Consider the following 56,281-nt stretch of genomic DNA (forward strand, 5'->3'; position numbering starts at 1 on the left):
GATTCAGTACCGATGCCAGAAAAATTATGGCGTGGTGATCACCGATGGTTTGCCAACCTTTGACCGGACCTTCCCGAGTACCGACCCCTTAGGCAAGACGGCGCTGCCCAATTGGGACGGTGTGAACAATGATGGCCAGAACCCTCTCGGCGGCGACAATGAGGGCGACTCGCTTTTTCTGGATGACATCGCCAAGTTCGCCTTCGACATCGACATGCGCACGACTGGCGTCGACTTGGCGAACAAAAGCTGGGACGCGGCGGACTTTCCCAAACAAAACTTGAACACCTACACCGTAGGTTTCACCACCGCCAACCAGATGTTGGCGGACGCGGCAAAATACGGGCAGGGCAAGTACTACCAGGCGACGGACAGCGCCGGCCTCAATACCGCGTTGTCATCGGCCTTGAGCGACATAACGTCCAAGGCCGGTTCGGGCGGGAGTGGCACCACCAGCAGCTCGATCGTGGGTTCCGGCGCTGCGTATTACCAGAGCAGTTATGACCCCAAGGATTGGCGCGGAACGATCAAAGCTTTTGGGTTCACATCGAGTGGCGCAGTGGACACCGCCTCGGTGCTTTGGACGACTGACACGGCCATCACGCCGGGCGCCACGGCACCCATTTACCAGTCCTGGAATACGGTGAGTAGCGCCCCCGTAACCCTGGCCTACGCCAATTTCGCCCCGGCACAGCAGACGACGCTGAATTTGAGCCTGCCCACCGGCATCAACGGCGGCGATTTGGTGGAATGGAGCAAGGGCACCAACAAAACCGGGTTGAAGGTGCGCAGCGTGTTGCTCGGCGACATTATCAATTCACCGTTGGTGTTGGCCTCACCCACGGACAAAACCGCGTCCGATCTGGTGGGCGATACAACCTATAGCACCTACCTGACCACCAAAGCTGCCAACATGAGCGCCAGTCTGGTGGTGAACGCCAACGACGGGTTTGTCAGCGTCATCAATTCGGGTAACGGCGCCAGGCGCTATGCCTACATGCCTTCCAGTGTGCTGCCTTCATTGCGTTATATCGCCGATGCCGCCTACATCAACGGCGTCAGCCACAAGTTTCTGGTGGACGGCCAGGTCGGGGTGTTCGATGCCCAACTGAACAGTGCCTGGAAAACCCTCGCGCTGGGCGGGACAGGCGCAGGCGGCAAGACGTTTTATGCGCTGCAATTGTTCGACGCTTCGGCAGGCAATGTGACCAAGGCATTGTGGGAAATCAGTGCCCCGACCACTGCCAGCACCGCGAACGTTTTCAATGATCTGGGTTATGCCTACGCCCCCCCCGAAGTGGCACGCTTGGCCGACGGTCGTTGGGCGGCGTTCATCTCCAATGGCTATGGCAGCAGTTCGGGGGTAGCGGCGTTGTACGTGGTGGATATCCGCGACGGCTCGCTGATCAAAAAAATCGTCATCGACAGCACCGAAACCACCAATGGCCTGTCCTCGGTGAAACTCAAGGTCAACTCACAGAATGTGGTGCAGGCGGCCTATGGCGGCGACCTGAAAGGGCGGTTGTGGAAGTTCGATTTGAGCGGTACCACCACGGACACCTGGGGCGTGGCGTTTTCTGGCAAACCGTTGTTCACCACCGTCGGTGGCGCCACTCAGCCGATCACTGCGCAACCGTTGTTGGCCGATAACTCCCTGGGTGGCAAGGAAGTGTTTTTCGGTACTGGAAAATTCAACGAGACAGCCGACAAGATCAACAAGGATTTGCAGGCGTTTTATGCCGTGTGGGACGCCGACGGTGGCTCGGGACAGATCACGGCCTCCAGTTTGCAGGCTCAGACGGTGACGGGCGTGTCCTCGGGGAGCACCGGGCAATTCATCACTACCAGCCAGAATGACGTGACCTATCCGGCGAAAAAGGGCTGGTACCTGCCACTGGTGTATAGCAGTGTGCTGACCGGCGAGCGGGTGATCAATCAGGCCAGTTTGATACTGGGGCGGATCGTGTTCACCACGGCCAGTGTTGACACCACGGACCCCTGTGCCAGTTTCGGCACCGGCAAACTGGTCGAGCTGGATGCGTTCAGCGGTAAGATGCTCAACTACGCGGTACTCGACAGTAATGGCGACGGCGTGGTCGACAGCACTGACATGGTTTCCAGCGGGGTGATATTCACCGGTGGCATCCCGACCCTGAACGCCATCGTCAACGGAGCGACCCGCAAGATCGTGAACGATTCCAGTGGCGGCATCAGCACACTGGTGGAAAAATCCGGCGGCGGCAGCCGTCGCATCATGTGGCGACAAATACAGTAAGTGAGAGTTGAGGCATGCGCAGATCCATCCGAGGTTTTACCCTGATCGAAATCATGATCGTGATTGCGATCATCGGGATCGTCATCACCATTGGTTACCCGAGCCTCACCGAGTACATGAACAAGGGGCGTCGCGCTGAAGTGGTCGGTCTGCTCTCCGAGCAGGCGCAGATACTTGAACGGTTCTACTCGAACAAGAACGTCTACACCGACGCCACCGGTCTGAGCGCCGGCAATAACTACTACACCATTACCCCAACCCTGACCGACCAGACGTTCTTGCTCACAGCAGTGCGCAAGGCCGGCGCCATGGCGACGGACAAGTGCGGGGATTTCACCCTCACCAACACCGGCGTCAGAAGCATGGTCAATGCAACGGCGGGGCTGACCACCAAGGATTGCTGGGGTCGCTGAGTCTCATTTTTTCGGGCGCCCTTTGCGCCTCTGTCTATTTATCGGTTGGGTCAGAACATGAGCAGGCAAGAGCAAGTGGTGATTGTCGGCGGCGGGGTCATTGGCCTGCTGACGGCATTCAATCTCGCGTCCCAAGTGCAGAGCGTTGTGCTGCTGGATCGTTCGAGTGTGGGTCAGGAGTCGTCCTGGGCTGGTGGGGGTATTGTTTCGCCGCTTTATCCGTGGCGTTACAGCCCGGCGGTCACAGCGCTGGCCCATTGGTCCCAGGACTTTTATCCACAGCTCGGCGAGCGCCTGTTTGCTGCGACCGGGGTTGATCCCGAGGTTCACACCACCGGGCTTTACTGGCTGGATCTGGATGATGAGGCCGAAGCGCTGGCCTGGGCCAAGCGGGAGGGCCGTCCGCTACGGGCTGTGGATATCTCGGCAGCACACGATGCCGTCCCGGTATTGGGCGCCGGTTTTTCCCGGGCCATCTACATGGCGGATGTGGCCAATGTGCGCAATCCGCGACTGGTGAAGTCCCTCAAGGCTGCGTTGCTGGCGCTGCCGAACGTGACGATTCATGAGCAGTGCGAAGTCAGCGGGTTTGTCCGTGACGGCGATCAAGTCGTCGGCGTTCAGACTTCGGCGGGCGTTATACAGGGTGATCAGGTGGTACTGACCGCCGGCGCCTGGAGTGGTGATTTGCTCAAAAGCCTGGGGCTGGACCTGCCGGTCGAACCGGTGAAAGGGCAGATGATTCTCTACAAGTGCGCGGCCGACTTCCTGCCGAGCATGGTGCTGGCCAAGGGGCGTTACGCGATTCCTCGACGCGACGGGCACATTCTGATTGGCAGTACGCTGGAGCATGAAGGCTACGACAAGACGCCGACCGAATCCGCACTGGAGAGCCTGAAGGCTTCGGCGGTGGAGTTGATTCCTGCACTGGCGGATGCCGAAGTGGTGGGGCATTGGGCCGGGCTGCGGCCAGGTTCGCCAGAGGGCATTCCCTATATCGGTCGGGTGCCGGGATTCAACGGGCTTTGGCTCAATTGCGGGCATTACCGTAACGGGCTGGTGTTGGCGCCGGCATCGTGTCAGTTGTTTGCAGATGTGATGCTGGGGCGTGAGCCGATTATTGATCCTGCGCCGTATGCGCCGGCCGGGCGGATCTGAAGCAAGATCAAAAGATCGCAGCCTGCGGCAGCTCCTACAGGGGGAATGCGTTCTTCTGTAGGAGCTGCCGCAGGCTGCGATCTTTTAAGGATCAATCCAACCCTAGCTTCTTCAAACGATAACGCATCGACCGAAACGACAGATTCAACCGCTGAGCAGCCGCCGTGCGGTTCCAGCGGGTTTCTTCCAGGGCCTGAAGGATGAGTTTGCGTTCGACGTTTTCCAGATAGTCTTCCAGGTTGTCGATCTGCGTCAGGTCGGGCACGCCACCTTCGGCGGCACAGTTGCCTTCGGCCAGTCGCAGGTCGCAGGCTTCGATCTGTTGGTTTTCGCACAGGGTGTGAGCCCTTTCGAGCATGTTCTCCAGTTCCCGCACATTGCCAGGGAAGCGGTAGTTTTTCAGTGCGTCGAGGGCGTGTGGGTGGAGTGTTGCGGCAGGCTGGCCGCTACCGGCGGCCAGGCGCTCAAGCACATGGCTGGCCAAGGGCTCAATGTCGTCCCGACGTTCGCGCAAGGGCGGAACGCGTAGCTCGATCACATTCAGCCGATAGTACAAATCCTGGCGAAAGCGTTCGGCGGCGACTTCGGCGTCGAGGTCTTTGTGGGTGGCGCAGAGGATGCGCACATCGACCACGATTTCCTGTTGCCCACCGACACATCGGATGGCTTTTTCCTGAATTGCCCGCAGCAGCTTGACCTGCATCGCCAGTGGCAAATCAGCGACTTCATCGAGGAACAGCGTGCCGCCGTGAGCCGCTTGAAACAGGCCCGGTTTGTCTTCGATGGCGCCACTGAAGCTGCCTTTGCGATGGCCAAAAAACTCGCTTTCCATCAATTCCGACGGGATTGCCCCGCAGTTCACCGGGATAAACGGCTGGTTGGCGCGTGGCCCTTGCTCATGGATCAGTCGCGCGACCAATTCCTTGCCGCTGCCGGATTCGCCGCTGATGTACACCGGTGCCTGGCTGCGCGCCAGCTTGTCGATGTGTTGGCGCAGGTTACGCATGGGCACAGAGTCGCCGAGCAACCGGCGATCAATGGCGTGGCTGACGCCGCCGGGCGCGGGCAGGCTCAGGGCGCTGGTGATCAGCTCCCGCAGGCGGGTGAGATCGACCGGTTTGGTCAGAAAGTCGAAGGCGCCGGCCTTGAGGGCATTGATCGCCGTCTCGAGGCTGCCGTAAGCGGTAATCATCGCCACGGGTACTTGCGGATAGCGTTGCTGGATGTGTTGCACCAGTTCCAGGCCGGTGCCATCCGGCAGGCGCATGTCGGTCAGGCACAGGTCGAATGTCTCCCGGCTCAGCAGCGCATGGGCTTCGCCAAGGTTACGGGCACTGAAGGTGTCGAGTTTCATCCGTCCCAGGGTGATTTCCAGGAGTTCGCGGATATCCGGTTCGTCGTCGACGATGAGGATTTTTTGCCGTGGGCTCATGTTCAACTTTGTTTCCGTCCGTGAGCAAAGGTGATACGAAAGCAGCCGCCGCCTTGGCGTGGTTCAAAGTCTAGGCGGGCCTGGTTGCTTTCGCACAGCTCACGGCACAGATAAAGCCCCAGACCAGTGCCTTGGGGGCTTGTGGTGAAGAACGGCTCGAACAAGTGCACTTGATGGTCTGGCGCGACGCCGGGACCATTGTCCAGAACCTCGAGGGTCGGCAGCTGGCTGTCAGGGGCGACAAACAGCTCAAGCCAGACCTGCGCCTGGTCGTGGCTCAGCGCGCTGTGGCGCCAGGCATTGCGCAACAGATTGTCGAGAATCTGGTGCAACTGGTTCGGGTCCATCAGGGTTTTGAAGTCGCCAGAACCGATGCGCAGGTGAATCTGCTGACGCTCGGTCACCCCCTCGCGGGTTTCGGCGACGAACCGCTCCAGCCACGGCTTCAGATCGAGCCGTTGCGGCACGGTTTGCTGGCGGCGGGACAGTTGCAGGACGTTTTCGATGACTCGATTCATGCGCTTGGCGTGGTCTTGAACAATTTGTGTCAGACGTCGGTCCGCGCCGTTCAGTTCCTCAGATTCCTGCAATAGCTGTGCGGCATGACTGATGGCGCCCAGAGGGTTGCGGATTTCATGGGCAATGCTGGCGGTCAGGCGGCCGAGGGCGACGAGTTTCAATTGCTGGGCCTGCTGGGCGATCTGGGCAAGGTCTTCGAGAAAGACCAATGTCTGATGATGGGGGCTTTGGTCAAGGGCAATGAAGCTCGGTTGCAGCTCCAGACCCGTGCTGGCGATTTTCAGGCTCTGGGGGCGCAGTGTCGGATTGTTGAGCCACAGTTGCAGGCGTTCAACGAGGGGAGGGCAGTGGTCGTCGATCAGTTGGTTTTCGAGACTGTAGCGACCCAGCAGGGTCAAGGCGCTGTGATTGGCCAGTTGAACTCGCCGATGGTTGTCGAGCACCAGGATGCCGGTACGCATGCGTTGCAGAATCAGCGCATTAAGGGTTTCGAGGCCGATAACTTCGTTGGCCCGTTGTTCGGCCAGCGTTTCGCTGACGACCAGGCGTCGTATCAGGCCTTGCACCAGCAAAGCCGCCGCAAAACACAACGCGCCAAGCGTGCCGGCCTGCAGGTAATCGTTAGGGCTGGTGGGGTGGCTGAAGCTCAAGAAAAAGCTCGAACCGACGATGCCGAGCGCGCCGACTGCAGCAATCAGCAGACCGATGCGGCCTCGCAACAGGGTGTTGCTGATGGCCACCGACACGATCAGCAAGTTGCCGATGGCGCTGGCCACGCCACCCGCGGCGTAGAACAGGCCGCACAACAGCACCACGTCGGTCAGCGACAGGGCGACCCATTGCGCCGGTCGCCGGGTGTTCTCGAGGAATACCACCAGCAGGATATTCAGTACCAGGTACAACCAGCTGCCACTGCGCAGCAGGTCGTCGTTGGCAAACGTCAGCAACTGGTTGTCCATGTTGCTGGAGATCAACAGCACCAGGGTGATGCCGACGCTTAAACGGTAGAGGTGATAAAGGCGCAGTAGTCGCTGGGCCTGTTTGCTGCCGGGACTGGACGTCTCAGCGATCACTGGAACTCGGGCCTTGCTCAAGGTGAGCCTGGCTGCAATACCACTGTTGTTGAAGATTCAGCGCGCGGTCGCGGGGCAGGTGGACGCCGCAATGAGCGCAGCGGACCATGGGGGCCGCTTCCAGTTCCGCAGGGGACTTGGGCACAGAAGCCTGACCTTTGAACTTGCGCCAGAACCATACCGCAGCGGCAATCAAAGCGATCCAGAACAATAAACGAAGCATGGTGAGCTGCTATTTGATTAATGAATCAGCAGTTTAGCCAAGGACGGGGCAGGCGCACAGCGTAATAGTTCGTCAATAAATAGCAGGCAATAAAAAAGGAGCCTCGAAAGGCTCCCTCTTGGTGTCATGCCGTGTAGGAGCGAGCTTGCTCGCGATGGTCGTTAACGATAACGCGTGTTTACCGGCTAAACGCGGCGCTCTTGAGTCCATCGCGAGCAAGCTCTCTCCTACAATGTCAGTCGAACACGCCGAAGGTCATGCGGCTGAACCACGAACGGTCAGTGTTATTGCCTTGCGCTTCATGATTTTCCTCTTCGATCACGTCGCCATTTGAATCTTTAGGCTTGAGATCGTTTGGAATCGCGTCTTTGGCGTCCTGGAACTGCTTCTGCACGTCCTGGTTGGCGCGGGTTTCGCCCGGCGGCAGCGGTGGACGGGAATCGATCAGGCCCAGGGTCGCCTTGCTCAACCACGACCGGTTGTCGGCTTCTTCCATCGATGGCTTGAACTGACCGTCCACCAGGCTCGGGTGGTTCGGGTAATTGAGCTTCAGGGTTTCGAGGCTGGTGTTGGCCAGTTCGTCCAGGTGCAGGCGCTGGTACGACTCGACCATTACCGCCAGGCCGTCACCGACCGAAGGGGTTTCCTGGAAGTTTTCTACCACGTAACGACCACGGTTCGCGGCAGCGACATAGGCCTGACGGGTCAGGTAGTAGTCTGCAACGTGAATTTCGTAGGCCGCCAGCAGGTTGCGCAGGTAGATCATGCGCTGCTTGGCGTCAGGCGAGTAGCGGCTGTTGGGGAAGCGGCTGGTCAGCTGGGCGAACTCGTTATAGGAGTCACGAGCTGCACCCGGATCACGCTTGGTCATGTCCAGCGGCAGGAAACGCGACAGCAGGCCGACGTCCTGGTCGAAAGACGTCAGGCCCTTGAGGTAGTAAGCGTAATCCACGTTCGGATGCTGTGGGTGCAAGCGAATGAAACGCTCGGCAGCGGACTTCGCAGCCTCAGGCTCAGTGTTCTTGTAGTTGGCATAGATGAGCTCGAGTTGAGCCTGATCAGCGTAGCGACCGAACGGATAACGCGACTCCAGGGCCTTCAGCTTGGCTGTGGCGGCGGTGTAGCTATTGTTGTCCAGGTCGTGCTGAGCCTGCTGGTACAGCTCGACTTCACTCAGGTTTTCGTCTACGACTTCCTTCGATGAGCAAGCAGCGGTCAATGCGAGGATGGCGATCAGCAGCAGGTGTTTCACTTGCATGGCGGCTTGCGTCCCTATGACGGCCGCTGTCTTGGGCGGGGCCGTCCTGTTATGATGAGTGCCCCGTTGAATAGCCTCGGGGCAAAAGACGCCGTATTTAACCACAAGCGCGCAGCCGAAACCAAAGGCTGTGCCGACGCCTAGTCTGAGCATGTCCGATAAAATTGAACTTCGCGCAGAGGTGCCGTCCGAATTGGGCGGCCAACGCCTCGATCAAGTCGCCGCACAATTATTCGCTGAGCACTCGCGCTCGCGCCTTTCCGCCTGGATCAAAGACGGCCGCCTGACTGTGGATGGGGCGGTTATCCGCCCGCGAGACATCGTTCACGGTGGCGCCATTCTTGAGCTGACTGCCGAGCAGGAAGCTCAGGGCGAATGGATCGCTCAAGACATCGAGCTGGACATCGTCTATGAAGACGACGACATCCTGGTGATCAACAAGCCTGCGGGCCTGGTGGTTCACCCGGCTGCCGGCCACGCCGATGGCACCTTGCTCAACGCCTTGCTGCACCACGTGCCGGACATCATCAATGTGCCCCGCGCCGGTATCGTGCATCGACTGGACAAGGACACCACCGGTCTGATGGTGGTGGCCAAGACCATTCAAGCGCAGACGCAGCTGGTTACACAGTTGCAGAGCCGCAGCGTCAGCCGGATCTACGAGTGCATCGTGATCGGTGTGGTGACGGCGGGCGGCAAGATCAACGCGCCGATCGGTCGCCATGGCCAGCAACGCCAGCGCATGGCGGTGATGGAAGGTGGCAAGCAAGCCGTCAGCCATTACCGTGTGCTTGAGCGTTTCCGCTCCCACACTCACGTGCGGGTGAAGCTGGAAACCGGTCGTACGCACCAGATTCGTGTGCACATGGCCCACATCAACTTCCCGTTGGTCGGAGATCCTGCCTACGGTGGTCGTTTCCGTATCCCGCCGGCAGCCAGTGTGACCATGATCGAATCGTTGAAAGCGTTCCCGCGTCAGGCGCTGCATGCGCGGTTCCTGGAACTGGATCACCCGACGACCGGTAAGCGCATGAGCTGGGAATCGCCACTACCCGACGACTTCGTCTGGTTGCTGACGCTGCTCAAGCAAGACCGCGAGGCGTTCATCGGATGAGTGACTGGCTGATTCCCGACTGGCCTGCGCCTGCCGGGGTGAAAGCCTGCGTCACCACCCGTGCGGGCGGCGTCAGTCTGGCGCCGTTCGACAGCCTCAATCTCGGCGATCACGTCGACGACAGCCCCGAAGCTGTGGCCGAAAATCGCCGTCGTCTCACCGATCATTTCTCTATTCAACCGGCCTGGCTGCAACAGGTTCACGGCATCGTCGTGGCACATGCAGACCCAAGCCGTGTGGATACCGCTGACGCCAGTTGGACCGCAACCCCCGGGATTGCCTGCGCGGCGATGACGGCTGATTGCCTGCCGGCATTGTTTTGCGACCGTGCCGGTACTCGCGTTGCGGCGGCCCATGCAGGTTGGCGCGGATTGGCGGCGGGCGTGCTGGAAGCCACTCTCGACAGTCTGGCCGTGCCGCCGGAAGACGTGCTGGTCTGGCTCGGCCCGGCCATTGGCCCCCAAGCCTTTGAAGTCGGCCCGGAAGTGCGCGAGACCTTCGTCCAGCAATTGCCCGACGCCGCCCAAGCCTTTGTGCCGAGCCAAAACGCCGACAAGTTCATGGCCGACATCTATACGCTGGCGCGTTTGCGTCTGGCCGCTCGCGGTGTAACGGCTGTCTACGGTGGCGGTTTCTGCACCGTGACCGATCCACGCTTCTTTTCCTACCGTCGCAGCCCTCGCACGGGTCGATTTGCCTCCCTTATCTGGCTTGAAAGCTAGACTTCCCTGATCTGCATCAACCTTGTGACGCTTGAATCTCCCAGAATCGACCACATCTAATGAGGTATCTGGCAGGTTTCTTCATTCAGGATGTTTATAGGTCCGGCCTGCTCAAAAGGAAGGTGACCCATGCGTATAGACCGTTTAACCAGCAAGTTGCAGTTAGCCTTGTCCGACGCCCAATCCCTGGCCGTTGGCCTCGATCATCCCGGCATTGAACCGGCGCACTTGATGCAAGCCATGCTTGAACAACAGGGTGGTTCGATCAAGCCCCTGTTGATGCAGGTGGGCTTTGACGTCAACAGCTTGCGTAAAGAGCTGACCAAAGAGCTCGACCAACTACCGAAAATCCAGAATCCGACCGGCGACGTCAACATGTCGCAGGATCTGGCGCGCCTGCTCAACCAGGCCGATCGCCTGGCCCAGCAGAAGGGCGACCAGTTCATCTCCAGCGAACTGGTGCTGCTCGCCGCGATGGACGAGAACAGCAAGCTGGGCAAATTGTTGCTCGGCCAGGGCGTCAGCAAGAAAGCCCTGGAAAACGCGATCAACAACCTGCGTGGCGGCGAAGCGGTCAATGACGCCAACCACGAAGAGTCACGTCAGGCGCTGGATAAATACACCGTCGACCTGACCAAGCGCGCCGAAGAGGGCAAGCTTGACCCGGTCATCGGCCGCGACGACGAAATTCGTCGGACCATTCAGGTCCTGCAGCGTCGCACCAAGAACAACCCGGTGCTGATCGGTGAACCTGGCGTGGGTAAAACCGCCATCGCCGAAGGCCTCGCCCAGCGCATCATTAACGGTGAAGTGCCGGATGGACTGAAAGGCAAACGCCTGTTGTCCCTGGACATGGGGTCGCTGATTGCCGGTGCCAAGTATCGCGGCGAGTTCGAAGAGCGCCTGAAATCCCTGCTTAACGAGCTGTCGAAGCAGGAAGGGCAGATCATTCTGTTCATCGACGAATTGCACACCATGGTCGGCGCCGGTAAAGGCGAAGGCTCGATGGATGCGGGCAACATGCTTAAACCGGCATTGGCTCGCGGTGAGCTGCACTGCGTCGGCGCGACCACGCTTAACGAATACCGCCAATATATAGAGAAGGATGCGGCCCTCGAACGGCGCTTCCAGAAAGTGTTGGTGGATGAGCCGAGCGAAGAAGACACCATCGCCATCCTGCGTGGCCTGAAAGAGCGTTACGAGGTTCACCACAAGGTGGCGATCACCGACGGCGCGATCATTGCCGCGGCCAAGCTCAGTCATCGCTACATTACGGATCGTCAGTTGCCGGACAAGGCCATCGACCTGATCGATGAAGCCGCCAGTCGTATCCGCATGGAGATCGACTCCAAGCCGGAAGTGCTCGACCGCCTGGAACGTCGCCTGATTCAGCTGAAGGTGGAATCCCAGGCGCTGAAGAAAGAAAGCGACGACGCGGCGAAGAAACGTCTGGAAAAACTCCAGGAAGAAATCGTTCGTCTGGAGCGTGAGTACTCGGACCTCGAAGAAATCTGGAACGCGGAAAAAGCCGAGGTTCAGGGCTCCGCGCAGATCCAGCAAAAAATTGAACAGTCCCGTCAGGAACTGGAAACTGCCCGCCGCAAAGGCGACCTGAACCGCATGGCCGAGCTGCAATACGGGGTTATCCCGGACCTGGAGCGTAGCCTGCAGATGGTCGACCAGCATGGCAAAAGCGAGAACCAGTTGCTGCGCAGCAAGGTGACAGAGGAAGAGATTGCCGAAGTCGTCTCGAAGTGGACCGGCATTCCCGTGTCGAAAATGCTCGAAGGCGAGCGCGACAAGTTGATGAAGATGGAAAGCCTGTTGCACCAACGTGTGATTGGTCAGGACGAAGCGGTTATTGCGGTTTCCAACGCGGTACGGCGTTCCCGAGCCGGGTTGTCGGACCCGAATCGTCCGAGCGGTTCATTCATGTTCCTCGGCCCGACCGGTGTCGGTAAAACCGAGCTGTGCAAGGCGCTGGCCGAGTTCCTCTTCGATACGGAAGAGGCGATGGTGCGGATCGATATGTCCGAGTTCATGGAGAAACATTCCGTGGCCCGACTGATCGGCGCGCCACCAGGCTACGTAGGCTATGAAGAAGGCGGTTACCTGACCGAGGCAGTGCGTCGCAAGCCTTATTCGGTAATCCTCCTGGACGAGGTCGAGAAGGCTCACCCGGATGTCTTCAACATCTTGTTGCAGGTGCTGGAAGATGGCCGACTGACCGACAGCCATGGCCGCACGGTGGATTTCAAAAATACCGTGATAGTCATGACCTCCAACCTGGGCTCGGTGCAGATCCAGGAACTGGTCGGTGATCGTGAAGCGCAGCGTGCGGCGGTGATGGATGCGATTTCCACGCACTTCCGTCCGGAGTTCATCAACCGGGTCGACGAAGTGGTGATCTTCGAGCCGTTGGCTCGGGATCAGATCGCCGGCATTACCGAGATCCAGTTGGGTCGCCTGCGCAGTCGTCTGACCGAGCGCGAGCTGAAACTGGAACTCAGCCCTGAGGCCATGGATAAGCTGATAGCGGTGGGTTACGACCCGGTGTATGGCGCACGGCCGCTCAAACGAGCGATCCAGCGCTGGATCGAGAACCCGTTGGCGCAGCTGATTCTGTCGGGTCGCTTCATGCCCGGCGATACCGCCAAAGGTGTCGTGGAAAACGACGAAATCGTCTTCGTCTGATCCACTTTTGTAGGAGCGAGCTTGCTCGCGATGGTCGATAACGATAACGCGTACGTCCTGGATAAATGCGCTGTCATTGAGCGTTTCGCGAGCAAGCTCGCTCCTACACAATCCATAGCTGAACAGGAGGCCTCGCATTGCGAGGCCTTTTTTTCATTAGGTTGTTGAACTGAAAGGAAAAGGCTTGTAAAGTGCGCCCCGCAGTAAGTCACCCGGTAGGGTTTCTGCTCCCCAAGCAGGAATCTGAAATAAGTTGCAAATCATTAACTTGAATGCAAATTAGGGGGTTGACAGAGGTGCTTAAAATTGTAGAATAGCGCGCCTCAGACACACGAACGCAGCGATGCGAACGGGTCGAAGAGGTGAAGCAAGCTTCACAGTTGTAAATTGAAATATGTAGTTCCGTGATAGCTCAGTCGGTAGAGCAAATGACTGTTAATCATTGGGTCCCAGGTTCGAGTCCTGGTCACGGAGCCAATTTCAAACCGGGGTATAGCGCAGTCCGGTAGCGCGCCTGCTTTGGGAGCAGGATGTCAGGAGTTCGAATCCCCTTACCCCGACCATTTTTGGGTCGTTAGCTCAGTTGGTAGAGCAGTTGGCTTTTAACCAATTGGTCGTAGGTTCGAATCCCACACGACCCACCATTTTTGAAACCAGTTAACGCTGGAATCGAATCTTAAGATCAGAGGCCAAAAGCGCTGATCGAAGAAGGCGACTTGTAAAGGTCGCCTTTTTTTTACCGGGGTATAGCGCAGTCCGGTAGCGCGCCTGCTTTGGGAGCAGGATGTCAGGAGTTCGAATCCCCTTACCCCGACCATATTAAAAATCCTCGTATCGAAAGATACGGGGATTTTTTTTGTCTTCGAAAAAGTGAGGCTTTGGTCCAGCGCTTTCAGGTTTGATTTCGACAGGCGAAAAAATGCCCCGCTTCTCGTTGAGAGGCGGGGCTGGGGCTCAGACGCTTAGGCGCCGTCTTGGTCTTTCAGGTGCTCGAACAAGCCTTTTGGCATTTTCTTGCCATTGGCTTCGAAGTTGGCTTTTACGTTGTTGTAAGCCTCTTGCTCGTCGATGAAACCGTCATGGTTGGTGTCGATCTTGTCGAAATCGGACTTCGGCGCGACTTTCAGAAATTCGGCACGGGATACTTTGCCGTCGCCATCGGTGTCGGTTTTTGCCATCGATGCATCGCCACACTTGCCTTCGCCACATTTGCCTTCAGGGGTTTTCACCACCTGTTCGGCCGACGCCAGCAGGTAACCCTGAGTCAGGGGCTGCGAGGCGAACACGGAGCCGGACAACATCAAGCCACCCGCCAGGACAGCGCCGAGCAGGCCAATGGTGTTCTTGCTGAGAGTAGTGGTACGGGACATTTACATTCTCCTGGGTTGCACAACACAACCGCTCAATAGTGGACGCCACGACAGTGTGGCGTTAGCCGAAGCGGGCGGGGTGCCTTGCTCGGATGTGGCTATTTAACGGTCGGGGTGTATCGCAACTGTGTCGTGCAAGGGGGGAGTTTGTAAGCGAAGGGGGTGGATCGCGGGGATAGATACAGTGAGACACAGATCGTCTGTGCCACGAGAAACAAATGTGGGAGCGGGCTTGCTCGCGAAAGCGGTGGATCAGGCAACAGTTCGTCGACTGACCCACCGCTTTCGCGAGCAAGCCCGCTCCCACACTAGACCGAGTTAGTGCAGCTTGAGCCGTGGCTCAGTCCCGCGTCCTATCTTGCTACCGAGCATCAACATCGCCGTACGAAACGCGCCATACAGCGCCATCTGGTGCATGCGGTACAGCGACACGTAAAACATCCGCGCCAGCCAGCCCTCGAGCATTACGCTGCCGGTCAGGTTGCCCATCAAGTTACCCACAGCCGAAAAACGCGACAGCGAGATCAGCGAGCCGTAGTCGGTGTACGTGTACTCCGGCAATGCCTTGCCTTCGATCCGCAGCTTCAGGGACTTGGCCAGCAACGATGCTTGCTGATGCGCAGCCTGTGCACGTGGCGGCACATTGCGGTCAGTGCCCGGTTGCGGGCAGGCCGCGCAGTCACCGAAGGCGAAGATGTTCTCGTCGCGGGTGGTTTGCAGGGTCGGCAGCACTTGCAGCTGATTGATGCGGTTGGTTTCCAGGCCATCGATGTCCTTGAGGAAACCCGGTGCACGAATCCCCGCGGCCCAGACTTTCAGACTGGCATTGATCACTTTGCCATCGGCAGTGATCAGGCTGTCGGCCGTCACTTCGCTGACGGCGGCATTGGTCATGACGTTGACCCCGAGCTTCTCCAGGGTTTTATGCACCGGCCCGCCGATGCGTTCCGGCAGGGCTGGCAACACCCGTGGTCCGGCTTCGATCAGGGTGATGTGCATGTTTTCCGGCTTGATCCGGTCCAGACCATAGGCCGCCAGTTCGTGGGCGGCATTGTGCAGTTCCGCCGCCAGTTCGACGCCTGTGGCACCTGCGCCGACGATGGCGACGCTGATCTGCTCGACCTTGTCGGTTTGTCCGGCATGGGCACGCAGATAGTGGTTTAGCAATTGCTGGTGGAAGCGCTCAGCCTGTTTGCGGGTGTCGAGGAACAGGCAGTGCTGTGCCGCGCCCTGAGTACCGAAATCGTTGGTGGTGCTGCCGACGGCGATCACCAGGGAGTCGTAGCCGAGTTCACGGGCCGGCACCAGTTCGACGCCGGCATCGTCGTAAGTGGCTGCCAGCTGGATTTTTTTCTGGGCGCGATCAAGCCCGCTCATGCGCCCCAGCTGGAACTCGAAGTGATTCCATTTTGCCTGGGCAACATAGTTGAGTTCGTCTTCGGAAGAGTTCAGCGATCCGGCCGCCACTTCGTGTAACAGCGGTTTCCAGATGTGAGTCAGGTTCGCGTCGACCAGCATCACACTGGCTGTGCCGCGCTTGCCCAGAGTCTTACCCAGACGGGTAGCCAACTCCAGACCGCCGGCGCCGCCGCCAACGATGACAATACGATGAGTCATGGGGATATCTCGCAAGGCTAAAAGAAATCGGTGCAATTACCCGAGCGAGCGCGAGGCAGCTCATAGCGTCAGGTAACTGATAAGTCGGCTCAACAGGCCCAAACCAATGGTCACTGCCAATACCACCACCAGGAGCATCCACGGCCGGAAAGGCCGGCGCTCGACTCGGTGCTGGGACAGGTGCAGGTACTCTTCGACATGCTTCTGGTCGTCGGGGTTCAGGCGGCTGGTCATAAAGGCCTCGTCAGGTAGACGTTGCTGAATGTGTAGAAGCTACAGGCTGATTTAACGAACGTTGAACGGAGCATAGCCGTTGCCTGGAACTCTCGACGCTCACGGTATCGTCCAGGCGAAGGATTTCACTTTGTAACACCCGGGCCGTGGTTTCGCCATGGCCGCGAACGGGTTCACAGGCTGATCCCGACATCGAACAGGATGCTGCGCCCCAGGTTGCTGCGCAGGAAGTCCGGCGCGTCCGGATGCGCAAATAAAACACGGGCAAACGTCGGACCGACCAGCGACAACGACCGCCAGCCCTGACGCAGGTATTCAGTGGGGGGCGGGAAATGGCTGTTGAGGTCCAGCACTTCGCGCTTGAGGCTGGCGAAGGCGATGATGTCCAGTTCCCCCAGATCCATCCCGCGTTCTTTGTAGTTGTGGGCTTTTTTGCGCAAGGTCGGTGCCAGTCTCAGCAAGAAATCATTGGCCGGAATGCGCTTGGGTTTGGCCTCGCGGCGCACCAGCGAACTCAGCGAAAACGCGCTGCGCCGGCGTTGCAGCTCGTCGCGCCATTCATCGTTGAGACGCCGGCCTTCGTCGAGCACGAAAAAAACCTCGAAATTCGCATCGCGAAACAGCACGTCTGGCGGTTCCCCGGCGGGGGCGAATTCATCGGTGCGGTAGGGGATGTTCAGGCCTTGCAGCAGGCGCTGGCACACCCAACGCTCGCGCTCCCATTTGCGGGCATTGGAAAGGAACGCGTTGGCTTGCTCGGCCGCGATGGTCAGCAGGCGTAAATAATCTGAGTCATCCATAGGCCCAAGCTTAGCGTTCAAATGCGATCGCAAAGAAGACAGTTTGTCGGAGAAGAGCAAAAGCCTGCCGCAACAAACCCTCATTCAGCTCCCGGTTCAGCCCATTGCACAAAACGGATAGCGGTCTGCGCAGAGCGGATATTGCCCGGCGCCCGGCAACTTTACCCTCGGCTTTACGGGACGTTAGCCGCTTTACCGACGCTCTTAAAAAAACAACAACAAGAGATAAATGCCATGCGCAAGATCGACGTACATGAGGTTATCGACAACGCACGATTCAACCGCTTTCACTGGATGGTGCTGTTTTGGTGTGCCCTGATCATCATTTTCGACGGCTACGATTTGGTGATCTACGGCGTGGTGTTGCCGATGCTGATGAAAGAGTGGGGGCTCAGTCCTTTGCAGGCCGGCGCACTGGGAAGTTATGCACTGTTCGGAATGATGTTCGGCGCGCTGTTTTTCGGCCCGCTCTCGGACAAGATCGGCCGCAAGAAAGCCATCACGATCTGCGTGATGCTCTTCAGCGGTTTTACCTTGCTCAATGGTTTTGCCCGCAACCCCACCGAGTTTGGCATTTGCCGGTTCATGGCCGGGCTGGGGATTGGCGGGGTGATGCCCAATGTCGTGGCGCTGATGAATGAGTACGCGCCGAAGAAAATCCGTAGCACGCTGGTGGCGATCATGTTCAGCGGTTACTCCGTGGGCGGCATGCTCTCGGCGGGGCTCGGCATCGTGCTGATCCCCAGTTTTGGCTGGCAGTCGGTGTTTTACGTCGCGGTGCTGCCGTTGGTGCTGTTGCCACTGATCATGTACTTCCTGCCCGAGTCGGTGGGTTTCATGTTGCGTCAGGGGCGCAATGAAGAGACGCGCAACATTCTCCAGCGGGTTGATCCGGCGTACGTCGCGCAAACCAGTGATCAACTGAACATGAGCGAAGTGAAGGGCACCGGCACCCCAGTGCTGCAACTGTTTCGCGAGGGGCGTGCGCTGCGCACGCTGATGCTGTGGCTGGCGTTTTTCTGCTGCTTGCTGATGGTGTACGCCTTGAGTTCATGGCTGCCGAAACTGATGGCCAACGCCGGTTACAGCCTGGGGTCGAGCCTGTCGTTCCTGCTGGTGCTCAACTTCGGCGCCATTTTCGGTGCGGTCGGCGGCGGCGTACTGGGTGACAAACTCAACCTGCCGCGGGTGTTGGCGGTGTTCTTCGCGGTGGCTGCCGTGTCGATCACCTTGCTGGGTTTCAATAGCCCGATGCCGCTGTTGTACCTGCTGATTGCCATTGCCGGCGCCACAACCATCGGTTCGCAGATTCTGTTGTACGCCTGTGCTGCGCAGTTCTACTCCATGACCATTCGCTCCACTGGTTTGGGGTGGGCGTCGGGCATCGGGCGCAACGGTGCAATCGTCGGTCCGTTGCTGGGCGGTGCTTTGCTCGGGATCAGCCTGCCGCTGCAACTGAACTTCATGGCGTTTGCCTTGCCCGGCGCGGTGGCCGCGATGGCCATGACCGTGTTCGCCATCAGCAGTCAGCGCAGCACCCGGCAAATGCAAATGCTGTCGGGCATACGCCACGGCTCGCCAGACGGGTCTGTCGGCGAAGCTTCATGAAAGCGCTCGTCAGGGACTTTTCCCTGTCTGCGGCCGTCGCCGGATTTATCGCCACGGTGATTTCGTACGCAGGCCCCTTGGTGATCATTTTTCAGGCTGCCGAGACCGCGCATCTGTCGCGGGAAGTGCTGTCGTCCTGGGTGTGGGCGATTTCCATCGGCAGCGCGGTGCTTGGCATGGGTCTGAGCCTGCGTTATCGCGTGCCGGTGATCATCGCGTGGTCGGCGCCGGGCTCGGCGCTGCTGGTGGCGTTGTTGCCGGGGATCTCCATGCCGGAGGCGGTGGGAGCGTATCTGGTCAGCAGCCTGATCATTTTCCTGGTCGGGGTGTCGGGGGCATTTGACCGGATCATCAGCAAACTGCCGGCGGCGATCGCGGCGGCGATGCTGGCGGGGATTCTGTTCCGCTTCGGCACCGGGTTGTTCGTCTCGTTGCAGGGCAAGCCGTTGCTGGTGCTGGCGATGTTTGCCACGTACCTGATCTGCAAACGGCTGATGCCACGTTATGCGGTGTTGATGGTGCTGCTGGTGGGCTGCTCGATGGCTTTTCTCACCGGTGATTTGCACAGTCAAGCACTGGTGATCGGTTTGGCCACGCCGGTGTGGATCACGCCCGTGTTCAGTCTGAGTGCGACCCTGAACATCGCCTTGCCATTGGTGATGGTCGCCCTGACCGGTCAGTTCGTTCCCGGTATGGCGGTGCTGCGCGCCAGCGGGTACGCAACGCCGGCCGGTCCGATCATCGCCAGCAGCGCGTTGGGCACGGCGCTGTTGGCACCGTTCGGCTGCCACGGGCTGAATCTGGCGGCGATCACCGCCGCCATTTGTACCGGTCGCGAGGCCCATGAACATCCCGGCAAGCGCTACGTCGCCGGGGTTGTCGGTGGGCTGTGTTACCTGGTGCTGGGGATCTTCGGTGCCACCCTGGTTTCGCTGTTTTCGGCATTCCCCAAAGAACTGATCGCGGCACTGGCCGGGCTGGCACTGTTCGCCGCGATTGCCGGGGCGTTGGCCGGCGCAATGGCGGTGCCGAACGATCGCGAAGCGGCGCTGGTGACCTTTCTTACGACCGCGTCGGGTATGTCGCTGTTGGGTTTGTCCGCTGCATTTTGGGGACTGATTTTCGGCATGGTCACCCACGTGCTGTTAAGCGTCCGCCGTCCCATCCTCCGCAGCGAAACCGCTGCGGCTGAAGCACTTGAAGCTATCGATCAATAAAAATAAGAGAAAAAACGATGAAACAGATTCTTCCAACAACCGCTTCAGTGTTGTCCATGGCTGTCGTCTCGGGTTTCTCCGCCTGTGCGATGGCGGCCGAGGGCGGCTTCATCGAAGACACCACGGCCACCTTGCAAGCACGCAATTACTACTTCAGCCGGGACTTTTCCGACATCGTCGGGGCCAACAAACAGTCGAAGGCTGAAGAGTGGGCACAGGGCTTCATCCTCAACGTCAAATCCGGTTACACCCAGGGCCCCATCGGTTTTGGCGTGGATGTCATCGGCCTGCTCGGCCTCAAACTCGACAGCAGTCCGGACCGGGTCAATACGGGTTTGCTGCCGGTAAATGATGAGGGGCGCGCGGCAAATGATTACAGCCGACTGGCAGGCGCGTTGAAGGTGCGCTACTCCAAAACCGAGCTGAAGGTGGGTGAGCTGCAGCCTAATTTGCCGGTGCTGGCCTTCAGTGATATCCGCCTGCTGCCGCCCAGCTACCAGGGTGCAAGCATCAGCTCCAATGAGATCAATGGCCTGACGTTGCAGGGTGGCCATTTGAGTACGACCAGCCTGCGCAACGAAGCCGGCGACGAGAAAATGCAAGCCATGCTCGGCCACGTGCCGCAGCGTCAGGTCAGCAGTGATGGCTTCAACTTTGCCGGCGCCGATTACGTCTTCAATGATAAACGCAGCTCGGTCAGCGCCTGGTTCGGGCAACTGGAGGATATCTACAACCAGCGCTTTCTCGGCTTCAAGCACAGTCAGCCGTTGGGCGACTGGACCCTGGGCGCCAACCTCGGCTACTACGATTCGCGCGAAGACGGCAAAAAGTTGCTCGGTAACATCGATAACCAGGCGTTCTTTTCCCTGCTGTCGGCCAAGCACGGCGGCCATACGTTTTATGTCGGCTATCAGGGCATGTTCGGCGACAGCGCCTTCCCGAGGGTTTTTGCCAACATCTCGCCGCTGGGCAACGAGGTCCCGACTTACGAGTTCGCTTACACCGATGAGCGTTCCTGGCAGGCGCGTTATGACTACGATTTCGCCGCCCTCGGTGTGCCAGGGCTGACCAGCACCGTGCGTTACATCACCGGTAACAACGTCGACACAGGGAAAGGGTTCGAGGGCAAGGACCGCGAGCGTGATCTCGACCTCGGCTATGTGCTGCAAAGCGGCAGCCTCAAAGGCCTCGGGATTCGCGTGCGCAACGCGATGGCCCGCTCCAACTACCGCAGTGATATCGACGAAAACCGCCTAATACTCAGTTACACCTGGACGCTGCTATGACCCCTGAAAAAGAACAGCCACTGTACAAAATCGGCTTGCAGGTCAAGCTGGAGCAATTGACCGAGTCGGTGCTGCAAACCGAGGAAGACATGCGCTTTGCCAATCAACTGGCGCGCACGGCGGGCGAACGGGTCAAGGCGAGTGCGCAGAGCATGCAGTCTTCGGCCAGTGTGCTGGAGGATCTGAATCGCTACATGCAGCGGCTGGATCAAGTGTTCGACGAGCTTGGCAGTCAGTCGATGCGCATCGGCGCGATTGTCGGCAGCATCCAGGACATTTCCCGTCAGACCAACCTGTTGGCGTTGAACGCGGCTATCGAGGCAGCGAGGGCGGGCAGCCACGGCCGAGGGTTTGCGGTAGTGGCCGATGAGGTGCGCAATCTCTCGCGTCAGGCGGCGGACTCCAGTGCGCAGATCCGGCAAATCGCCACGGGGCTGGAGCAGTCAGCGGAGCAGGCGCGCCAAGGGCTTCAGCAGTTGTCCGGCTCAACCCGTCTGGGCCTGGAAAAGGCTGGAGTGGCGTTGCATTCGATGGGTGAAGTGCAAAGCGGTGCGGTGGCCAGGGTCGAGGTGGTCGAACGGATCATGGCGCGCCTGGCCGGCCTGCATGATTTGGCATTGCAGGCGAAACGGATGATTGCCTGAGTCGTGCATTGCCGCGTGTTACAGGCTGCTCTCGCAGTTGCCCATGACCTTGTACGTCACGCGATGGGTCTGGCCTTGATGATCGACATACACCATGGTCGCCGGCACGACGTCACAGGCGGTTGCGGTGTCGCTCACTGAAATCACCTTGGCGATGTCCAGCGGTTGTGCCGGGTCATAGGGGGTGGCGGGCGCGTTGCCGGCCGCCATGGCCGAGGTGGCGACGACGGTCAAAAACAGACTGATCAAGGTTTTCATTGTTGTGGGCTCGAGGTGGGTTTCGATGCTTGAAGTTTAGTCTTTGCCCGCGAGCGATAAAGGGGCCTGGGTCTGATTCAGCCTTGCAGAAAACGTAACAATCGTTGGCTTCGGGAGCATGCCCATTGCAAACTCGAGGGGCATTCAAAGCCCGGTGTAGACTGAGAACCTGACCTCTTCCAACAAAGACAAGGGAGTGCGCCCGCCATGATCGGCGCCGAGTTACTGTCCCCCGAAACCCTCACCGTGGGGTGGCTGGTCTATGTGCCGGTATTGATCTGGGCGGTCGCGCGTGCATCGTGGGTCGAATTGTTCACCGACAGCCGGCGTCAGCATTTGCTGTTCGGCACGGTGTTCGCGTTATTCACCCTGTGGCTGGTCCGACGTGATTTCGATACAGGCGTTTCGTACCACTTTATCGGCATGACGGCGGTGACCTTGCTGCTGGACTGGCCGTTGGCGATTGTCGGCGGGCTGGTTGCGCAGATGGGCCTGGTGTTGCTCGGCCATCAGGACCTGGCGGCCGTCGGCGTGAATGGATCGCTGCTGATCCTGCTGCCGGTGCTGGTCACCGAGTGTTGCGCGATACTGGTGGAGCGAGCGCAACCGCGTAATCCCTTTGTGTATATCTTCGTTTCCGGTTTCTTTGCGGCGGCGCTGTCGGCATTGCTGTGTCTGCTGCTGGCGCTGTGGTTGCTGTGGTTCGACGAGCGCTTCGAGATGCCGTACTGGCTGGAAGATTTTATCGGTTATCTGTGGCTGCTGATTTTTCCGGAAGCCTTTATCAACGGCATGATCGTCAGCGCACTGGTGGTATTCAGTCCCGAGTGGCTGGAGACGTTCAACCGCACGCGCTACCTTTCGGCACCGTGGAAAGACGACGATCCCAAGTCCTGATCCCTCTCAAGCCTGAAATCGTCGACGTCTGCATGGATCAGTGGCGCGGGTCGAAGTCTTCGCTGAACAATTCGTCCTCGGCATCCGGGCTGACCGGAATCTTGTGTTCTTCCGACGCCCAGGCGCCCAGGTCGATCAGTTTGCAGCGGTCCGAACAGAATGGCCGGTAGGTGCTGGTGGCGCTCCATTCAACCGGGGCGCCGCAGGTTGGGCATTCGACGACAGGGGGTTGGCTCATGACTGGCCTCCACGCAAAGTAAGGTAATAGTGATGCAGGCGTTCGACCTCGCTGTGCAACCAGGCGAGGTCGCGGTCGTTGACCACGACATCGTCGGCATGGCTCACACGATCCTGGCGGCTGGATTGCACCTTGAGGATCGCCTGCACCTGTTGTTCGCTGGTCTGGTCGCGCCGCAGTGTGCGTTCAATCTGTAGCTGCTCGGGGGCATCGATCACCAGGACCCGTTGAGTCATGGCGTACTGCCCGGATTCGATCAGCAGCGGCGAAACCAGAATCGCATAAGGTGATTTTGCCAGCGCCAGATGGTGGGTGATTTCCTCGGCGATCAACGGATGCAGTAATGCCTCGAGCCAGCGGCGTTCATCCGGCACCTCGAAGATCAGCTTGCGCAGCGCCGCGCGATCCAGTTGCCCGTCGGCTTGCAGCACGCCAGGGCCAAAGTGTTCGGCGATTTTCGCCAACGCGGGGCGTCCCGGTTCCACCACCCAACGAGCGGCGTGATCGGCGTCCACCACGTGCACGCCCAGGTCGATGAAGTGCTGGGCCGCGGCGCTTTTGCCGCTGCCGATGCCGCCGGTGAGGCCGAGAATCCAGGGTTTTTCCACAGGGGTATTCATTTCAAACCGACAGACTGCCAATAGAAGTCGGTTATTTGACCACCCCAGAGCAAGGCAATCCAGCCGGCAATCGCCAGATAGGGACCGAAAGGGATCGGCGTTGAGGTTTTCGCATGGCGTACGCGCAGCAAAATCAAGCCGATAACCGCACCTGCTATGGATGATAAGAGGAGGGTCAGCGGCAAAGTCTGCCAGCCACCCCAAGCGCCGAACAGCGCCAGCAACTTGAAATCACCGTGACCCATGCCGTCCTTGCCGGTGATCAGCTTGAACAGCCAGAACACCGACCAGAGCGCCATGTAGCCGGCAATCGCGCCCCACAAGGCGTCATGCAGCGGCACGAACAGCTCAAAACTGTTGACGATCAGTCCCAGCCAGATCAGCGGCAGCACCAGGACATCCGGTAGCAGTTGATGCTCGGCATCGATCAGGCTCATGGCCAACAGGCCCCAACTGAGGATCAGCGTCATACAGGCCGGCCATCCGAAGCCGAAGTGCCAGGCAATAAACGCCGACAGCAGCCCGCAGGCCAGTTCGGTCAACGGGTAACGTTTACTGATGGCTGTGGTGCAACTTGAACAGCGTCCCCGTAGAAACACATAACTGATGACAGGAATATTTTCCCATGCACGGATCCGGTGGCTACAGTGCGGGCACTGGGAGTGGGGCAGTACCAGGTTATAGGTGGGCTGCGGGGGTTGCGTTGGCAAACCCAGAATGTCATTGGCCTGCTGGCGCCATTCCCGTTCGAGCATTTTCGGCAGGCGCCAGATCACGACATTGAGGAAGCTGCCGATCAGCAGGCCAACCACCAGTGCGATGACCGTGAAGGCCTGTGGATAGAGGGCCAGAATTTCGTTCAAGGGCATGTCAGATCGCTGAGCCGAGTTGAAAGATGGGCAGGTACATCGCAACGACCAAGCCACCGACGATAACACCCAGCACCACCATGATGAACGGCTCCATCAGGCTGGTGAGGTTATCGACCATATTATCGACTTCGGCCTCGTAGAAACTCGCGACCTTGTCGAGCATGTCGTCCAGTGCGCCGGACTCTTCGCCAATGGCGGTCATCTGAATCGCCATGTTCGGGAAGATGCCGGAAGCGCGCATGGAGAAATTCAGTTGCATGCCGGTGGACACGTCCTGCCTGATCCGCAGCACGGCACGCTTGAACACGATGTTACCGGTCGCTCCGGCCACCGATCCGAGGGCTTCCACCAGCGGCACGCCGGCGGCAAAGGTGGTCGACAACGTGCGGGCGTATCGGGCCACGGCGGATTTGTACATCAGGGTACCAATCAACGGCAGTTTCAGCAGCCAGGTGTCCGTCCAGTCCCGAAAAGCTTGCGACGTTCTGAAGGCGTGCCGCACGCCGAAGATCGTGGCGATCAGCCCGCCGAGCAGCGCCCACCACCAGGTTTGCATGAACTCCGACAGGCCGATGACCATCACGGTGAAAGCCGGCAGTTCGGCGCCAAACCCTTTGAACACCGACTCGAACTGCGGCACCACCTTGACCAGCAGAATCCCGGTCACAATGATCGCGACGAACACCACGGCCAGAGGGTAGGTCATGGCTTTCTTGATCTTGGCCTTGAGGCTTTCGCTCTTTTCCTTGTAGGTGGCGACCCGCTCCAGCAGGGTATCCAGGGCCCCGGCCTGTTCGCCGGCGTCCACCAGGTTGCAGTACAGCTCATCGAAATACTGCGGCTTTTTGCGCAGGGCGGCGGCGAAGCTGTTACCCGCCGCGACTTCCTGTTTCACCTCGTCCACCAGTTTGCGCATCGCCGGGTTATCGAAGCCTTCGCCGATGATGTCGAACGACTGCAACAACGGCACGCCGGCTTTCATCATGGTCGCCATCTGCCGCGTGAACAGGGCAATGTCCTGAGCCTTGATGCGCTTGCCCATGTTGAAAATCGACGAGGATTTTTTACGTACCTTGCCAGGATTGATGCCTTGCTTGCGCAGTTGTGCCTTGATCAGCGCCGGGTTTTGACCGCTCAATTCACCGGTCATTTTCGAGCCTTTGCGGTCCGTGCCTTCCCAGGCATATACACTGATTTTTACTGCTTTGACCGCCATGTTCAGTCCTTGGTGACCCGGTTGATTTCTTCGAGGCTGGTAATGCCTTGCATCGCCTTGAGCAGGCCCGAAGTACGCAGGTCGTTAAAGCCGTCCTTACGCATCTGGGTATCGATTTCCAGTGAATTGCCTTCGGCCATGATCAGCCGTTGCAAATCCGCTGTGTTCTTCACCACTTCATAAATACCTACTCGCCCTTTGTAACCGCCGTTGCAATGATCGCAACCGACCGGCTCATAGATCGTGAACGAGCCGATGCGTTCCTCGGGGAAGCCTTCCTTGATCAGCGCCTCGCGAGGAATCTCGATCGGTTTCTTGCAATGGCTACACAATTTTCGGGCCAGGCGCTGGGCGATGATCAGGCTGACCGAGGTGGCGATGTTGAATCCCTGAATGCCCATGTTATGCAGGCGCGTCAGGGTTTCTGCGGCGCTGTTGGTGTGCAGGGTCGACAGCACCAGGTGTCCGGTCTGGGCCGCCTTGATGGCGATTTCAGCGGTTTCCAAGTCACGAATTTCGCCGACCATGATCACGTCCGGGTCCTGCCGCAGGAACGAGCGCAGCGCCTGGGCGAAGTCCATTCCCTGCCTGGGATTGACGTTGACCTGATTGATGCCTTCCATGTTGATCTCCACCGGATCTTCGGCGGTCGAGATGTTGATGTCCACGGTGTTGAGGATATTCAGCCCGGTATACAACGACACGGTCTTGCCCGAACCGGTAGGGCCGGTGACCAGAATCATCCCTTGTGGCTGCTTGAGGGCGGCCATGTACAAGTCTTTCTGGTCCGGTTCGTAACCGAGGGCGTCGATGCCCATTTGTGCGCTGGAGGGATCGAGGATCCGGATGACCACTTTCTCGCCCCACAGGGTCGGCAACGTGTTCACCCGGAAGTCGATGGATTTGCTCTTGGACAAGCGCATCCTGATCCGCCCGTCCTGGGGCCGACGCCGCTCGGAAATATCGAGACTGGCCATGACTTTCAGCCGCGCGGCGATTCGGTTGGCCAGTTGGATGGGGGGCTTGGCGACTTCGCGCAGGATGCCGTCGGTGCGCATCCGCACGCGGTAGATTTTTTCGTAAGGTTCGAAATGCAGGTCGGAAGAGCCGCTCTTGATCGCATCCAGCAACATTTTGTGGACGAAGCGCACTACAGGCGCGTCATCGGCATCCTGGCCGGCGATGGCGTCCTGTTTCCGGTCCTCGCTCGACTCGATGTCCAGGCCATCGAGGTCTACGTCAGCCATGTCTTCCAGGCCGGTGCCCTGGGTGTCGAAAAATTTTTCGATGGCTTCGCTGAGCTTGTCGTCCTCCACCAGGATGGCTTCGGTATTCAGCCCGGTGCTGAACTGGATGTCATTGATGGCCTGGTGATTGGTCGGATCGGAAATCCCCACAAACAGCTTGTTGCCGCGCCGCCAGAGGGGCAGGGCGTGGTGCTGACGCACGAGCTTTTCACTCACCAGGCCTTTGGGCTGGGCTTCCTTGTCGAGGGTATTGAGGTCGAACAGGGCCATGCCGAAATGTCCAGAGGCGATTTCGGCGACCTGCCGGCTCTTCACCAGTTTGTTCTGCACCAGATGGCTGACAAAGGGGATTCGGTTGCGTTGAGCTTGTTGATACGCCTGTTGCGCGCTTTGGTCAGTGAGCAGCTCGGCCAGGACCAATTGCTTGGCCAGACCGCTAAGGGCGATGTCATTCATTGGGATACCGGACGCAGACAGTTCATGACTTATAGCCTAGTCAAGGCGCTGAGCCAAACCAGCGGGGTTGAGGTGACAAAAAGTGTCAGATAGTGCGGTTTATGGGGGTAGGAAAGGGCGCAAAGAGAGTCTCGCGCCCAGTCAGCAGGGGGCTCAGGGCTTGGCATGGGCTGTGCTGCGACTCATTCAGATCATGAGATTTCGACTCATGCATGGAGCTTGTCTATGAATACTCAGAAAGGGTTTACGCTTATCGAGCTGTTGATCGTGGTGGCGATCATCGGGATTCTGGCGACGTTTGCGTTGCCGCAGTACTCCAAGTATCAGGCTAAGGCCAAGGTCACGGCCGGTGTTGCCGAGGCGTCCGCGCTTAAAGTCAGTTTTGAAGACGTGATGAACGACGGCGTTACCAATCCGAGCACCGCTAATGTAACTCCAAACGTGGCCGCGACTCAGAACTGCACCTTTACGGTGGCGGGTACCGTCGCCGACGGCAAAGGGACGATTGCTTGCAAGCTGATCAATGCGCCACCACCGGTCCTGGGCCAGACCATCACGCTGACCCGTAGCGCGACGACTGGCTGGTCTTGTGCGTTCTCGGGTTCGAAAGACTACACAAATAACACCTGCCCAGGCGTCTGAATTACCGCTGGCTAAATCAATACCCCGCCTCTGACGGCGGGGTATTTTTTTGTCTGGAGATTGCGTGTGCCTGACCCAGCGAGAAAGTCCCGACAATTCATGGCCTTAGGCCTGCGATAAAACCCGCAACTTGCATGTAGAGAATATCGAAGTCATGCATTTTGCATGATTCCGAAAATCGCCTGTTTTTGTAAGTGTTTGAATTATAAAGAATTATTGGCTGACTACTAGTTGGCACAGCGTTCGCACTATCTCTAGTAACCCTGCTGAAAAGACACGCAGCAGACTTTATGGAAAAACAGGAGTTACTCGTATGAAGAAGTTCGCTATCGCTGCCGCTACTGCAACCGCGCTGACCCTGACCATGGCCAACGTAGCATTTGCACAGACTCAAACCACCCAGGCCCCGATGACATTGGCCGCAGGTGAAATGACCAAGGCCACGGAAGCTACTTCCGACACCTGGATTACCACCAAAGTCAAAAGTGACCTGGTCACAGAAAAAGGCATTCCTGGTACCGACATCAAAGTCGAAACCAACAAAGGCGTTGTATCGCTGTCGTCGACTGTCGCTATCACCGAAGCACAGAAAACCACCGCAGTGAACATCACCAAAAAAATCAAAGGCGTCAAAGCGGTCTCCGCTGACGGCCTGAAAGCCGAGTAAGGCAAGGCTTCTCGCCTGGACCGGGAGAAGGCGCAGCAGGCGGGCCAAGCCATACGCCTGCTGCCTCTGGAGAGTTCATGCGAAAGGCCATAGGGATATGGCCATTACAGGCTCCGGCATTCATGTCGGGGCCAGTTCTATTTGCAACGCCGCAAACCAAATGTGGGAGCGGGCTTGCTCGCGAAGAGGCCATAACATTCAACAGAAATGTTGACTGTCAGACCGCCTTCGCGAGCAAGCCCGCTCCCACATTGGTTTGTGGTGGACTCAGTTCCCGCGTTTGCTGTTGATCTGCTTCAACCGATTACCTTCGAATCGCAGATACTGGTACATCCCGCCATTCGGCCCGTAGGTCCATTCCTCGACCTGAAACTCTTCCCGTCGGTTGGCGCTGCGCTTGTAGCCCAACAGATCGCGGCTGACCGGTTCCCCGCATTTCTGCAGGACTTCGCTGGACCGGTCACCCACGCTGACCAATTGGCTGCCACAGCGCAATGTATCCGCCGCTGAGGCCTGGCTGGCCGTGATGGCCAGCACGAGGCTTGTCAGCAATCGCCTGATCATCACTCGGCATCCAAATGCAACTGCGTAACGACCCGGCCGTCACTTTCAGCGTCGCCAAGGCTGGCGTCGATGAAGTACACGCGGTCATCGGCCAACTGACCTTTGTCCACCAGATAGTCCTTGATGCTGCTGGCGCGATCCTGGCCCAGTTGGCGCAAGAGAACGTCGCTGGAACTCCAGAACTTGATCACGTCTGCGCGCATTTTCGCCGTGCGTTCTTCCTTGCCCAGATCCTTCCATTCGGCAGGCGGCTGATTCTTCAAACGCGTGCGATAGATGCCTTCCAGCAACGGGCCTTTCTCGTTATCCGGTACTTCCACCAAGGACGCCTGCGCGGGCACCTTGTCGCCGCGACGCTGGAGCATCTTGTAGTAGTTGTATTGGTATTCACGCTCAAGCCGTTGTTCGGCAATCAATGGACCGTCGCTGCTTGCGGCAGCGGTACCTTCAATTTCCAGGCGCAACGCCGGACGTTCCTTGAGTGCGCTGGAGAGTTTGTTCAGTGCGCCTTCAGCTTCCTTGTTCAGGTCGCTTGAGCCCGGGGCGAACGACACACTGCCCAAATCTTCCGAACCACCGCCACTGACCAGCCCGCCAATCATTTTGAAGGGCGCCGCGACGGCCTTCACGATCAGGTTGCGCAGGGTCTGCCAGATGATAGGCATGACGCTGAACTGCGGGTTGTTCAGGTCACCGGTCACTGGCAGTTCGATGGAAATTTTGCCGTCGACGTCCTTGAGCAACGCGATCGCCAGTTTCAACGGCAGGCTCACGGCGTCCGGACTGTCGACTTTTTCACCCAGTTGCAACTGCTCGATTACCACTTTGTTTTCGGCCTTGAGCTGGCCCTTGGTAATCAGGTAATGCACGTCGAGATTGAGTCGACCCTTGCGAATGCGGTAACCGGCGAACTTGCCGGAATAGGGGGTCAGGGTGGTCAGTTCAACGCGTTTGAAACTGGTAGCGATGTCGAGGCTGGCCATTGGGTCGAACGGGTTGACGGCGCCTTTGATGGTCACCGGCGCATAACGGTCGACTTTGCCCTTGATATCGACACTGGCCGGTTTTGCCTGACGGCTGTCGATGGTGCCGATCTGGCCGTTGAGCTGCTGGATGGCGGTGGCGAAGTTCGGGGTCAGGCTGAAGTCGGCGAAATTGGCCGAGCCGTCATTGATGGCAATGCCACCAATATGAATACCCAGAGGCTTGCCCTTGCTGGCGGCCGGTTTGGCGGCGGCCGTCTTGGCGCCGGAGTCGGGTGCTTGCGGGACCAGCAAGTCATCGATGTTGGTGGTGCGGTCATCGTTGATCATGAAGCGTGCATACGGCTGGAACAGGTTGACCTTGTCGATCGACAGGCTGTCGCCGTGCTGATAGTTCAGGCCTTCAAGCACCAACTGCTGCCACTTGAGGAAGTCGCGGGTTTTGAGCGTGTCGAGCGTATGCAGCTGATCGACCTGCGCGCGGCCGGTGACGCTGAACGCCAGCGGCTCGGTGCTTTTCAGATCGACCGCCAGATCACTGCCGAGCATGCCGCTACGCAGTTCGAGGCGAATGAACGGGGTGATGTAGGACTGGGCAACCCGCAGGTCGATGTCCTTGGTTTGCACCTTCAACTTGGCGCTGACCGGAGCCAGGTTGACCATACCATCCGCCGTGATCTTGCCTTGCTTGCCCAGGCCTGTGTCGAGCTTGAGATTAAAAGGCGAGCCATTGAGGCTGTCGAAGTTCTGCAGGTCAAGGTTCAGCGGGCCGACATCCAATGCCACGGCCGGCTGCGCTTTGCGATCAGTCAGGTGCACTTGATAATCGCGCAGTTGCACGTCTTTGAGCAGTACCTGCCAAGGCTTGCTCGGTGCGGTGGGCGCTTTCGGTGAGTCGGCCGCCGCCGGGGTGCTGACCGGTTCGGCGTTGGCTTTGGCGGCCGGTTTGGACGGCTGGCTGGCGAACAGTTTTTGCCAGTCGAGTTGCCCGTCGGCTTCGAGGGCTGCCCAGGTTTCCAGTTTGTTGCTGCGGATTTTGCCGACCACCACTTGCTGCTTGGCCAGGTCCACCGTGGTGTCACTGACTTCCAGTCGTTCGAGGTTCACCAGCGGCCGACCGTCTGGCGCCTTGATCGCGAAGGGGGCGACAGTCACGGCGACGTTGCTCAGCAGCAGTTCGGTTTCCTTGGACAAGTTGAGTTTATAGTCGGTGCTGAGGTTGATGACGCCGTTTTCGAGCACCAGTGGCACCGCGTCACGCACATAGGGCCAAAAGGATTTCATTTTGCCGTCGGTGATCTTCAGCTTACCTTCGGAGGCAATCGGGATCAGGCTGAAATTGCCGGTCCAGTCGAGCTGTCCTCCTCCGGGGCCGATAGCCACAAGCGTCATGTCGGCGTTGTCGTCGGGCAGGGTGCTGAGGTTGTTCAGCTCGAAGTCGAGTTTGTCGTAAAGGAATTCGATGGCCTCGCTAGGCCGCTCATCCTTGAAGTGCACCGCGCCGCTTGCCAGTTTGATCCGCTCCACGCGCAGGGGGAACGGTTTAGCGTTCGGGTTGGCCGGGGTCGGTTCGCTGGCGGGCAGTTTGAACAGGCCAAGCAGGTTGAGTTTGCCGTCCTTGTCGAAAAGGATTTCGGTCTTGGATTTGTCCAGTTCGATATCAGACAGGTGCAGTGCCTTGGTCCAGAGGCTGTCGATCTGCAAATTGGCGTACAGGCGTTCAAAGCCGACTTGTTCCTTGCCCGGCTCACCGATGATCAGGCCCCACAGCGTCACTTCAAGGCTGAACGGGTTGAGTTCGATCCGCTGGATGTGGGCGGGCACCGTGGCGTAGTTGGCCAGTTGTTGGTTGGCAATCCGCAACGCGATGCCCGGTAAAATCAGAAACCCCAGCAGGCTGTAGAGGGCCAGAGCAGTCAACAAGGCGCCGATAGCGCGAATCAATCCTTTGGGCATTTGCGGCTTCATCTGTCGGAATCGGAGTGCGTTGGAGTATGGCACGCGAATCCGGTTCCGAAGTGATCATGCTTTATAGGATTTATCCGATTTTTCGGATGAATCTCAGAGCTGCAGGATCAGGGTTTTCAGCGGCGGCTGCTGATCCATGGACGGGAAGTCGCCACCCGGTTTCATCACGGTCCACTCACGCACCGGCCGCCCGGCTTTTTCGGCGCAACGCAAAACCTGCTCGCGCCAGTCGTCCATGCTGACTTTTGCCAGGTTGTTGCAGCAGATCAGCACGCCATTGTCGGCGGTGGTCAGCAGGGCCGGTTTCAGCAGGCTCTGGTAGTCGCGTAGCAAGTCGACAGTGCCGAATGCGCTCTTGGCCCAGGCCGGAGGATCCAGTAGCACCAGATCGTACTGACGTTGGTCCAGACGTTGATAGCTCGGCAGTTTCTGTCCGCGGCGTTGACTGATGGGCAGGCCGGCCAACTGGCGGATCGCCGGGAAGTAATCGGACTGGATGAACTGCATGGTCGGCAGCTGCGGGTTGAGCAGACCGTTTTCGCGACCGACCGCCAGATTGCCCTCGGCGAAGTCCAGATTGCAGACCTCGCGCGCGCCACCTGCCGCTGCGCTGAGGCCGACGCCGCAGGTGTAGGCGAACAGGTTCAGTACGCTTTTGTTGTGGCTGTGATCCTTGACCCAGCCGCGGGTGTTGCGCAGGTCGAGGAATAGCAGCGGGTCCTGGCCAGGGTGGCGGCCGCGAACCCGGTAATTCAGACCCCACTCGTGACCGATCAAGTCTTGCAGGGCGGCTTCGTCGGCGCTGTAGACGGTGTCTTCGCGGTCGATGCGTGAGTTGCCCCGGGAACGGTCGTTGTAGACCAGCAGGGTGTCGAGGCTCAGGTGCTGGTTAATCGCCTCGTGCAATTGCAGCAGCTCATCGCGCTCCAGGGACTGGTGAAAACTTTGCACCAGCAGTTGCGGGCCGTAGCGGTCGATGGTCAGGCCCCCGGCGCCTTCCTGGCTGCCATGAAACAGGCGATAGCAGTCGGTGCCTTGCTGATGCAGTTCGGCAAGCAGGTCCTGGCGATGTTCAAGGGCGGCGCGCAGCGCCTGATTCAAGGAAGACATGCTGGGCGCCTTGCAGGAGGGAATTTGGCGCGGGAGTTTAACAGCTTGGCACTAAACCGAGGTGCTGCTATCGCGAGCAGGCTCGCTCCCACAGGTAATGCGTTGACTTTGTGGGAGCGAGCCTGCTCGCGAAGCTCTTAAGCTTTTTTCAGGTCAGCAGGCCCATCCGCCGCTTCGCCCGATGCACCGAACCGTTACGCACGGCCCAGCGCAGCATCGGCGCGCTGCGGTTGACGCTGGCGCGGATCAGCTTGCGTTGCAACGGGCTCTGGCTGATGCCGAGCATGTCACTGGCCCAGTCCGGCAGCAGGTCGATTCCGGCCTGCATCATCAACCCGCCAAATGGCCTGGCCAGACGGCTGGGGGACGGCGCATTCAACAGCAGGCGCAACACTTCCCGGCTGCGCTCGTCGCACAGCAACTGCGGGCGAATGCGCTCAAGGTAGTCGGATATTTCCAGTCGTGAACGAGGCACTTCGCGGGCGCCGAGACGTTCGGCGACCAGCGCGATTTCACCGTAGTAGCGGTCCTGATCGGCCGGCGAGAGCTCTGGATTGCGGTAACGCAGATGCGCGGCGAGGAAGTTGCTGACTTCAGCGACGTGCACCCAGGTCAACAGATCGGGATCGCTGGCGGCGTAGGGCCGGCCATCAGGTGCCGTGCCGGTCACTTGCAGATGGATGGTGCGGACTTTCTCGATCAGCCAGTCGGCATCCTTGCGCGAGCCGAATGTTGTGCCGGAGATGAACTGCCCGGTGCGGCGCAACCGGCCGAGCATGTCCTCGCGAAAATTCGAATGGTCCCAGACGCCGGCCAGGGCCAGCGGGTGCAACGCTTGCAACATCAGGGCGCTGATGCCGCCGATGAGCATGCTGCTGAAGTCACCGTGAACTTGCCAGCTCACCGAATCAGGCCCGAACAGGCCGGGATCACCCTTGGGATTTTCCAGGTCAAGCTTGCCCAGAGACAGGCCGGTCAGGCTCATGATCTGGGTTTCGATGCGGGTGCGGATGAATTCCATGGCAACTCTGTAGGAGCGAGCTTGCTCGCGATGGACGTTAACGATAACGCATGTTTCCTGAATATACGCGGCGCGCCTGAGTTCATCGCGAGCGAGCTCGCTCCCACAGAGGGCAGTAAGTTATTGGTTAAGGCGTTTATCGATCAGCCCCTGAACCACGCTCGGATCAGCCAGGGTCGAGGTATCGCCCAGGCTATCCAGTTCATTGCAGGCGATCTTGCGCAGAATCCGCCGCATGATCTTGCCCGAACGGGTTTTCGGCAAGGCCGGCGCCCACTGGATCAGGTCCGGCTTGGCGAAGCTGCCGATTTCCTTACTGACGTGTGCCAGCAGTTCTTTCTTCAATTCGTCGTCAGGCTCAGTGCCGTTCATGGGGGTGACGAAGGCGTAGATGCCCTGGCCTTTGATGTCATGAGGGTAACCGACCACTGCGGCCTCGGCGATGCTGTCGTGGAGCACCAGGGCGCTTTCCACTTCGGCGGTGCCGATGCGATGTCCGGAGACGTTGATCACGTCGTCGATGCGCCCGGTGATCCAGTAATCGCCATCCTCGTCGCGCCGCGCACCATCACCGGTGAAGTAGTAGCCAGGGTAGGGCTTGAAGTAGGTGTCGACCATCCGTTGCGGGTCGCCGTAGATACTGCGGATCTGTGCCGGCCAGCTGGATTTGATCGCCAGCACGCCACTGCCGGCGCCCTTGATTTCCTTACCCACCTCGTCGAGCAGCACCGGTTGTACACCGAACATCGGTTGGGTGGCGCAGCCGGGTTTGATCCGCTGGGCGCTGACTAAGGGGCTGAGCATGATGCCGCCGGTTTCGGTCTGCCACCAGGTATCGACGATGGGGCAACGCTGTTCCCCGACCACGTTGAAGTACCAATCCCACGCTTCAGGGTTGATGGGCTCACCGACACTGCCGAGCAACCTGAGGCTCTCGCGGGAGGTTTCCTTCAACGGTTCGGCGCCTTCACGCATCAGCGCGCGCAGAGCGGTGGGGGCGGTGTAGAAAATGTTCACATGGTGCTTGTCGATCACTTGCCAGAAGCGCGAGCTGGTTGGGTAACTCGGCACGCCTTCGAAGATCAGTGTGGTCGCGCCATTGGCCAGCGGGCCGTAGACGATGTAACTGTGGCCGGTGACCCAGCCGACGTCGGCGGTGCACCAGAACACTTCGCCGTCACGGTAGTCGAGTACGTACTTGAAGGTCATCGCCGCTTGCAGAAGATAGCCGCCGGTGGTGTGCAGCACGCCTTTCGGTTTACCGGTGCTGCCTGAGGTATAGAGGATGAACAGCGGATCTTCGGCATCCATCGGCTCGGGCGGGCAATCGTCGCTGACGCCGCGCAGCGCCTGGTGATACCAGAGGTCCCGGCCTTCGACCCAATTGACCTCGCCTTGAGTGCGCTCGACCACGATCACGGTGCTGACGTCCGGGCAGCTTTGCAGCGCCTTGTCGACGTTTTGTTTGAGCGACACAAATCTTCCGCCGCGCACGCCTTCATCGGCGGTGATTACGGTGCGGCAGTCGGCGTCGAGGATCCGGTCGCGCAGAGAGTCCGGGGAAAAACCGCCAAACACAACCGAATGCACGGCACCAATGCGCGTACAGGCGAGCATGGCGTAGGCGGCTTCGGGGATCATCGGCATGTAGATGCACACCCGGTCACCTTTCTTCACGCCACGGCTTTTGAGCACGTTGGCCAGGCGACAAACATTGTGATGGAGTTTTTTGTAGGTGATTTGGGCGGATTCGACCGGGTTGTCGCCTTCCCAGATGATTGCGACGTGATCGCCGCGTTGTTCCAGGTGACGGTCGATGCAGTTGTAACTGACGTTCAATTTTCCGCCGGCGAACCAGCTCGCCTCACCGGTTTTCAGGTTATAGCGCTGGACGGTATCCCACGGCGCGCTCCAGTCGAGGAAGCGGGTCGCCTGTTCGGCCCAGAAAGTGCTGGGGTGCTCGATGGATTGACGGTACAGGCGCTGGTAGTCGTCTTGACTCAAGTGTGCAGCCCGGCGGACGGCATCGGCTTTGGGGAACGTGCTGATATCGAACATGACGGTTCCTTATTCTTGTTTTGCGACAAGAGGGGAGCTGCGCGACCCTCGTAGGAGCTGCCGAAGGCTGCGATCTTTTGATCTTGATCTTGATCTTGTTTTTTAAACATCAAGATCAAAAGATCGCAGCCTGCGGCAGCTCCTACACAGTGATAGCGCACGCCACCGATTTTGCAGTAAACCCGGTGCCGTGGAACTGTCGATGCTGCAAGTTGAAGGGGCGAGTTAACCGCCCCTTCAGCCTATCACCCGCGGTGACGACCGCGGAAGTAGTTGATCAGGCCCTGGGTGGATGCATCGTCAGCCGGGGTTTCTTCGCTGCCGACCAGGCGGTTGTAGACGCCTTTGCCCAGCTCCTTACCCAACTCCACGCCCCACTGGTCGAAGGCGTTGATGCCCCAGATCACGCTTTGCACGAAGACTTTGTGTTCGTACATCGCCACCAGTGCACCGAGACGACGCGGGCTGATGCGTTCGACCACCAGGGTGTTGCTCGGGCGGTTGCCCGGGATCACCTTGTGCGGTGCGAGCTTCTGCACGTCTTCTTCGCTCATGCCCTTGTCACGCAGCTCGGCTTCGGCCTCGGCGCGGGTCTTGCCGAGCATCAGTGCCTGGCTTTGGGAAAGGCAGTTGGCGTACAGCCACTGGTGGTGATCGGCCACCGGGTTGAAGCTGACAATCGGCACGATGAAATCGGCCGGGATCAGTTGGGTGCCCTGGTGCAGCAACTGGTGGTAAGCGTGCTGACCGTTGCAACCTACGCCGCCCCAGATCACAGGGCCGGTGTCAGTGGAAACCGGTGTGCCGTCCTGACGCACGCTCTTGCCATTGGACTCCATGTCCAGCTGTTGCAAGTGCTTGGTGATGTTGCGCAGGTAATGGTCGTACGGCAGGATCGCGTGGCTCTGCGCGCCCCAGAAGTTGCCGTACCAGACGCCGAGCAATGCCAGCAGCACCGGCATGTTCTGTTCGAAAGGCGCGCTCTGGAAATGCTGGTCCATGGTGTAGGCACCGGACAGCAGTTCCTTGAAGTTCGACATGCCGATGGCCAGGGCAATTGGCAGCCCGATGGCCGACCACAACGAGTAACGCCCGCCGACCCAGTCCCACATCGGGAAGATGTTTTCTTCGCGGATACCGAAGGCCACGGCGGCTGCGTTGTTGCTCGACACCGCGATGAAGTGGCGATACAGCTCGGCTTCCGAACCACCCTGAGCCAGATACCAGGCGCGAGCGGCCTGGGCATTCTTCAGGGTTTCGAGGGTATTGAAGGATTTCGACGAGACGATGAACAGCGTGGTCTCGGCGCGCAGCTTCATGGTCAGTTCGTGGAACTCACTGCCGTCGATATTCGCCAGGTAATGGCAGCGCACGCCTTTCTGGGCGTAGGACAGCAGCGCTTCGGAGACCAGCTCGGGGCCGAGGAACGAACCACCGATGCCGATGTTCACCACGTCAGTGATTGGCTTTTCGCTGTAACCACGCCACAGACCATCGTGGATTCGGCCTACAAGGTCGGTGATCTGGTTCAGCACTTTGTGCACTTCCGGCATCACGTTGACGCCGTTGACCGACAGCTTGTCGCCGACAGGACGGCGCAAGGCGGTGTGCAGGGCCGGGCGTCCTTCTGACGAGTTGACGATTTCGCCTTCGAACAGCGATTTGATTGCGCCTTCGAGATCGACTTCTTTGGCCAGGCCCACCAGCAGATTGCGGGTCTCGGCGTTGATCAGGTTTTTCGAATAATCGAGAAACAGGCCGCAACTGCTGAGGGTGAATTGAGTAAAGCGCTGCGGATCGGCATTGAACGCTTCACGCATGCTGAAATCCTGCATGGCTTGGCGGTGGTCATTCAACGCTTGCCAGGCGGGCAGAGCGGTCACGTCGTGAGGGGTGCGGTAGTACGCCATCGCTGCGGGTTTCCTTTTTACTTGAACGGCCTTTTGAACACGAAAAATCCCGGAGCGCTGTGGGTGGGCGTCCGGTTAACTGCGTCGACACGATTTCATGACACAGGGCGAATACAGTAAACCTCGCGCTGCAATCTGTCTTGACTTTGTCTGACCCGTTCCCGGTACTTTTTTATACATAAAGCCGGGAACGTTCCGACAAACGGAAGAAGGGGCTCGATCAGGCGACCTGCACCGGGATGGCGTTACTGGTGTGGCTCAACTCGTTACCCGGTGCCATGTAGAGCATGCGTGGCTTGAAGTTGAGCAGCTCGGCTTCGCTGTAGTGAGCGTAAGCGCAGATGATCACACGGTCGCCGACCTTGGCCTTGTGCGCGGCTGCGCCATTGACCGAAATCATGCGCGAGCCTGCTTCGCCACGAATGGCGTAGGTGGTGAAGCGTTCGCCGTTGTCGACGTTATAAATCTGGATTTGTTCGTATTCACGGATGCCGGACAGGTCCAGCCATTCACCATCAATGGCGCAAGAACCTTCGTAATCAAGTACAGCGTGGGTGACTTCGGCGCGATGCAGCTTGGCCTTGAGCATGATGGCGTGCATGAGTATTTCCCCCAGGTCGTAATGAACGGCGGGCAACGCCCACAGGCGCGTAGGAGCTGCCGCAGGCTGCGATCTTTTGATCTTGCCGTCCAGTTTTTGTCTTGTTGTTTAGTGATATTGCCGCTGCAACCTAAGCGTCGAGATTCAGGTGCAGGTTGTCGATCAATCGCGTGGTGCCCAAGAACGCCGCCACCAGAATCACCAGATCCCGATCCTCCGCCGTCGCCGGACGCAATGTCAGGGCATGACGGATTTCCAGATAATCCGGACGCAAACCCGCCGTTTCAAGCTGCTTGATTTGCGCGCCGATCAGCGCCGGATAATCGCGCTCACCCTGTTTGATCGCATCGGCCATCTGGGTGAGGGTCCGATACACGACCGGCGCAACAGCACGCTGCTCTTCGCTGAGGAAACCATTGCGCGACGATAGCGCGAGGCCATCGGGCGCACGTACTGTCGGTTCGCCGATGATCTGGACGGGCATGTTGAGGTCATGCACCAGCGCGCGGATCACGGCCAGTTGCTGGAAGTCTTTCTGGCCGAAGATCGCCAGGTCCGGCTGGACCATGTTGAACAGCTTGCTGACCACCGTCGCTACACCTTCGAAATGCCCCGGACGGCTGGCGCCGCACAGGCCTTCGGACAGTTGCGGCACGCTGACGCGGGTCTGGCCGGCCATGCCGTCGGGGTACATTTCTTCGACGGTTGGCGCAAACAGCAAGTGGCACCCGGCCTGGAGCAGTTTCTCCTGGTCGGCAGCGAGGGTTCGCGGGTACTTGTCGAGGTCTTCGCCGACGCCAAACTGCAGCGGGTTGACGAAAATGCTCGCGACCACGAAATCCACCCGTTGGGTGGCTTTGGTAATCAGCGCGACGTGGCCGCTGTGCAGATTGCCCATGGTCGGCACAAAGCCGATGCGCTTGCCTTCGCTGCGGGCACGGGCCACGGCGGCCCGCAGTTCGCGTACGGTTTTTACGGTGTTCATGCAGAAAATCCGTGTTCGGTTCCTGGGAAAGTCGCTGCTTTGACTTCAGTGACGTAGGCACTCAAAGCCGCTTGAATGCTTTCCTGGCCCGTCATGAAGTTTTTTACGAATTTCGGTACGCGACCGGTTATGGACAGGCCGAGCATGTCGTGCAGGACCAGTACCTGGCCGTCAGTAGCGCTGCCAGCGCCAATTCCAATCACCGGGATTTTTACGGCCTGGGTGATTTCTTCGGCCAGTTCGCTGGGCACGCACTCGAGCAACAGCATCGCAGCGCCGGCCTGTTCGAGGGAGATTGCGTCGGCACGCATTTGCCGCGCCTGGTTTTCATTGCGGCCCTGGACTTTATAGCCGCCGAGGATATTCACTGATTGCGGCGTCAGCCCCATGTGCGCGCACACCGGAATACCGCGCTCGGCCAGCAGGCGGATGGAGTCCGCCAGCCAAAGTGCGCCTTCAACCTTGACCATATGCGCACCGGCCTGCATCAACAGGGCACTGTTGGTCATGGCTTGTTCGGTGGTGGCGTAGGCCATGAACGGCAGGTCGGCGAGGATCAATGCGTCGGTGTTGCCGCGTTTGACGGCTGCCACGTGGTAAGCCATCTCAGCGGTAGTGACCGGCAGGGTGCTGTCGTGACCTTGCAGAACCATGCCGAGGGAGTCGCCCACCAGCAGCACTTCAACGCCAGCCTCGTTGCAGGCATGGGCGAAGGTTGCGTCATAGCAGGTCAGCATGGTGATTTTTTCACCTTTTTGCTTGATACCTTGCAGGGTGGTCAGGGTGATGGCTGGCATGAAAAGTTCCTCATTCAGGCGCTGTGAAAACTACTGCGAGTAACGCGCGTGATTCTTCGTTAAATACAGGCGCACGGTCTGTTGTCGTGCTTTTAAGGCCTGGATTGCGCCCTTCAACGCCGTGTTGGCGGCAGCGGGACGCCTATAGTCGTGAGGAGAACTCTGGAAGTCAATTGCGTGTGTTACCGCATTGTTACGCGTGGGGTGTTACCGGGGTAACTGATGCGTTTCAGCAGGATGGCCGTCAATCTTGAGCCTGATCCCAAACACTGTGGGAGCGGGCTTGCCCGCGATAGCGACTTTACATTCAACATCAATGTTGACTGGTAGTCCGCCATCGCGGGCAAGCCCGCTCCCACAGGGATTTTTGTCAATTTTGGGGGAGACGTTCCAAGCCGACGAACGGGCAGGCGGCAAGTAAGTCGCTCAGCGTGCGACCATCGGCCAGCCGCAAGTCCTCAGGTGCCAGTTCGGCCAGCGGATACAGAACGAAAGCCCGTTCCTGCAGATGATAGTGGGGGACTTTGAGGCGGGGCTCGTCGATTAGCCGGTCACCGAACAACACAATATCGAGATCAAGCGTACGTGGCCCCCAGCGTTGAAGGCGCTCACGGCCCTGTTCGTTCTCGATGGCTTGCAGTGCATCAAGCAGCTCCAGCGGAGCAAGCGTGCTGTCGAGCGCGGCGACCGCGTTGGTGTAGCGCGGTTGGCCGGGCAGCAGTGAGTCGCTTTGATAAAACGCGGATACCTCGACCAGTTCGGTCTGCGGCAAGCGGCTCAGCGCCTCGACGGCGCTGCGCAATTGTTCGGCGGGGTCAGCCAGATTGCTGCCCATGCCGATGTAGATGCGTTCCATGGATTACTCGCCCGTAGCACTCGGTGCGCCGGCGGCGCGTTTGCGCTTGGCGCCACCACTGCGACGACGTTTGCGTGGCGCGCCAGTGCCGTCTTCCTTGCCGCTGAGGTCGCGGATCATGTCGCGGCGCTCGCTGTCGTTGGCGTCCTGATAATCCGTCCACCATTCGCCCAGGCCATCGGTCTGCTCGCCCGCGCTTTCACGCAGCAGCAGGAAGTCGTAACCGGCGCGGAACCGTGGGTTGTCCAGCAACAGGTCGGCACGCTTGCCGCTGCGGCGTGGCAGACGCTCCTGCATGTCCCAGATCTCGCGGATCGGCATGGTGAAGCGTTTTGGGATCGCAATGCGCTGGCATTGTTCGGCAATCAGTTCATGCGCCGCTTCCTGCATCGCTGGAATCGGCGGCATGCCGCGTTCTTGCAGACGCAGTACGCGAGCTGGCAAGGCCGGCCAGAGCAGCGCGGCGAACAGGAACGCCGGGGTCACCGGTTTGTTCTGCTTAATCCGCAAGTCAGTGTTGATCAGGGCTTCGCTGATCAGGGTATGGGTATACGTCGGGTTGTATTCAAGCGCCTCGGCACTGGCCGGGAACAGCGGATCGAACAACTGCAGGTCGACCAGCATCTCGAAGGTGTCGGCGGCATGGCCGGAGAGGAACAGCTTGAGCACTTCCTCGAACAAGCGTGCCGACGGGATCTCGCGCAGCATCGGTGCCAGTTCGCGGATCGGCAGGGCGCTGTGCTTTTCGATACCGAAATTCAGCTTGGCAGCAAAACGCACGGCCCGCAGCATCCGTACCGGGTCTTCCTGGTAACGTTGTTGCGGATCGCCGATCAGCCGGATCAAATGATTGCGGATGTCGTGGACGCCGTTGGCGTAATCGAGAATGCGCTCGCTGACCGGGTCGTAATACAGGGCGTTGATGGTGAAGTCGCGACGTTGCGCGTCTTCTTCCAGCGTGCCGTAGACGTTATCACGCAGGATGCGCCCGCTCTCGTTGCGAGAAGACTGGTTGCTGTCTTCCTCTTCATCGTTTTGCGGGTGATTGGCGCGGAAGGTCGCGACTTCAATGATTTCGCGACCAAAGTGGATGTGCACCAACTTGAAGCGGCGACCGATGATCCGCGCGTTGCGGAACTCGGCCCGAACCTGTTCAGGTGTGGCGCTGGTGGCGACGTCGAAATCTTTTGGCGTGATGCCCAGCAGCATGTCGCGCACGCAACCGCCGACCAGGTAGGCCTGATAACCGGCGTTCTGCAGGCGTTCGACGATGTTCACCGCATAACGGCTGAATTGCGCCTTTTGCAGCGAATGTTGGCCGCTGTTGAGCACTTCAGGCGTACTGCGAATGTGTTGCGTATGACGCTTGGGAGAACGGAATGACTGGAACAGCTTCTTCAGCATGGGATGCACTGTTTGAAGGAATGTTCGGCCATAACGAAGAATGACCGCATGATGGGCGGGGATTCTAGCATTTAGTCGGGGGATGGTGTAGGACACAGCAGATATGAGCTGTGAGTCGCAAGCTGTAGGAGCGAGCTTGCTCGCGAAAAACCCACTGGAAGCGCAGGGCATCTGGTTTTACGCATTATCGTTCACGTCTTTCGCGAGCAAGCTCGCTCCTACAGATAAGCAGGTTTTGCGAACCGCAGAAACTACAAGGGGAGCCGAAGCTCCCCAAGAAGTAGTTGCATGCTCTATTTTTGTTATTGGTTTCGGGCTTTTTGTTTTTGTTAAGTGCCCACGTCATGAAGCTTATCCTTCATGACCCTCCCAATCGGGAGCCAAGAGCAAACGGATTGCTTTGGTCGCTGTGCTGCAGTGATCTTGCGATCCAACCAGTTCAGGCTCTGTCTTAAGACAGTTTTTTGTTGTTCTCGGCCTGGTCGTGGGGCAAGCCCCAAATACAACGCCTCTCCAAAAGAATCAGTTAGCTGCGCCTCTCGCCGTCTTGTTTTTATTGTGCGTGAGTCGATACGTCTTATTTTTATTGTCTTGTACATTGCTTGTTATTGTTCTTGTACCAAACATATAGCAGGGTGCGTGCCAACTTTTGCAAAGCCCAGTAAAACAAGGGGTTAGCTGACTTGATGGCTTTGCTGGGGGCCAAAAAAAGCCGGGGCTTCGTTACCGTAAGCCCCGGCTTCTGTTACGTGAAAAAGCTGAGGTAACAGTTTTTTCACAATGTCACGTGTTACCCACGGATCAGACAGGCGCGGTTCAGCTCTCGCTGGCCACCCCGGTCTTGCGCCGCGGAATGCCCAGGCGTTGACGGCGTTCCCACAGGCATTTGCGACTGACCCCGAGTTTGCGTGCGAGCTCGGTTTCGGTCATGTGGTCCTGATGTTCGAGTACGAAGTGCTGGAAGTAGTCTTCCAGCGACAGGTCTTCGGTCGGTTCATGGCTGGTGTTACCGGCATTGGTGCCCTGTTGCGGCGCCAGGCCGATAAAGTCGTCGTCTTCCAGATCGCTCAATTCGATGTCGATACCCAGCAGCTCGGCGGAAATCTCCGGGCTCTCGCACAGGATGACGGCGCGCTCGACGGCGTTCTCCAGCTCACGAACGTTCCCCGGCCAGGAGTAATGACGAATCGCCTGCTCGGCATCCGGGGCAAATTTCAGGTCCGTGCGGTTCACCCGTGCGCTTTGTCGCGCCAGGAAGGCGTTGGCAATTTCGTTGACGTCGGCGCCACGCTCGCGCAGGGCCGGCAGTTTCAGGGCGATCACGTGGAGACGGTAATAAAGGTCTTCACGGAACTGGCCGATCTTCGCCAGGCTCTTGAGGTCCCGGTGAGTGGCGGCAATCAGGCGTACATCGACTTTCTGCGACTGGACCGAGCCGACCCGGCGAATTTCACCTTCCTGCAACACGCGCAGCAGGCGAGCCTGAGCTTCCAGTGGCAGTTCGCCGATTTCGTCGAGGAACAAGGTGCCGCCGTCCGCAGCTTCCACCAGACCGGCACGCCCGGCGCTGGCGCCCGTGAACGCGCCCTTTTCGTGGCCGAACAGTTCGGACTCGATCAGGCTTTCCGGAATGGCCGCACAGTTCACCGAAATCATCGGCGCCTTGGCGCGTTTGGACAGGTTGTGCAGGGCGCGCGCCACCAGCTCTTTACCGGTGCCGGACTCGCCCTGGATCAGGACATTGGAATCGGTAGGTGCGACTTTGCGGATCTTGCTGTACAGGTCCTGCATCGGAGGGCAGGAGCCGATGATGCCGATTTCGCCGTTGCTGTTATCGACACCCGGTTTCGCCGCGCCATTGGCCGCTTTGCCAGTGAGCGGTTCACCGCTGGCTTGCACCGATTGCCGGTCACGCAGGATTCGCGCGACGGCCTGGAGCATTTCGTCGTGATCGAAAGGCTTGGCGATGTAATCCACCGCGCCCATCTTCATGGAGTCGACGGCAGAACGCAGGCTGGCGTAGCTGGTCATGATCAGCACCGGCGTGCCCTGGCCGAGCTTGATCAGCTCGGTACCCGGTGCGCCTGGCAGGCGCAGGTCGCTGACGATCAGGTCGAACGTGGGAATAGTGAAGCGTTCTTGTGCTTCCTGCACTGAACCGGCTTCGCTGACCTGGTACTGGTTACGTTCCAGCAGGCGGCGCAAGGCGGAGCGGATAATTGTTTCGTCTTCGACGATCAAAATGTGCGGCATTGATTCGATACTCTCGACGGTCTCAGTTCACAGCGGACGTCGCTTCGACATGACGCGGCAAGGTCACCCGGATACGGGTGCCGCGTTGGCTTTGAACATCAGCCGGGCTGTCGATGGTGATTTGTCCATAATGCTCTTCAACGATGGAATAGACCAGTGCAAGGCCCAGACCGGTGCCTTCGCCAGGGTCCTTGGTGGTAAAGAAAGGTTCGAACAACCTATCCATGATGTTCTTCGGAATGCCACTGCCTTCGTCTTCCACGATCAGGTCGACGGTGTGTTCTCCGGCTTCGCTTTTGACGCGCACGGCGCTGCCGGGAGGCGAGGCGTCACGGGCGTTTGAGAGCAGGTTGATCAACACTTGGGCGAGGCGCTGCGGATCGCCTTCGACCCAGTGATCAGGGTCGCACAGGTTGTAGAACTGTACTTCGAAATTGCGTCGGTTCAGGGCAAGCAGGCCGATGGCATCCTGGGCCACTTCCGCCAGACAGACGGGCTCATCACTGTGCTGATGACTGCCCGCGTGGGCGAAACTCATCAGCGATTGAACGATGCGTGACACGCGTTTGGTCTGCTCGAGGATCTGCCCGCTGATTTCCTTCAGTTCGCTGTCTTCTTCGCGCTCTTCGCGCAGGTTTTGCGCGAGGCAGGCGATGCCAGTGATCGGGTTGCCGATTTCATGGGCTACGCCGGCGGCCAGTCGGCCAATGCTGGCCAGACGCTCGGAGTGCACCAGTTTGTCTTCGAGCATCTGCGTTTCGGTCAGGTCTTCCACCAGTAACACCAAACCGCTGTTGCCCGGTGCGAGCGGCTCATCGATCGCGGCTTTGTGCAGGTTCAGCCAGCGGGTCTGGCCATCGAGGGCCAGGTGCTGTTTGTGCAGGTGTTCGTCCGGCAGGTTGATGAAACCTTGCAACAGTTCTTTCCACGGATCGGCAATGGTGCTCAGGCGCGAGCCGACCACGCGTTGCGCGGCGATTCCGGTCAATTCCTCCATGGCTTTATTCCACATGAGGATTTCCTGGTCCTTGGCCAGCGAGCAGACGCCCATCGGCAATTCCTGCAAGGTCTGGCGGTGATAGCGGCGCAGGGCGTCAAGTTCGGCAGCCAATCCAGTGAGGCGTGAGTGGTAATCCTCAAGGCGACTTTCGATGAAGTGAATATCTTCAGTCACGTAGTTTTCGCCGCCGGCCTTATAAGGCAGGAACGTCTCGACCATGTCCTGGGCCACGCTCGGCCCCATCAGGCCGGAGAGGTTGGCTTCGATCCGGTCGCGCAAACGGCGCAAGGCGTAAGGCCGGCGCTCGTCGAATGGCAGATAAAGATCGCGCAAGGCCTGTTCGACTTCTTTTTGAGCCGCCTTGGCGCCCAAAGGTTTAGCCAGTTGGGTGGCGAATTCCTGAGGCGATGCCGCGTGCAATTCGCGGCGTTGCGGGCGACGCACGTTATCCACTGCGCAGGCTTCGGCGGCGCTGGCCTCTTCGGTGCTGGCATTGGTGAACAGCGAGATCAAGGTGAACATCAGCACGTTGGCGGCCAGCGACGCGATCGCCGCCATGTGCCAACTGGTGTCGTCCAGCACGTAGATCATGTTCAGCAGTGGAATGTAGAAGCCCTGCAGATTGCTCACCAGCGGCAGCAGCATGGTCACCAGCCACACCAGAATCCCTGCCAGCAAACCGGCGATGAAGCCGCGGCGGTTGGCGGTCGGCCAATACAGGACAGACAACACGCCGGGCAAGAATTGCAGGGTGGCGACGAAGGCGACGATGCCCAGGTTGGCCAAATCCTGTTCCGCGCCCAGCAGCAGATAGAAGCCGTAACCGGCCATGATGATCGCGACGATCAGCGCCCGACGGGTCCACTTCAACCAGCGGTAGATGTTGCCTTCAGCCGGTGGTTGATAAAGCGGCAGCACCAAATGGTTCAGCGCCATGCCGGACAATGCCAGGGTGGTCACGATGATCAGACCGCTGGCTGCCGACAATCCACCGACATAGGCCAATAGCGCCAGGGCTTTGTTGTTGGCGGCGATGCCAATGCCCAGCGTGAAATATTCCGGATTGGTGGTGGCACCCAGCTTCAGGCCTGCCCAGAGAATCAGCGGTACCGCCAGGCTCATCAGCAGCAGGAACAGCGGCAAGCCCCAGCTTGCGCTGACCAGCGAGCGCGGGTTGAGGTTTTCGGTGAACGTCATGTGGTACATGTGCGGCATCACGATCGCGGAAGCGAAGAACACCAGCAACAGCGTGCGCCACGGGCCTTCCTGCAACGGTGTGTGCAGGGCGGCGAGGGCGGTCTGGTTTTGCAACAGCCAGAGTTCCAGCTGTTGCGGGCCGTCGAACACGCCATACAGGGCATACAGGCCGACGCCGCCGATGGCGATCAGTTTGATCACCGACTCGAAGGCAATCGCGAACACCAGGCCTTCGTGTTTCTCGCGGGTAGCGATGTGGCGGGAACCGAAGAAAATCGTGAACAGCGTAATCAGCGCGCAGAAGCTCAAGGCCACGCGATGCTGCACGGGCTCACGGGTGAGAATGCCGATGGAGTCGGCTACGGCTTGAATCTGCAGAGCCAGCAACGGCAGTACGCCGATCAGCATGAAGATCGTGGTCAGTGCGCCGGCCCAGGTGCTGCGGAACCGAAACGCGAACAGGTCAGCCAGGGACGACAGTTGATACGTACGGGTGATCTTCAGAATCGGATACAGCAACACCGGCGCCAGCAGAAATGCCCCGGACACCCCGAGGTAGCTGGACAGGAAGCCATAGCCATATTGATAGGCCAGCCCCACCGTGCCGTAAAACGCCCAGGCACTGGCGTAAACACCCAGCGACAGAGTGTATGTCAGGGGGTGGCGAATGATCGCCCGGGGGATCATGCCCCGTTCACTGATCCAGGCTACGCCGAACAGCACCGCGAGGTACGCGGCGCTGATCAGGATCATCTGGGTCAGGCTAAAGCTCATCGGCATCTTTTTGGCTCTGCAGGATGAAGGTCACGACGATCAGAATCAGCCAGAGCAGATAAGGGCGATACCAGGCGCCAGTGGCGTCGATCCACCAATCCATGATGGCCGGGGAGAACAGGTAAATCCCCACTACCAGGAGCAGGACCAAGCGATAGATGTACATCCCGGCCTCTCTTTTTTATGCGCGTGCCCGAAAACGTGCGGCGATGGTAACGGATGGGCGCGCGACTGCAAGCATGATCACTGCAGTTGCGCTTCGGGCAGGTTCAGTGTGCGCGGGATCAGCAGCGCATCCCAGTGAGCAATGCCCCAGTTCAGCACTTCCTGTGGCATCGCGTAAGCCAGTTCGGTGCCCGGATTCTGCCCGAGCGCGCGCAATGCGCGCAGCAGCAAAGGCGTGGCCTGGTCTTCGGTCAGCGGCGGCGAACGGTAGGATTTACCGAGCTTATTGCCATCGGGCTGGGTAATCAGCGGGATGTGCAAATATCGCGGTTGCGGCAGGCCGAGCAATTCTTGCAGGTAGAGCTGGCGCGGCGTGGAGTCGAGCAAATCGGCGCCACGGACAATGTCGGTGATGCCTTGCCAGGCATCGTCCAGCACCACCGCCAATTGATAGGCGTAGAGCCCGTCGCGGCGGCGAATCACGAAATCGCCGACTTCCCGGCCGAGGTGCTGGCGGAATTCGCCTTGCACGCGGTCGATGAAGTGGTATTCCAGCTCAGGCACCCGCAGACGAATCGCCGCGTGTTCAGTGCCATGGCCGGCATTGCGGCACAGCCCCGGATAAATGCCGTGATAGGGCTCAAGCTGTTTGCGCGAACAGGTGCAGGCGTAGGCCAGGCCATGGTTGAACAGGCGATTGAGGATTTCAGCGTAGGCAGCGTGCCGGTCGCTCTGGCGAACCATCTCGCCGTCCCACTCGAAGCCATAGCTTTCCAGCGCCTTGAGAATAGCCGCCTGAGCGCCGGGCTCTTCCCGTGGCGGGTCGAGATCTTCCATGCGCACCAACCAACGACCGCCCACGGCGCGCGCGTCGAGGTACGAGGCCAGCGCTGCGACCAGCGAACCGAAATGCAGATGTCCACTGGGCGTGGGGGCGAAGCGCCCGATGTAGGTGGGGGAGGCGGTGGTGGTCATGAAGGCAATGTTACTTTTTCCAGGCTTGCGCCAAACAACCTGTAGGAGCGAGCTTGCTCGCGAAGGTCGTCAACGATAACGCTGCAAGCCTGTTACCCCGCGGCGTTCTCAGGTTCATCGCGAGCAAGCTCGCTCCTACAGTGATGACGATTTTATAGACGCAACAGGTATCAGCAAATGTCAGAAACAAAAACGGAGCGTTTGCACGCTCCGTTCTTCGTTCAAGTCGATGTTACTTGCCGACTTGTTTTTCCTTGATTTCCGCCAGGGTCTTGCAGTCAACGCACATGTCGGCGGTAGGGCGGGCTTCGAGACGCTTGACCCCGATTTCGACGCCGCACGACTCGCACCAGCCATATTCTTCGTCTTCGATCAACTGCAGCGTCTTGTCGATTTTCTTGATCAACTTGCGTTCGCGATCGCGGGCACGCAGCTCGAGGCTGAATTCTTCTTCCTGGCTGGCACGGTCTGCCGGGTCCGGGAAGTTGGCCGCTTCGTCTTTCATGTGATCAACCGTACGGTCGACTTCCTGCATCAAGTCCTGTTTCCACTTGTTCAGGATCTTGGTGAAGTGAGCGCGCATGGGCTTGCCCATGTACTCCTCGCCCTTTACTTCTTTATAGGGTTCGAAGCCGCTGATCGCCTGGTTTTGCTGCTTTGCTTGGGTGGACATGAAATAGACCGCCTCTACTCTTGTAATCCATTGCGCAGGATTGCTCCATCACCGACACCTGCCGGCCCTGCGGCTGCAAGCGGGCGAACTTACCAGATCAAATCGGAGCGCGCTACTCCCGGATGTCGAGGTAGTGGCCCGAGGGGCTTGCAAATGATTGCAAAGCCTTGTCTGGTGGTGATGGAGACCTGATCAATTAATGATTTTAGTCAAACCTGGAGCACTCGCTTGAGTCGTTTGTGGTCAGGGTTATAACGGCTCTGACCGCTTTAGGTTCTCGCTCGTTCCTGCGCTTGGGTAGAATCGGTTTTTTTCTCCTGTTGAAGGAAGACCCATGGCCCAGCCCTACAGTGCCCGCAGTCGCGCGATCGAACCTTTTCATGTCATGGCATTGCTGGCGCGGGCCAATGAGTTGCAAGCGGCGGGTCACGACGTGATCCACCTGGAAATCGGCGAACCGGACTTCACCACCGCCGAGCCCATCATCCAGGCCGGCCAGGCCGCGCTGACGGCGGGCAAGACCCGCTACACCGCTGCGCGTGGCATTCCCGAGTTGCGTGAAGCCATTTCGGGCTTTTATCAGCAGCGTTATGGGTTGAACATCGATCCGCAGCGAATCCTCATCACGCCTGGCGGTTCTGGCGCGCTGCTGCTGGCCAGCGCCTTGCTGGTCGATCCCGGCAAGCATTGGCTGCTGGCGGACCCGGGTTACCCCTGCAATCGTCACTTCTTGCGGCTGGTCGAAGGCGCGGCGCAGCTTGTTCCTGTCGGTCCGGATGTGCGTTATCAGCTGACCCCGGACCTGGTGGCCCGCCATTGGGATCACGACAGTGTCGGCGCCCTGGTGGCGTCGCCAGCGAATCCGACCGGGACAATTCTGACCCGCGACGAATTGGCCGCACTGTCTGCCGCCATCAAGGCGCGCCACGGCCATTTGGTGGTGGACGAGATCTATCACGGCCTGACGTACGGCACCGATGCGGCCAGCGTGCTGGAAGTCGACGACAGCGCTTTTGTACTCAATAGCTTCTCTAAATATTTCGGCATGACCGGGTGGCGGCTCGGTTGGCTCGTGGCGCCGGAGGCGGCGGTTGGCGAGTTGGAAAAACTGGCCCAGAACCTCTATATCAGCGCCCCGAGCATGGCTCAGCACGCTGCGTTGGCCTGTTTCGAACCCGCGACGATCAGCATTCTGGAAGAGCGTCGCGCCGAGTTTGGGCGTCGTCGGGATTTCCTGTTGCCCGCTCTGCGTGAGCTGGGTTTCAACATCGCGGTGGAGCCGGAAGGCGCGTTCTATTTGTACGCCGATATCAGCCAGTTCGGCGGCGATGCCTTCGCATTCTGCCGACATTTCCTCGAAACCGAGCATGTGGCGATTACCCCGGGCCTGGACTTCGGTCGTTATCAGGCCGGGCACCATGTGCGCTTTGCCTATACCCAAAGCCTTCCGCGTTTGCAGGAAGCCGTGGAGAGAATTGCTCGCGGCTTGAAGAGCTGGCAAGGCTGATGCGCTTTCATCCTCCTCTCGAAGAAGGTCGTCTGATTCGACGTTACAAGCGTTTTCTCGCCGATATCGAAACCGTTAGCGGCGAGTTGCTGACCATTCATTGCCCCAACACCGGCTCGATGCTCAATTGCCAGGTCGAGGGCGGGCAGGTCTGGTTCAGTCGCTCCGATGACCCTAAGCGCAAGTTGCCCGGCACTTGGGAAATCGGCGAAACCCCTCAAGGACGGCTGTTTTGCGTGAATACCGGACGTGCCAACGGCTTGATCGAAGAGGCACTGCGCGGCGGCGTCATCACTGAGCTGAACGGCTTTACCGGGCTGAAACGCGAAGTGGCTTACGGTCAGGAAAACAGCCGCATTGATTTCCGTCTCGATTACTCGGGCGGGCCGGCGTATGTGGAAGTCAAAAGCGTGACCCTGGGCTTCGACGCTTCCTCGGTGGCGGCGTTTCCCGACGCCGTCACCCAGCGGGGGGCCAAGCATTTGCGGGAACTGGCCCATTTGGCCCGGGACGGAATTCGCGCCGTGCAGTTGTATTGCGTAAACCTCACCGGCATCGACGCAGTGCGTCCCGCAGAGGAAATCGATTCAGCCTACGCGGCAGCCTTGCGTGAGGCGGTGGCGTGCGGAATTGAAGTGCTGGCCTATGGTGTGCGTTTGAGCCACGAAGAAATGGTGGTCGATCGGCGTCTTGAGGTGTTGATTTAAAGGTTGATCCAGATTCCTTGCTCGTCCTCGTGGCAAGGAACGCTGGTCAGCGATTGCCCGGCGCACGGGCCGGCGACGCATTCGCCGTCCTCGATCAGAAACAATGCGCCGTGGGTCGCGCACTGGATCAGGCTGTTGCTGGGGTCAAGAAACCGGTCGGGCGTCCACTCCAGCCCGACACCCCGGTGCGGGCAGCGGTTGAGATAGAGATAGACCTGACCGCCCCGGCGCACGGCCAACAGCTTTTGTCCGTCGATGTCGAAACCGCGACTGCTGTCGTCAGCCAATTCGGCACCGGTACAAAGCAACTTCATGTCTATCCTCAAGTTCCGTGGCTCGTGGGTCCGAGCTTGACGTTTAAATGCAAACAATTATCAAATGGCCGCCCTGCCCGTCGGGCGCAGGTGTCAGAAGCCAAGGATACGTGGCCTGAGATCTCGATGCCCGGGAAACCTTTAAGGAAGCTGTTTATGCGCCTGAGTACCCGCATTGCTACGCTCTGTGTCGGACTCTTCGTCAGCCATCAAGCCGCCGCGGCCGACGGCTTCTATCCCGGCAATGCCGCCCAATGACCATTCTGGTTAAACCTCGCGCGTTGTTCATGGGCCTGAGCCTGTTGTGTCTGGTGGCGACCTGGTTGTCGTTGGCGCTGGGGCCGGTCAGCCTGCCGTTGCTCGACACCTTGCGTGCAGCGTTGCGCATGGTTGGCCTGCCCATTGCGCCCGATGGGCTGGAGCAGGCTGAACTGATCCTCGGGCAAATTCGCTTGCCGCGAACCTTGCTGGGTTTGGCGGTTGGCGGTGTGCTGGCGTTGTCTGGCGTCGCGATGCAGGGGTTGTTTCGTAATCCGCTGGCCGATCCGGGGCTGGTGGGTGTCTCCAGCGGCGCGGCATTGGGGGCGGCGATAGCGATTGTCGGCGGCTCGGTGTTTGGCGGCTTGCCTGAATCGTTCGGACCTTATCTATTGTCGGTGTGCGCGTTTCTCGGCGGGCTGGGTGTAACGGCATTGGTGTATCGATTGGGACGGCGCAATGGCCAGACGAACGTCGCGACCATGTTGTTGGCGGGTATCGCGTTGACGGCTTTAGCCGGTTCGGCGGTCGGACTGTTCACCTACCTGGCGGATGACGCGACCCTTCGCACGCTGACATTCTGGAACCTGGGCAGCCTTAACGGCGCCAGCTATTCGCGGTTGTGGCCGCTGCTGCTGGTGACCGTCGGTGTGGCGCTGTGGTTGCCGCGCCGGGCCAGGGCCTTGAACGCCTTGTTGTTGGGCGAATCGGAGGCCGGTCACCTGGGTGTCGACGTTGAAGGGCTCAAGCGCGAATTGGTGTTCTGCACGGCGCTGGGCGTCGGCGCTGCGGTGGCGGCGGCGGGCATGATCGGCTTTGTCGGACTGGTGGTGCCTCATTTGGTGCGATTGCTTGCGGGGCCTGATCATCGGGTGTTGTTGCCGGCGTCGGTGTTGGCCGGGGCCAGCCTCTTATTGTTCGCCGATCTGGTCGCGCGCCTGGCGCTGGCACCGGCAGAGTTGCCGATCGGGATTGTCACGGCGTTTATCGGAGCACCGTTCTTCCTGTTTTTGTTGCTACGGAGGCGCGCCTGATGTTGCGCACGCAGAATCTGCAAGTCCGTCGGGGCACAAAGACCGTTCTGACGGGCATCACGCTTGAGCTGAAACCGGGCGAAGTCCTTGGCGTATTGGGCCCCAACGGCGCCGGCAAAAGCACTTTGCTGGGGGCCTTGTGTGGAGAGCTGAAGGCTGATTACGGCGACGTTTGGCTCGATGAGCGCGAGTTGCGTCGTTGGGCCGGGACAGATCGGGCCCAGCGATTGGCCGTGTTGCCACAGGTATCGACGCTGGACTTCGCGTTTCGCGTTGAAGAAGTGGTGGGCATGGGCCGTTTGCCTTATCAAAGTGGCCTAGCCCGCGATGACGAAATCGTCGCGGCGGCATTGCATGCTGCCGATGCCGGACACTTGAGTGGTCGCAGTTACCTGGCCTTGTCGGGTGGCGAACGTCAGCGGGTGCATCTGGCGCGAGTGCTCGCGCAGTTGTGGCCGGGTGAGGCGGGGCAGACGTTGTTGCTCGATGAGCCGACATCGATGCTCGACCCGCTGCATCAGCACATCACCTTGCAGGCCGTGCGCGAGTTCGCCGATCGTGGCGCGGCGGTGCTGGTGATCCTGCATGATCTGAACCTGGCGGCGCGCTATTGTGATCGCCTGTTGCTGCTCGAAGGTGGGCGTCCGGTGGCGCTCGATACGCCGGAGCAGGTGTTGCGCCCGGAACCGCTCAAAGCGGTGTTCGGGCTGGAAGTGCTGGTACAGCAGCACCCGGAGCGTGGGCATCCGCTGATCATCGCCCGCTGAGTTTTTAAGGGGGAGCCCATGCGTGGGATTTTGATGCTGGTCTTGCTGTTGTTGAGTGCCTGCCAGCACTTGTCGGCACCGCCACCGGTGCTAGGCCAGATTCTGGACTTGCGCAGCGGGCAGACCCTGACGGCACAGGAACTGGTTGACCGGTTGGCCCTGCCTTCGCGGCTGATCGTGGGTGAGCAGCATGACAATCGTGATCACCATGAATTGCAATTGTGGTTGTTGAAATCATTGGGTGAGCGGCGACCTCAAGGCAGTCTGCTGCTGGAGATGCTCACGCCGGATCAACAACCGCGCGTCGATGAGGTTCGTCACGCCTCGACGCCACCGGTGGATCTGACCGGTGCATTAGCCTGGCAACCGGGTTGGGACTGGGATTTGTACGGGCCGATCATGCGTTTCGCGTTGACCCAACCCTACCCGCTGCTGGCGGCCAACCTCGACACCCTTGAAGTCCGTGCCGTCTACGCCAAGCCGCCAGCGCTGAGCGGCTCGCGCTCTAACGCCTCTTCCGTCAGGGACGAATTGCTCGAGCAAGTCAGTGAGTCCCATTGCGGTCTACTGCCCCAATCACAGATGCCATCGATGCTGGCGGTCCAGCAGCAGCGTGATCGGCGTATGGCCGAGCGTCTGCTCGCGGCCCCCATGCCGTCATTGCTGTTTGCCGGTGCATACCATGCGCGAAAGGATCTCGGCGTGCCGATCCATGTGCTGGATCTGGGAAGGTCGCAAGCGCCGACCGTGTTGATGCTGGCGCAGCAGGGCAGTGAGGTCTCGGCAGCCATGGCCGATTACGTTTGGTACACGCCTGCCACGCCGGTGCAGGATTACTGTGCGCAGATGCGCAAGCAGTTCGGCAAGTAAGTCGATGACTTTTCCACAGGCAAAAAAAGACCCGGCAAGAGCCGGGTCAAATAACCGTGATTAGCCTGATGAGGAGATATCTGAGAGTCCGAACCAAGGGCTTTTCAAATATCGACCAGTCTCGCGACCAGTTGTGCTAATCATAGCGATTCTCATTATCAAGTCAACTGATGATTTTCCGTTTATTTGAAGTGCGCCGTGAATTCGCTGCAGAAGCGGTAATTATTGGGCCAGGCCCTGTGGTTGCGCGTAACAACCGCGTGATTTGTTTGTTCAGCAGGTTTCGTTTAATTCTTGTGGCGTGACGAGATAGCTTCCAACTGTTTGTTCAAGGCTTCCTTGCGCTCGGCGGGGATGTCGTTCCAATGCACATCCATCAGCGCGCCTTCGATCGCATACAACAACACCTTGGACGCTCGAAACCCGCGCGTGCGCACGGCCCGATAAGCATCCACCGCCCCCAGGCGACGCAAGTCCGAAGCGCTGTGGATGCCCACGGCATGCAGCCACTGCGCCGACGTCTTGCCAAGATTCTTCAGGTGCTGCAATTCATCATTCATCAAGCCTCCTTGCGACGGCCGAACGGAGCGTGGGCGAGCTTCTCAGGAGTGTAGCCATCAGTAGGAAAAGCGTGATTGTTTGGTCGGTTTCGACGCAAACGCTTCTAAGAGGCAACGCCTTAATGCGTCGGTAAAGTTCACGAACAGGGTAGGAACAGGGGGCAGGAAAACAGCTTTCGGGTGAAAAGTGCGCAGAGTCC

50 protein-coding genes, 4 tRNA genes and 1 pseudogene (1 of these 55 cut by a window edge) are annotated in these 56,281 nt (G+C 59.2%); 22 read left to right on the plus strand and 33 right to left on the minus strand.

Annotated elements, in window-relative coordinates; genetic code table 11:
• The 3 genes in view from JFU37_RS16490 to thiO are tightly spaced (at most 57 nt apart) and all read left to right on the plus strand, a layout consistent with a single transcriptional unit that may run on beyond the window.
• Window positions 1-2,275, plus strand: the 3' portion of a protein-coding gene (locus tag JFU37_RS16490; protein WP_201116307.1) for a pilus assembly protein. The gene continues 788 nt to the left of window position 1, outside the view; only the last 2,275 of its 3,063 coding nucleotides appear in the window; its start codon lies beyond the left edge, outside the window; it ends in the stop codon at window positions 2,273-2,275.
• A gap of 14 nt (window positions 2,276-2,289) precedes the next feature.
• Window positions 2,290-2,688, plus strand: coding sequence for a type IV pilin protein (locus JFU37_RS16495; RefSeq protein ID WP_201116308.1), 399 nt, complete (start codon window positions 2,290-2,292; stop codon window positions 2,686-2,688).
• Between the two features lie 57 nt (window positions 2,689-2,745).
• A complete protein-coding gene (thiO, locus tag JFU37_RS16500) occupies window positions 2,746-3,846 on the plus strand; it encodes a glycine oxidase ThiO (protein ID WP_201116309.1) in 1,101 nt (366 codons plus the stop codon).
• A gap of 91 nt (window positions 3,847-3,937) precedes the next feature.
• On the opposite strand, the gene JFU37_RS16505 is transcribed toward thiO, so the two are convergent.
• From JFU37_RS16505 to JFU37_RS16520, 4 genes are all read right to left on the minus strand, one after another.
• Window positions 3,938-5,278 carry a sigma-54-dependent transcriptional regulator gene (locus tag JFU37_RS16505; RefSeq protein WP_201116310.1) on the minus strand — a complete coding sequence of 447 codons (1,341 nt, stop codon included), beginning with the start codon at window positions 5,276-5,278 and terminating at the stop codon, window positions 3,938-3,940.
• A 2-nt stretch (window positions 5,279-5,280) separates the two neighbouring features.
• Window positions 5,281-6,870 carry an ATP-binding protein gene (locus tag JFU37_RS16510; RefSeq protein WP_201116311.1) on the minus strand — a complete coding sequence of 530 codons (1,590 nt, stop codon included), beginning with the start codon at window positions 6,868-6,870 and terminating at the stop codon, window positions 5,281-5,283.
• Entirely contained in the window at window positions 6,860-7,093 is a 234-nt protein-coding gene (locus tag JFU37_RS16515) for a PP0621 family protein (protein ID WP_201116312.1), read from the minus strand. Before JFU37_RS16515 ends, JFU37_RS16510 begins: the two co-directional genes overlap by 11 nt.
• A 235-nt stretch (window positions 7,094-7,328) precedes the next feature.
• Window positions 7,329-8,351 (minus strand): outer membrane protein assembly factor BamD, encoded by a 1,023-nt coding sequence (locus JFU37_RS16520; protein ID WP_201116313.1) that lies wholly within the window; start codon window positions 8,349-8,351, stop codon window positions 7,329-7,331.
• A gap of 151 nt (window positions 8,352-8,502) precedes the next feature.
• On the opposite strand from JFU37_RS16520, the gene rluD reads away from it, so the two are divergent.
• From rluD to JFU37_RS16555, 7 genes are all read left to right on the plus strand, one after another.
• Window positions 8,503-9,465: a 23S rRNA pseudouridine(1911/1915/1917) synthase RluD gene (gene rluD / locus JFU37_RS16525; RefSeq protein WP_046048807.1), complete on the plus strand. Its 963-nt coding sequence runs from the start codon at window positions 8,503-8,505 to the stop codon at window positions 9,463-9,465.
• The gene (pgeF, locus tag JFU37_RS16530; RefSeq protein ID WP_201116314.1) at window positions 9,462-10,187 is read left to right on the plus strand and encodes a peptidoglycan editing factor PgeF; all 726 of its coding nucleotides are present in this window, start codon (window positions 9,462-9,464) and stop codon (window positions 10,185-10,187) included. The genes rluD and pgeF overlap by 4 nt, the downstream gene beginning before the upstream one ends.
• A gap of 129 nt (window positions 10,188-10,316) precedes the next feature.
• Window positions 10,317-12,881, plus strand: coding sequence for an ATP-dependent chaperone ClpB (clpB, locus tag JFU37_RS16535; RefSeq protein WP_201116316.1), 2,565 nt, complete (start codon window positions 10,317-10,319; stop codon window positions 12,879-12,881).
• Window positions 12,882-13,282: 401 nt separating this feature from the next.
• A tRNA-Asn gene (locus JFU37_RS16540) sits at window positions 13,283-13,358 on the plus strand.
• 9 nt (window positions 13,359-13,367) lie between these two features.
• A tRNA-Pro gene (locus tag JFU37_RS16545) sits at window positions 13,368-13,444 on the plus strand.
• Window positions 13,445-13,449: 5 nt separating this feature from the next.
• Window positions 13,450-13,525 (plus strand) — tRNA-Lys (locus JFU37_RS16550).
• A 96-nt stretch (window positions 13,526-13,621) separates the two neighbouring features.
• Window positions 13,622-13,698: transfer RNA gene (locus JFU37_RS16555), tRNA-Pro, on the plus strand.
• Window positions 13,699-13,843: 145 nt separating this feature from the next.
• Here the strand turns inward: JFU37_RS16555 and JFU37_RS16560 are convergent.
• The 5 genes and pseudogenes from JFU37_RS16560 to JFU37_RS16580 all read right to left on the minus strand — a co-directional run bounded on the left by JFU37_RS16560 (window position 13,844) and on the right by JFU37_RS16580 (window position 16,902).
• The gene (locus tag JFU37_RS16560; protein ID WP_201116318.1) at window positions 13,844-14,251 is read right to left on the minus strand and encodes an HvfA family oxazolone/thioamide-modified RiPP metallophore; all 408 of its coding nucleotides are present in this window, start codon (window positions 14,249-14,251) and stop codon (window positions 13,844-13,846) included.
• A 318-nt stretch (window positions 14,252-14,569) separates the two neighbouring features.
• The gene (locus JFU37_RS16565; RefSeq protein ID WP_201116321.1) at window positions 14,570-15,868 is read right to left on the minus strand and encodes an NAD(P)/FAD-dependent oxidoreductase; all 1,299 of its coding nucleotides are present in this window, start codon (window positions 15,866-15,868) and stop codon (window positions 14,570-14,572) included.
• Between the two features lie 60 nt (window positions 15,869-15,928).
• Window positions 15,929-16,102 carry a DUF3094 domain-containing protein gene (locus JFU37_RS16570; RefSeq protein ID WP_032830895.1) on the minus strand — a complete coding sequence of 58 codons (174 nt, stop codon included), beginning with the start codon at window positions 16,100-16,102 and terminating at the stop codon, window positions 15,929-15,931.
• A gap of 51 nt (window positions 16,103-16,153) precedes the next feature.
• Window positions 16,154-16,277, minus strand: a pseudogene (locus JFU37_RS16575) (MOSC domain-containing protein); the annotation flags it as partial.
• The gene (locus tag JFU37_RS16580) at window positions 16,276-16,902 is read right to left on the minus strand and encodes a DUF1780 domain-containing protein (RefSeq protein WP_201116322.1); all 627 of its coding nucleotides are present in this window, start codon (window positions 16,900-16,902) and stop codon (window positions 16,276-16,278) included. The gene JFU37_RS16580 and the pseudogene JFU37_RS16575, both read right to left, overlap by 2 nt.
• Before the next feature lie 234 nt (window positions 16,903-17,136).
• Between JFU37_RS16580 and JFU37_RS16585 the strand changes: the two genes are divergently transcribed.
• From JFU37_RS16585 to JFU37_RS16600, 4 genes are all read left to right on the plus strand, one after another.
• Window positions 17,137-18,510, plus strand: a complete 1,374-nt coding sequence (locus tag JFU37_RS16585) for an aromatic acid/H+ symport family MFS transporter (protein WP_201116323.1) — start codon at window positions 17,137-17,139, stop codon at window positions 18,508-18,510.
• The gene (locus JFU37_RS16590; protein ID WP_201116324.1) at window positions 18,507-19,727 is read left to right on the plus strand and encodes a benzoate/H(+) symporter BenE family transporter; all 1,221 of its coding nucleotides are present in this window, start codon (window positions 18,507-18,509) and stop codon (window positions 19,725-19,727) included. The genes JFU37_RS16585 and JFU37_RS16590 overlap by 4 nt, the downstream gene beginning before the upstream one ends.
• Before the next feature lie 17 nt (window positions 19,728-19,744).
• The gene (locus JFU37_RS16595) at window positions 19,745-21,013 is read left to right on the plus strand and encodes an OprD family porin (protein WP_201116325.1); all 1,269 of its coding nucleotides are present in this window, start codon (window positions 19,745-19,747) and stop codon (window positions 21,011-21,013) included.
• 194 nt (window positions 21,014-21,207) lie between these two features.
• Complete coding sequence (locus JFU37_RS16600) at window positions 21,208-21,657, plus strand: methyl-accepting chemotaxis protein (protein ID WP_446739457.1); 450 nt, start codon at window positions 21,208-21,210, stop codon at window positions 21,655-21,657.
• An 18-nt stretch (window positions 21,658-21,675) separates the two neighbouring features.
• On the opposite strand, the gene JFU37_RS16605 is transcribed toward JFU37_RS16600, so the two are convergent.
• On the minus strand, window positions 21,676-21,915 hold the full coding sequence (locus JFU37_RS16605) for a DUF2790 domain-containing protein (protein ID WP_201116327.1): 240 nt from the start codon (window positions 21,913-21,915) through the stop codon (window positions 21,676-21,678).
• 207 nt (window positions 21,916-22,122) lie between these two features.
• On the opposite strand from JFU37_RS16605, the gene JFU37_RS16610 reads away from it, so the two are divergent.
• Window positions 22,123-22,812: an energy-coupling factor ABC transporter permease gene (locus tag JFU37_RS16610; protein ID WP_201116328.1), complete on the plus strand. Its 690-nt coding sequence runs from the start codon at window positions 22,123-22,125 to the stop codon at window positions 22,810-22,812.
• 37 nt (window positions 22,813-22,849) lie between these two features.
• Here the strand turns inward: JFU37_RS16610 and yacG are convergent, their stop codons facing one another.
• From yacG to pilB, 5 genes are read right to left on the minus strand one after another with little or no spacing between them, the layout of a single operon-like run.
• Window positions 22,850-23,050, minus strand: a complete 201-nt coding sequence (gene yacG / locus JFU37_RS16615) for a DNA gyrase inhibitor YacG (protein WP_201116331.1) — start codon at window positions 23,048-23,050, stop codon at window positions 22,850-22,852.
• Window positions 23,047-23,670, minus strand: coding sequence for a dephospho-CoA kinase (gene coaE / locus JFU37_RS16620; protein WP_201116333.1), 624 nt, complete (start codon window positions 23,668-23,670; stop codon window positions 23,047-23,049). The genes yacG and coaE overlap by 4 nt, the downstream gene beginning before the upstream one ends.
• Entirely contained in the window at window positions 23,667-24,539 is an 873-nt protein-coding gene (locus JFU37_RS16625; protein ID WP_201116335.1) for a prepilin peptidase, read from the minus strand. The genes coaE and JFU37_RS16625 overlap by 4 nt, the downstream gene beginning before the upstream one ends.
• A 1-nt stretch (window position 24,540) precedes the next feature.
• A complete protein-coding gene (locus JFU37_RS16630) occupies window positions 24,541-25,758 on the minus strand; it encodes a type II secretion system F family protein (RefSeq protein ID WP_201116338.1) in 1,218 nt (405 codons plus the stop codon).
• Window positions 25,759-25,760: 2 nt separating this feature from the next.
• Window positions 25,761-27,461: a type IV-A pilus assembly ATPase PilB gene (gene pilB, locus JFU37_RS16635; protein WP_201116340.1), complete on the minus strand. Its 1,701-nt coding sequence runs from the start codon at window positions 27,459-27,461 to the stop codon at window positions 25,761-25,763.
• 225 nt (window positions 27,462-27,686) lie between these two features.
• Here pilB and JFU37_RS16640 point away from each other — a divergent pair, with 225 nt between their 5' ends.
• Window positions 27,687-28,103, plus strand: a complete 417-nt coding sequence (locus JFU37_RS16640; protein ID WP_201116342.1) for a pilin — start codon at window positions 27,687-27,689, stop codon at window positions 28,101-28,103.
• 313 nt (window positions 28,104-28,416) lie between these two features.
• Window positions 28,417-28,770: a BON domain-containing protein gene (locus tag JFU37_RS16645; RefSeq protein WP_201116344.1), complete on the plus strand. Its 354-nt coding sequence runs from the start codon at window positions 28,417-28,419 to the stop codon at window positions 28,768-28,770.
• Window positions 28,771-29,037: 267 nt separating this feature from the next.
• Here JFU37_RS16645 and JFU37_RS16650 read toward each other — a convergent pair whose 3' ends face one another.
• From JFU37_RS16650 to dksA, 16 genes are all read right to left on the minus strand, one after another.
• Window positions 29,038-29,334 carry a DUF2845 domain-containing protein gene (locus tag JFU37_RS16650; protein ID WP_201116346.1) on the minus strand — a complete coding sequence of 99 codons (297 nt, stop codon included), beginning with the start codon at window positions 29,332-29,334 and terminating at the stop codon, window positions 29,038-29,040.
• Window positions 29,334-32,273: a DUF748 domain-containing protein gene (locus tag JFU37_RS16655; RefSeq protein WP_201116347.1), complete on the minus strand. Its 2,940-nt coding sequence runs from the start codon at window positions 32,271-32,273 to the stop codon at window positions 29,334-29,336. Before JFU37_RS16655 ends, JFU37_RS16650 begins: the two co-directional genes overlap by 1 nt.
• A gap of 105 nt (window positions 32,274-32,378) precedes the next feature.
• Entirely contained in the window at window positions 32,379-33,395 is a 1,017-nt protein-coding gene (locus JFU37_RS16660; protein ID WP_201116348.1) for a class I SAM-dependent rRNA methyltransferase, read from the minus strand.
• A gap of 148 nt (window positions 33,396-33,543) precedes the next feature.
• Window positions 33,544-34,416 (minus strand): oxygenase MpaB family protein, encoded by an 873-nt coding sequence (locus JFU37_RS16665; protein ID WP_201116349.1) that lies wholly within the window; start codon window positions 34,414-34,416, stop codon window positions 33,544-33,546.
• A gap of 120 nt (window positions 34,417-34,536) precedes the next feature.
• Window positions 34,537-36,474, minus strand: a complete 1,938-nt coding sequence (acs, locus tag JFU37_RS16670; protein ID WP_201116350.1) for an acetate--CoA ligase — start codon at window positions 36,472-36,474, stop codon at window positions 34,537-34,539.
• A gap of 245 nt (window positions 36,475-36,719) precedes the next feature.
• Window positions 36,720-38,384: a glucose-6-phosphate isomerase gene (pgi, locus tag JFU37_RS16675; protein WP_201116351.1), complete on the minus strand. Its 1,665-nt coding sequence runs from the start codon at window positions 38,382-38,384 to the stop codon at window positions 36,720-36,722.
• Between the two features lie 220 nt (window positions 38,385-38,604).
• Window positions 38,605-38,985 carry an aspartate 1-decarboxylase gene (gene panD / locus JFU37_RS16680; RefSeq protein ID WP_084323050.1) on the minus strand — a complete coding sequence of 127 codons (381 nt, stop codon included), beginning with the start codon at window positions 38,983-38,985 and terminating at the stop codon, window positions 38,605-38,607.
• 130 nt (window positions 38,986-39,115) lie between these two features.
• A complete protein-coding gene (gene panC, locus JFU37_RS16685; protein WP_201116352.1) occupies window positions 39,116-39,970 on the minus strand; it encodes a pantoate--beta-alanine ligase in 855 nt (284 codons plus the stop codon).
• Window positions 39,967-40,767 (minus strand): 3-methyl-2-oxobutanoate hydroxymethyltransferase, encoded by an 801-nt coding sequence (gene panB, locus JFU37_RS16690; RefSeq protein WP_201116354.1) that lies wholly within the window; start codon window positions 40,765-40,767, stop codon window positions 39,967-39,969. Before panB ends, panC begins: the two co-directional genes overlap by 4 nt.
• 370 nt (window positions 40,768-41,137) lie before the next feature.
• Window positions 41,138-41,623: a 2-amino-4-hydroxy-6-hydroxymethyldihydropteridine diphosphokinase gene (folK, locus tag JFU37_RS16695; protein ID WP_201116356.1), complete on the minus strand. Its 486-nt coding sequence runs from the start codon at window positions 41,621-41,623 to the stop codon at window positions 41,138-41,140.
• A gap of 3 nt (window positions 41,624-41,626) precedes the next feature.
• The gene (locus tag JFU37_RS16700; RefSeq protein ID WP_201116357.1) at window positions 41,627-43,027 is read right to left on the minus strand and encodes a polynucleotide adenylyltransferase PcnB; all 1,401 of its coding nucleotides are present in this window, start codon (window positions 43,025-43,027) and stop codon (window positions 41,627-41,629) included.
• An 816-nt stretch (window positions 43,028-43,843) separates the two neighbouring features.
• Window positions 43,844-45,280, minus strand: coding sequence for a sigma-54-dependent transcriptional regulator (locus JFU37_RS16705; protein ID WP_201116358.1), 1,437 nt, complete (start codon window positions 45,278-45,280; stop codon window positions 43,844-43,846).
• A gap of 22 nt (window positions 45,281-45,302) precedes the next feature.
• A complete protein-coding gene (locus tag JFU37_RS16710; RefSeq protein WP_201116359.1) occupies window positions 45,303-48,257 on the minus strand; it encodes a sensor histidine kinase in 2,955 nt (984 codons plus the stop codon).
• Window positions 48,241-48,417: a hypothetical protein gene (locus JFU37_RS16715; protein ID WP_003176118.1), complete on the minus strand. Its 177-nt coding sequence runs from the start codon at window positions 48,415-48,417 to the stop codon at window positions 48,241-48,243. Before JFU37_RS16715 ends, JFU37_RS16710 begins: the two co-directional genes overlap by 17 nt.
• Window positions 48,418-48,494: 77 nt before the next feature.
• A complete protein-coding gene (gluQRS, locus tag JFU37_RS16720; protein WP_201116360.1) occupies window positions 48,495-49,391 on the minus strand; it encodes a tRNA glutamyl-Q(34) synthetase GluQRS in 897 nt (298 codons plus the stop codon).
• 232 nt (window positions 49,392-49,623) lie between these two features.
• Complete coding sequence (gene dksA / locus JFU37_RS16725; protein WP_201116361.1) at window positions 49,624-50,064, minus strand: RNA polymerase-binding protein DksA; 441 nt, start codon at window positions 50,062-50,064, stop codon at window positions 49,624-49,626.
• Between the two features lie 334 nt (window positions 50,065-50,398).
• On the opposite strand from dksA, the gene JFU37_RS16730 reads away from it, so the two are divergent.
• Window positions 50,399-51,571, plus strand: a complete 1,173-nt coding sequence (locus JFU37_RS16730) for a pyridoxal phosphate-dependent aminotransferase (protein ID WP_201116362.1) — start codon at window positions 50,399-50,401, stop codon at window positions 51,569-51,571.
• A complete protein-coding gene (gene sfsA, locus JFU37_RS16735) occupies window positions 51,571-52,278 on the plus strand; it encodes a DNA/RNA nuclease SfsA (RefSeq protein ID WP_201116363.1) in 708 nt (235 codons plus the stop codon). The genes JFU37_RS16730 and sfsA overlap by 1 nt, the downstream gene beginning before the upstream one ends.
• Here sfsA and JFU37_RS16740 read toward each other — a convergent pair.
• Window positions 52,275-52,592 carry a Rieske (2Fe-2S) protein gene (locus JFU37_RS16740; RefSeq protein WP_201116365.1) on the minus strand — a complete coding sequence of 106 codons (318 nt, stop codon included), beginning with the start codon at window positions 52,590-52,592 and terminating at the stop codon, window positions 52,275-52,277. The genes sfsA and JFU37_RS16740 overlap by 4 nt on opposite strands.
• Window positions 52,593-52,900: 308 nt before the next feature.
• On the opposite strand from JFU37_RS16740, the gene JFU37_RS16745 reads away from it, so the two are divergent.
• From JFU37_RS16745 to JFU37_RS16755, 3 genes are read left to right on the plus strand one after another with little or no spacing between them, the layout of a single operon-like run.
• Window positions 52,901-53,884, plus strand: coding sequence for a FecCD family ABC transporter permease (locus JFU37_RS16745; protein WP_201116521.1), 984 nt, complete (start codon window positions 52,901-52,903; stop codon window positions 53,882-53,884).
• Entirely contained in the window at window positions 53,884-54,651 is a 768-nt protein-coding gene (locus tag JFU37_RS16750; protein WP_201116366.1) for a heme ABC transporter ATP-binding protein, read from the plus strand. The genes JFU37_RS16745 and JFU37_RS16750 overlap by 1 nt, the downstream gene beginning before the upstream one ends.
• 18 nt (window positions 54,652-54,669) lie before the next feature.
• The gene (locus JFU37_RS16755; protein ID WP_201116367.1) at window positions 54,670-55,521 is read left to right on the plus strand and encodes a ChaN family lipoprotein; all 852 of its coding nucleotides are present in this window, start codon (window positions 54,670-54,672) and stop codon (window positions 55,519-55,521) included.
• Between the two features lie 287 nt (window positions 55,522-55,808).
• On the opposite strand, the gene JFU37_RS16760 is transcribed toward JFU37_RS16755, so the two are convergent.
• Entirely contained in the window at window positions 55,809-56,081 is a 273-nt protein-coding gene (locus tag JFU37_RS16760) for a TfoX/Sxy family protein (protein WP_007971093.1), read from the minus strand.
• Window positions 56,082-56,281 lie beyond the last annotated feature (200 nt).

The sequence above is a fragment of the Pseudomonas sp. TH41 genome (assembly GCF_016650695.1).
Taxonomy (GTDB): Bacteria; Pseudomonadota; Gammaproteobacteria; order Pseudomonadales; family Pseudomonadaceae; genus Aquipseudomonas.

Coding starts and splice junctions, on each gene's coding strand:
- JFU37_RS16495 (WP_201116308.1), top strand. CDS start 2,290: ATGCGCAGATCCATCCGAGGTTTTACCCTGATCGAAATCATGATCGTG.
- thiO (WP_201116309.1), top strand. CDS start 2,746: ATGAGCAGGCAAGAGCAAGTGGTGATTGTCGGCGGCGGGGTCATTGGC.
- JFU37_RS16505 (WP_201116310.1), bottom strand. CDS start 5,278: ATGAGCCCACGGCAAAAAATCCTCATCGTCGACGACGAACCGGATATC.
- JFU37_RS16515 (WP_201116312.1), bottom strand. CDS start 7,093: ATGCTTCGTTTATTGTTCTGGATCGCTTTGATTGCCGCTGCGGTATGG.
- JFU37_RS16520 (WP_201116313.1), bottom strand. CDS start 8,351: ATGCAAGTGAAACACCTGCTGCTGATCGCCATCCTCGCATTGACCGCT.
- rluD (WP_046048807.1), top strand. CDS start 8,503: ATGTCCGATAAAATTGAACTTCGCGCAGAGGTGCCGTCCGAATTGGGC.
- pgeF (WP_201116314.1), top strand. CDS start 9,462: ATGAGTGACTGGCTGATTCCCGACTGGCCTGCGCCTGCCGGGGTGAAA.
- clpB (WP_201116316.1), top strand. CDS start 10,317: ATGCGTATAGACCGTTTAACCAGCAAGTTGCAGTTAGCCTTGTCCGAC.
- JFU37_RS16560 (WP_201116318.1), bottom strand. CDS start 14,251: ATGTCCCGTACCACTACTCTCAGCAAGAACACCATTGGCCTGCTCGGC.
- JFU37_RS16565 (WP_201116321.1), bottom strand. CDS start 15,868: ATGACTCATCGTATTGTCATCGTTGGCGGCGGCGCCGGCGGTCTGGAG.
- JFU37_RS16570 (WP_032830895.1), bottom strand. CDS start 16,102: ATGACCAGCCGCCTGAACCCCGACGACCAGAAGCATGTCGAAGAGTAC.
- JFU37_RS16580 (WP_201116322.1), bottom strand. CDS start 16,902: ATGGATGACTCAGATTATTTACGCCTGCTGACCATCGCGGCCGAGCAA.
- JFU37_RS16585 (WP_201116323.1), top strand. CDS start 17,137: ATGCGCAAGATCGACGTACATGAGGTTATCGACAACGCACGATTCAAC.
- JFU37_RS16590 (WP_201116324.1), top strand. CDS start 18,507: ATGAAAGCGCTCGTCAGGGACTTTTCCCTGTCTGCGGCCGTCGCCGGA.
- JFU37_RS16595 (WP_201116325.1), top strand. CDS start 19,745: ATGAAACAGATTCTTCCAACAACCGCTTCAGTGTTGTCCATGGCTGTC.
- JFU37_RS16600 (WP_446739457.1), top strand. CDS start 21,208: ATGCAGCGGCTGGATCAAGTGTTCGACGAGCTTGGCAGTCAGTCGATG.
- JFU37_RS16605 (WP_201116327.1), bottom strand. CDS start 21,915: ATGAAAACCTTGATCAGTCTGTTTTTGACCGTCGTCGCCACCTCGGCC.
- JFU37_RS16610 (WP_201116328.1), top strand. CDS start 22,123: ATGATCGGCGCCGAGTTACTGTCCCCCGAAACCCTCACCGTGGGGTGG.
- yacG (WP_201116331.1), bottom strand. CDS start 23,050: ATGAGCCAACCCCCTGTCGTCGAATGCCCAACCTGCGGCGCCCCGGTT.
- coaE (WP_201116333.1), bottom strand. CDS start 23,670: ATGAATACCCCTGTGGAAAAACCCTGGATTCTCGGCCTCACCGGCGGC.
- JFU37_RS16625 (WP_201116335.1), bottom strand. CDS start 24,539: ATGCCCTTGAACGAAATTCTGGCCCTCTATCCACAGGCCTTCACGGTC.
- JFU37_RS16630 (WP_201116338.1), bottom strand. CDS start 25,758: ATGGCGGTCAAAGCAGTAAAAATCAGTGTATATGCCTGGGAAGGCACG.
- pilB (WP_201116340.1), bottom strand. CDS start 27,461: ATGAATGACATCGCCCTTAGCGGTCTGGCCAAGCAATTGGTCCTGGCC.
- JFU37_RS16640 (WP_201116342.1), top strand. CDS start 27,687: ATGAATACTCAGAAAGGGTTTACGCTTATCGAGCTGTTGATCGTGGTG.
- JFU37_RS16645 (WP_201116344.1), top strand. CDS start 28,417: ATGAAGAAGTTCGCTATCGCTGCCGCTACTGCAACCGCGCTGACCCTG.
- JFU37_RS16650 (WP_201116346.1), bottom strand. CDS start 29,334: ATGATCAGGCGATTGCTGACAAGCCTCGTGCTGGCCATCACGGCCAGC.
- JFU37_RS16655 (WP_201116347.1), bottom strand. CDS start 32,273: ATGCCCAAAGGATTGATTCGCGCTATCGGCGCCTTGTTGACTGCTCTG.
- JFU37_RS16660 (WP_201116348.1), bottom strand. CDS start 33,395: ATGTCTTCCTTGAATCAGGCGCTGCGCGCCGCCCTTGAACATCGCCAG.
- JFU37_RS16665 (WP_201116349.1), bottom strand. CDS start 34,416: ATGGAATTCATCCGCACCCGCATCGAAACCCAGATCATGAGCCTGACC.
- acs (WP_201116350.1), bottom strand. CDS start 36,474: ATGTTCGATATCAGCACGTTCCCCAAAGCCGATGCCGTCCGCCGGGCT.
- pgi (WP_201116351.1), bottom strand. CDS start 38,384: ATGGCGTACTACCGCACCCCTCACGACGTGACCGCTCTGCCCGCCTGG.
- panD (WP_084323050.1), bottom strand. CDS start 38,985: ATGCACGCCATCATGCTCAAGGCCAAGCTGCATCGCGCCGAAGTCACC.
- panC (WP_201116352.1), bottom strand. CDS start 39,970: ATGAACACCGTAAAAACCGTACGCGAACTGCGGGCCGCCGTGGCCCGT.
- panB (WP_201116354.1), bottom strand. CDS start 40,767: ATGCCAGCCATCACCCTGACCACCCTGCAAGGTATCAAGCAAAAAGGT.
- folK (WP_201116356.1), bottom strand. CDS start 41,623: ATGGAACGCATCTACATCGGCATGGGCAGCAATCTGGCTGACCCCGCC.
- JFU37_RS16700 (WP_201116357.1), bottom strand. CDS start 43,027: ATGCTGAAGAAGCTGTTCCAGTCATTCCGTTCTCCCAAGCGTCATACG.
- JFU37_RS16705 (WP_201116358.1), bottom strand. CDS start 45,280: ATGCCGCACATTTTGATCGTCGAAGACGAAACAATTATCCGCTCCGCC.
- JFU37_RS16710 (WP_201116359.1), bottom strand. CDS start 48,257: ATGCCGATGAGCTTTAGCCTGACCCAGATGATCCTGATCAGCGCCGCG.
- JFU37_RS16715 (WP_003176118.1), bottom strand. CDS start 48,417: ATGTACATCTATCGCTTGGTCCTGCTCCTGGTAGTGGGGATTTACCTG.
- gluQRS (WP_201116360.1), bottom strand. CDS start 49,391: ATGACCACCACCGCCTCCCCCACCTACATCGGGCGCTTCGCCCCCACG.
- dksA (WP_201116361.1), bottom strand. CDS start 50,064: ATGTCCACCCAAGCAAAGCAGCAAAACCAGGCGATCAGCGGCTTCGAA.
- JFU37_RS16730 (WP_201116362.1), top strand. CDS start 50,399: ATGGCCCAGCCCTACAGTGCCCGCAGTCGCGCGATCGAACCTTTTCAT.
- sfsA (WP_201116363.1), top strand. CDS start 51,571: ATGCGCTTTCATCCTCCTCTCGAAGAAGGTCGTCTGATTCGACGTTAC.
- JFU37_RS16740 (WP_201116365.1), bottom strand. CDS start 52,592: ATGAAGTTGCTTTGTACCGGTGCCGAATTGGCTGACGACAGCAGTCGC.
- JFU37_RS16750 (WP_201116366.1), top strand. CDS start 53,884: ATGTTGCGCACGCAGAATCTGCAAGTCCGTCGGGGCACAAAGACCGTT.
- JFU37_RS16755 (WP_201116367.1), top strand. CDS start 54,670: ATGCGTGGGATTTTGATGCTGGTCTTGCTGTTGTTGAGTGCCTGCCAG.
- JFU37_RS16760 (WP_007971093.1), bottom strand. CDS start 56,081: ATGAATGATGAATTGCAGCACCTGAAGAATCTTGGCAAGACGTCGGCG.